General features: G+C 33.9%; 54 protein-coding genes, 1 tRNA gene, 2 pseudogenes and 1 other annotated feature (2 of these 58 only partly in view). Of the genes and pseudogenes, 6 read left to right on the forward strand and 51 right to left on the reverse strand.

The genetic code is table 11. From position 1 onward, the window contains the following. The 4 genes and pseudogenes from AC4BB2_RS08690 to AC4BB2_RS08705 all read right to left on the reverse strand — a co-directional run. Positions 1–742 carry the 5' portion of a metallophosphoesterase gene (locus tag AC4BB2_RS08690; protein ID WP_490472549.1) on the reverse strand. The gene continues 956 nt to the left of window position 1, outside the view, so only the first 742 of its 1698 coding nucleotides appear in the window; it begins with the start codon at positions 740–742; the stop codon falls past the left edge of the window. 91 nt (positions 743–833) lie between these two features. After that, positions 834–1157 (reverse strand): annotated as a pseudogene (locus tag AC4BB2_RS08695) (DUF6287 domain-containing protein); the annotation flags it as partial. Between the two features lie 720 nt (positions 1158–1877). Continuing rightward, on the reverse strand, positions 1878–2375 hold the full coding sequence (locus AC4BB2_RS08700) for a restriction endonuclease (RefSeq protein WP_490472550.1): 498 nt from the start codon (positions 2373–2375) through the stop codon (positions 1878–1880). A 55-nt stretch (positions 2376–2430) separates the two neighbouring features. Further along, positions 2431–4383, reverse strand: a complete 1953-nt coding sequence (locus AC4BB2_RS08705) for a reverse transcriptase domain-containing protein (protein WP_490472551.1) — start codon at positions 4381–4383, stop codon at positions 2431–2433. A gap of 949 nt (positions 4384–5332) precedes the next feature. Between AC4BB2_RS08705 and AC4BB2_RS08710 the strand changes: the two genes are divergently transcribed. Continuing rightward, positions 5333–5599 carry a hypothetical protein gene (locus AC4BB2_RS08710; RefSeq protein WP_490472552.1) on the forward strand — a complete coding sequence of 89 codons (267 nt, stop codon included), beginning with the start codon at positions 5333–5335 and terminating at the stop codon, positions 5597–5599. Between the two features lie 140 nt (positions 5600–5739). Here AC4BB2_RS08710 and AC4BB2_RS08715 read toward each other — a convergent pair whose 3' ends face one another. The 6 genes from AC4BB2_RS08715 to AC4BB2_RS08740 all read right to left on the reverse strand — a co-directional run bounded on the left by AC4BB2_RS08715 (position 5740) and on the right by AC4BB2_RS08740 (position 14006). Beyond that, positions 5740–7293, reverse strand: a complete 1554-nt coding sequence (locus AC4BB2_RS08715) for an endonuclease NucS domain-containing protein (RefSeq protein WP_490472553.1) — start codon at positions 7291–7293, stop codon at positions 5740–5742. An 87-nt stretch (positions 7294–7380) separates the two neighbouring features. Beyond that, positions 7381–10602 carry a type I restriction endonuclease subunit R gene (locus tag AC4BB2_RS08720; RefSeq protein ID WP_490472554.1) on the reverse strand — a complete coding sequence of 1074 codons (3222 nt, stop codon included), beginning with the start codon at positions 10600–10602 and terminating at the stop codon, positions 7381–7383. A 34-nt stretch (positions 10603–10636) separates the two neighbouring features. Further along, a complete protein-coding gene (locus AC4BB2_RS08725; protein ID WP_490472555.1) occupies positions 10637–11872 on the reverse strand; it encodes a restriction endonuclease subunit S in 1236 nt (411 codons plus the stop codon). Continuing rightward, on the reverse strand, positions 11862–12875 hold the full coding sequence (locus AC4BB2_RS08730; protein ID WP_490472556.1) for an HsdM family class I SAM-dependent methyltransferase: 1014 nt from the start codon (positions 12873–12875) through the stop codon (positions 11862–11864). Before AC4BB2_RS08730 ends, AC4BB2_RS08725 begins: the two co-directional genes overlap by 11 nt. After that, positions 12868–13536 (reverse strand): class I SAM-dependent DNA methyltransferase, encoded by a 669-nt coding sequence (locus tag AC4BB2_RS08735; protein WP_490472557.1) that lies wholly within the window; start codon positions 13534–13536, stop codon positions 12868–12870. The genes AC4BB2_RS08730 and AC4BB2_RS08735 overlap by 8 nt, the downstream gene beginning before the upstream one ends. 257 nt (positions 13537–13793) lie before the next feature. Continuing rightward, positions 13794–14006 (reverse strand): helix-turn-helix domain-containing protein, encoded by a 213-nt coding sequence (locus AC4BB2_RS08740; protein ID WP_490472558.1) that lies wholly within the window; start codon positions 14004–14006, stop codon positions 13794–13796. A gap of 531 nt (positions 14007–14537) precedes the next feature. Between AC4BB2_RS08740 and AC4BB2_RS08745 the strand changes: the two genes are divergently transcribed. Next, entirely contained in the window at positions 14538–14849 is a 312-nt protein-coding gene (locus AC4BB2_RS08745; RefSeq protein ID WP_490472559.1) for a hypothetical protein, read from the forward strand. 247 nt (positions 14850–15096) lie between these two features. Here AC4BB2_RS08745 and AC4BB2_RS08750 read toward each other — a convergent pair whose 3' ends face one another. The 31 genes and pseudogenes from AC4BB2_RS08750 to AC4BB2_RS08900 form a co-directional block, all read right to left on the reverse strand. Then, positions 15097–18276, reverse strand: coding sequence for an SIR2 family protein (locus tag AC4BB2_RS08750; RefSeq protein ID WP_490472560.1), 3180 nt, complete (start codon positions 18274–18276; stop codon positions 15097–15099). Between the two features lie 487 nt (positions 18277–18763). Beyond that, positions 18764–19156 (reverse strand): hypothetical protein, encoded by a 393-nt coding sequence (locus AC4BB2_RS08755; protein ID WP_490472561.1) that lies wholly within the window; start codon positions 19154–19156, stop codon positions 18764–18766. Between the two features lie 165 nt (positions 19157–19321). Then, positions 19322–19699, reverse strand: coding sequence for a hypothetical protein (locus AC4BB2_RS08760; RefSeq protein ID WP_490472562.1), 378 nt, complete (start codon positions 19697–19699; stop codon positions 19322–19324). Positions 19700–19701: 2 nt separating this feature from the next. After that, the gene (locus AC4BB2_RS08765; RefSeq protein WP_490472563.1) at positions 19702–20991 is read right to left on the reverse strand and encodes a T7SS effector LXG polymorphic toxin; all 1290 of its coding nucleotides are present in this window, start codon (positions 20989–20991) and stop codon (positions 19702–19704) included. Then, the gene (locus AC4BB2_RS08770; RefSeq protein ID WP_490472564.1) at positions 20981–21367 is read right to left on the reverse strand and encodes a hypothetical protein; all 387 of its coding nucleotides are present in this window, start codon (positions 21365–21367) and stop codon (positions 20981–20983) included. Before AC4BB2_RS08770 ends, AC4BB2_RS08765 begins: the two co-directional genes overlap by 11 nt. Next, positions 21364–21654, reverse strand: a complete 291-nt coding sequence (locus tag AC4BB2_RS08775; protein WP_490472565.1) for a TIGR04197 family type VII secretion effector — start codon at positions 21652–21654, stop codon at positions 21364–21366. Before AC4BB2_RS08775 ends, AC4BB2_RS08770 begins: the two co-directional genes overlap by 4 nt. A 240-nt stretch (positions 21655–21894) precedes the next feature. After that, a complete protein-coding gene (gene sufB, locus AC4BB2_RS08780; protein ID WP_010772886.1) occupies positions 21895–23289 on the reverse strand; it encodes a Fe-S cluster assembly protein SufB in 1395 nt (464 codons plus the stop codon). 50 nt (positions 23290–23339) lie between these two features. Further along, positions 23340–23804, reverse strand: coding sequence for a Fe-S cluster assembly sulfur transfer protein SufU (gene sufU / locus AC4BB2_RS08785; protein WP_490472566.1), 465 nt, complete (start codon positions 23802–23804; stop codon positions 23340–23342). Beyond that, positions 23791–25026 (reverse strand): cysteine desulfurase, encoded by a 1236-nt coding sequence (locus tag AC4BB2_RS08790; RefSeq protein ID WP_490472567.1) that lies wholly within the window; start codon positions 25024–25026, stop codon positions 23791–23793. Before AC4BB2_RS08790 ends, sufU begins: the two co-directional genes overlap by 14 nt. Further along, a complete protein-coding gene (gene sufD / locus AC4BB2_RS08795) occupies positions 25023–26309 on the reverse strand; it encodes a Fe-S cluster assembly protein SufD (protein WP_490472568.1) in 1287 nt (428 codons plus the stop codon). Before sufD ends, AC4BB2_RS08790 begins: the two co-directional genes overlap by 4 nt. 14 nt (positions 26310–26323) lie before the next feature. Beyond that, positions 26324–27094, reverse strand: a complete 771-nt coding sequence (gene sufC, locus AC4BB2_RS08800; protein WP_069654614.1) for a Fe-S cluster assembly ATPase SufC — start codon at positions 27092–27094, stop codon at positions 26324–26326. 258 nt (positions 27095–27352) lie between these two features. Continuing rightward, positions 27353–27907: a hypothetical protein gene (locus tag AC4BB2_RS08805; protein ID WP_490472569.1), complete on the reverse strand. Its 555-nt coding sequence runs from the start codon at positions 27905–27907 to the stop codon at positions 27353–27355. Positions 27908–28074: 167 nt separating this feature from the next. Beyond that, positions 28075–28371: pseudogene (locus AC4BB2_RS08810) on the reverse strand (MetQ/NlpA family ABC transporter substrate-binding protein); the annotation flags it as partial. A 64-nt stretch (positions 28372–28435) separates the two neighbouring features. Next, on the reverse strand, positions 28436–29251 hold the full coding sequence (locus AC4BB2_RS08815) for a MetQ/NlpA family ABC transporter substrate-binding protein (protein ID WP_490472570.1): 816 nt from the start codon (positions 29249–29251) through the stop codon (positions 28436–28438). A gap of 20 nt (positions 29252–29271) precedes the next feature. Continuing rightward, positions 29272–29958, reverse strand: coding sequence for a methionine ABC transporter permease (locus AC4BB2_RS08820; protein ID WP_490472571.1), 687 nt, complete (start codon positions 29956–29958; stop codon positions 29272–29274). Beyond that, positions 29951–30985, reverse strand: a complete 1035-nt coding sequence (locus tag AC4BB2_RS08825) for a methionine ABC transporter ATP-binding protein (RefSeq protein ID WP_490472572.1) — start codon at positions 30983–30985, stop codon at positions 29951–29953. Before AC4BB2_RS08825 ends, AC4BB2_RS08820 begins: the two co-directional genes overlap by 8 nt. A gap of 91 nt (positions 30986–31076) precedes the next feature. Further along, the gene (locus AC4BB2_RS08830) at positions 31077–31256 is read right to left on the reverse strand and encodes a hypothetical protein (protein ID WP_490472573.1); all 180 of its coding nucleotides are present in this window, start codon (positions 31254–31256) and stop codon (positions 31077–31079) included. A 34-nt stretch (positions 31257–31290) separates the two neighbouring features. Next, positions 31291–31535: a binding site (T-box leader), on the reverse strand. 47 nt (positions 31536–31582) lie between these two features. Further along, the gene (locus AC4BB2_RS08835; protein WP_490472574.1) at positions 31583–31918 is read right to left on the reverse strand and encodes a glycine cleavage system H family protein; all 336 of its coding nucleotides are present in this window, start codon (positions 31916–31918) and stop codon (positions 31583–31585) included. Beyond that, complete coding sequence (locus AC4BB2_RS08840; RefSeq protein WP_490472575.1) at positions 31918–32274, reverse strand: arsenate reductase family protein; 357 nt, start codon at positions 32272–32274, stop codon at positions 31918–31920. Before AC4BB2_RS08840 ends, AC4BB2_RS08835 begins: the two co-directional genes overlap by 1 nt. 18 nt (positions 32275–32292) lie before the next feature. Next, complete coding sequence (locus tag AC4BB2_RS08845) at positions 32293–33477, reverse strand: FtsW/RodA/SpoVE family cell cycle protein (RefSeq protein WP_490472576.1); 1185 nt, start codon at positions 33475–33477, stop codon at positions 32293–32295. Positions 33478–33678: 201 nt separating this feature from the next. Next, a complete protein-coding gene (locus AC4BB2_RS08850) occupies positions 33679–34125 on the reverse strand; it encodes a phage baseplate protein (RefSeq protein WP_490472577.1) in 447 nt (148 codons plus the stop codon). A 13-nt stretch (positions 34126–34138) separates the two neighbouring features. Beyond that, positions 34139–34870, reverse strand: a complete 732-nt coding sequence (locus AC4BB2_RS08855) for a hypothetical protein (RefSeq protein ID WP_490472578.1) — start codon at positions 34868–34870, stop codon at positions 34139–34141. Positions 34871–34881: 11 nt separating this feature from the next. Then, positions 34882–36294 carry a phage tail spike protein gene (locus AC4BB2_RS08860; RefSeq protein WP_490472579.1) on the reverse strand — a complete coding sequence of 471 codons (1413 nt, stop codon included), beginning with the start codon at positions 36292–36294 and terminating at the stop codon, positions 34882–34884. Beyond that, the gene (locus AC4BB2_RS08865) at positions 36294–37013 is read right to left on the reverse strand and encodes a hypothetical protein (protein ID WP_490472580.1); all 720 of its coding nucleotides are present in this window, start codon (positions 37011–37013) and stop codon (positions 36294–36296) included. Before AC4BB2_RS08865 ends, AC4BB2_RS08860 begins: the two co-directional genes overlap by 1 nt. Further along, on the reverse strand, positions 37013–39940 hold the full coding sequence (locus AC4BB2_RS08870) for a phage tail tape measure protein (RefSeq protein WP_490472581.1): 2928 nt from the start codon (positions 39938–39940) through the stop codon (positions 37013–37015). The genes AC4BB2_RS08865 and AC4BB2_RS08870 overlap by 1 nt, the downstream gene beginning before the upstream one ends. Further along, a complete protein-coding gene (locus AC4BB2_RS08875; RefSeq protein ID WP_490472582.1) occupies positions 39941–40246 on the reverse strand; it encodes a hypothetical protein in 306 nt (101 codons plus the stop codon). A 53-nt stretch (positions 40247–40299) separates the two neighbouring features. Beyond that, positions 40300–40707 carry a tail assembly chaperone gene (locus AC4BB2_RS08880; RefSeq protein ID WP_490472583.1) on the reverse strand — a complete coding sequence of 136 codons (408 nt, stop codon included), beginning with the start codon at positions 40705–40707 and terminating at the stop codon, positions 40300–40302. 89 nt (positions 40708–40796) lie between these two features. Continuing rightward, positions 40797–41351 carry a phage major tail protein, TP901-1 family gene (locus AC4BB2_RS08885; protein ID WP_069634839.1) on the reverse strand — a complete coding sequence of 185 codons (555 nt, stop codon included), beginning with the start codon at positions 41349–41351 and terminating at the stop codon, positions 40797–40799. 207 nt (positions 41352–41558) lie between these two features. Beyond that, the gene (locus AC4BB2_RS08890; RefSeq protein WP_490472584.1) at positions 41559–41774 is read right to left on the reverse strand and encodes a hypothetical protein; all 216 of its coding nucleotides are present in this window, start codon (positions 41772–41774) and stop codon (positions 41559–41561) included. A gap of 318 nt (positions 41775–42092) precedes the next feature. After that, on the reverse strand, positions 42093–42278 hold the full coding sequence (locus AC4BB2_RS08895; protein WP_490472585.1) for a hypothetical protein: 186 nt from the start codon (positions 42276–42278) through the stop codon (positions 42093–42095). A 146-nt stretch (positions 42279–42424) separates the two neighbouring features. Continuing rightward, positions 42425–42497 (reverse strand) — tRNA-Thr (locus tag AC4BB2_RS08900). Positions 42498–42634: 137 nt separating this feature from the next. Between AC4BB2_RS08900 and AC4BB2_RS08905 the strand changes: the two genes are divergently transcribed. Further along, positions 42635–42871, forward strand: a complete 237-nt coding sequence (locus AC4BB2_RS08905; RefSeq protein ID WP_010763354.1) for a hypothetical protein — start codon at positions 42635–42637, stop codon at positions 42869–42871. A gap of 97 nt (positions 42872–42968) precedes the next feature. Here the strand turns inward: AC4BB2_RS08905 and upp are convergent, their stop codons facing one another. From upp to AC4BB2_RS08940, 7 genes are all read right to left on the reverse strand, one after another. Then, on the reverse strand, positions 42969–43598 hold the full coding sequence (upp, locus tag AC4BB2_RS08910) for a uracil phosphoribosyltransferase (protein WP_490472586.1): 630 nt from the start codon (positions 43596–43598) through the stop codon (positions 42969–42971). Positions 43599–43677: 79 nt separating this feature from the next. Continuing rightward, positions 43678–44916, reverse strand: coding sequence for a serine hydroxymethyltransferase (glyA, locus tag AC4BB2_RS08915; protein ID WP_490472587.1), 1239 nt, complete (start codon positions 44914–44916; stop codon positions 43678–43680). A gap of 55 nt (positions 44917–44971) precedes the next feature. After that, positions 44972–46009, reverse strand: a complete 1038-nt coding sequence (locus AC4BB2_RS08920; protein ID WP_490472588.1) for an L-threonylcarbamoyladenylate synthase — start codon at positions 46007–46009, stop codon at positions 44972–44974. Between the two features lie 2 nt (positions 46010–46011). Beyond that, a complete protein-coding gene (gene prmC, locus AC4BB2_RS08925; protein WP_490472589.1) occupies positions 46012–46863 on the reverse strand; it encodes a peptide chain release factor N(5)-glutamine methyltransferase in 852 nt (283 codons plus the stop codon). Continuing rightward, positions 46856–47929 (reverse strand): peptide chain release factor 1, encoded by a 1074-nt coding sequence (gene prfA, locus AC4BB2_RS08930; protein ID WP_490472590.1) that lies wholly within the window; start codon positions 47927–47929, stop codon positions 46856–46858. Before prfA ends, prmC begins: the two co-directional genes overlap by 8 nt. Positions 47930–47996: 67 nt before the next feature. Continuing rightward, a complete protein-coding gene (locus tag AC4BB2_RS08935; protein ID WP_490472591.1) occupies positions 47997–48581 on the reverse strand; it encodes a thymidine kinase in 585 nt (194 codons plus the stop codon). 171 nt (positions 48582–48752) lie between these two features. After that, the gene (locus tag AC4BB2_RS08940; RefSeq protein ID WP_490472592.1) at positions 48753–50270 is read right to left on the reverse strand and encodes a flavocytochrome c; all 1518 of its coding nucleotides are present in this window, start codon (positions 50268–50270) and stop codon (positions 48753–48755) included. A 352-nt stretch (positions 50271–50622) separates the two neighbouring features. On the opposite strand from AC4BB2_RS08940, the gene AC4BB2_RS08945 reads away from it, so the two are divergent. Continuing rightward, positions 50623–52023: a TrkH family potassium uptake protein gene (locus AC4BB2_RS08945; protein ID WP_490472593.1), complete on the forward strand. Its 1401-nt coding sequence runs from the start codon at positions 50623–50625 to the stop codon at positions 52021–52023. A 49-nt stretch (positions 52024–52072) separates the two neighbouring features. On the opposite strand, the gene AC4BB2_RS08950 is transcribed toward AC4BB2_RS08945, so the two are convergent. Further along, positions 52073–53347, reverse strand: coding sequence for an NCS2 family permease (locus AC4BB2_RS08950; RefSeq protein WP_490472594.1), 1275 nt, complete (start codon positions 53345–53347; stop codon positions 52073–52075). Positions 53348–53648: 301 nt separating this feature from the next. Between AC4BB2_RS08950 and AC4BB2_RS08955 the strand changes: the two genes are divergently transcribed. Both AC4BB2_RS08955 and AC4BB2_RS08960 read left to right on the forward strand, forming a co-directional pair. Continuing rightward, positions 53649–54986, forward strand: coding sequence for a MurT ligase domain-containing protein (locus AC4BB2_RS08955; RefSeq protein ID WP_490472595.1), 1338 nt, complete (start codon positions 53649–53651; stop codon positions 54984–54986). A 399-nt stretch (positions 54987–55385) separates the two neighbouring features. Beyond that, positions 55386–56081 carry a type 1 glutamine amidotransferase gene (locus tag AC4BB2_RS08960; protein WP_490472596.1) on the forward strand — a complete coding sequence of 232 codons (696 nt, stop codon included), beginning with the start codon at positions 55386–55388 and terminating at the stop codon, positions 56079–56081. A 47-nt stretch (positions 56082–56128) separates the two neighbouring features. On the opposite strand, the gene manA is transcribed toward AC4BB2_RS08960, so the two are convergent. After that, on the reverse strand, positions 56129–57103 hold the full coding sequence (manA, locus tag AC4BB2_RS08965; protein ID WP_490472597.1) for a mannose-6-phosphate isomerase, class I: 975 nt from the start codon (positions 57101–57103) through the stop codon (positions 56129–56131). Between the two features lie 41 nt (positions 57104–57144). Next, positions 57145–57671: the 3' portion of a serine hydrolase domain-containing protein gene (locus tag AC4BB2_RS08970; protein WP_490474686.1), read on the reverse strand. 511 nt of this gene lie beyond the right edge of the window; only the last 527 of its 1038 coding nucleotides appear in the window; its start codon lies off the right edge, out of view — the gene reads right to left on this strand; it ends in the stop codon at positions 57145–57147.

The following is a 57671-nucleotide window of genomic DNA, read 5'->3' on the forward strand; positions in this document are numbered from 1 at the left end:
GTTTTATTTCTTGCGGTAATAAATCTAAGGCAGGTTGGATATCTGATTCAACTGTTAAATGCTTATCCGAAATAAAACCGTCTTGCAGGTTTGTTTCTAATAGACGTACATGTTTACCGTCTGTCGTTATAGGTAGTGCTTGTGTAAGCTGGACAACAAAATTGAGGTACTCTGAAACGTATCCAGATATTCCTGTTTTTATATTTTCACTAAACAAAAACTTACCTGGAAGGTTCGCAGAAAGTGCGCCAGTTTCATCATGCTGCAATAAGCGTCCTAGAATTTGAATCTCTAGTAAGGGATCTTCAAATATGGCATTGTACGCTTGAATAACTTTTGAAGAGTTCTTATTTACTCGTTTGTTTGTCACTTGAAAAATACTTAGTTTAAGATAAGTTTCTAGGTTAACTTTATGGGATTTGATATATTGATAAACCTCTTCTGGATGAAGCAAATATTGAATTGCTGCCCGTTGAATATAGTTTCTGGCGGTATCATAAGGTATCGCTGAATAGACAAGATCTCCTGTGGAAGATATGTTTAGGGAATTTTCTTTTGTGTTGTAGGTTAATTGAAAGTACTCGTTTTTGAATACTGTTTTGTTGACTGGACGTCGTTTGTTTTCTGGGTAAAGATCTAGGCGGCTTGCGAGTTTTGGTGATAGTATCGTTTCTGTTTTTGATGGTGGAAAAAATGTTTGTTTGCTTAGGGTTAAGGAATTTTTGTTTTTGTTGGATTTCATTGTTGCACCTCCTTTTTACAGTTAGTCATTCTCCTATCGGATGAATTCTTTCTATTTTAGGATATCCAAAGATATGCATTATTATCTATTGGCGATAATAGTAATTTTCTGCAGGATATGCTCCTCCTTGTTGAGATAAAATAAGTCTTGGTTTTGTTGTATCTGAATTGTCTCCATCAGGATTTTCAAAACCGACCTTAAAAAATCCTATCGGAGTTGATCCTCCCATTTCTCCAGTTGATAAACTAGCATATGGGATTTTACTGGTTTTATCAGAATCTTTTATTGTGTGAATTGTTTGATTTTTATTCGTTGTTCCGTCAGCATTTATTACTATACTATCTCCAGTTCCGTTTTGCCAAGTTCCAACTAAGCTACTTATGTCACCATTATTGATTGCTTCTATATCTAAATCTTCCTGAAGTGGTCTTGGTGTATTCTTAAGCTGATTCAAATATTCCCCATTGGCTTCAAAAAAAATAATAGTATCATCAATCTGGACATTTGCCAAAATACTCTTCACTTCACTATTACACCAGAAATATATATAGGTTTGCGTGCCATATCCATCATTTATGTTTGGGAGCAGTGTTGACTTTTCTATAACGAACGATTGATTAGGATTCGTTGTGTCTGTTTTTAGCACTGCGTAGTAACCGTTATTTTTCAGATATTCATTGCCTGTTGCATTTGTGGCAATCAAATGTGTGTAAAACTCGTTTGGTGCTTTTAAACCATATGGGTTTTGTTCTACAAAGCTGCTACTTTGAGTAGATTCATTAGATTGGGAGATATTAGAACTTAAAGTACTTGGTTTGTTTATTGACGACTCTTGACTACTATTCTTTTGACTTTTGCATCCTACTAATACCAATATTACTAATGATACAAAAATGTACCCCCAAATTGTTCTTTTCATCTTATAATCCTCCTACATTTACTCGTTTCACGTCTTGTTCATTTTATGTTTAATATATACTTATGTAAATAAAAAAGTTGAATAAGTCCTGATTTAGAACATTACTTAACTTTTTGCTTCACTCACTTTTTAAACACTTTCAGAAATCTAAATAATTCTATTTGATAAAAATAAACTCTTAATTTTTTTTACAAAATATTGATTTATTTAAATCAACTAATTTGTTATGTTTCTTATTATTTTATAAAGTCCATCTCGATCAATTAAATTGACACCAGTTTTATGAGCTAATTCTTTTGCGGACTTTGTAAAATAGCTGTTGGTAACTACATAAACCTCTGCCAAGTCATAATAGCTTTTTCCTGCATGTGCTTCTTGAACAGCTTTGTTACCAACATTTTTCTTATATCTTTTACATTGATAACCTATTTTTCGATTTTCTTTTTGTGCTAAAACATCAATTCCTTGATCTCCTTGATATTGTGTCACTTTCACTTTTTTATAATCTGATTTCCTCAATACATTAGCAAAGTAATGTTCGAATTTTTCACCTGTCATTAGATCAATATCTTTTAATTCATAGTTTTTGTTTCTTTCGATGAAAAATAAAATGATTTTGTGTAGATAGCTTAAAGCTATAATACCTACTGCTAACCAAATTATTTTATTTTCCACTAAGGGCTTCATCACTTCGAACCAGTCGTTAGTATTCATGATCTCTCCTCTATTTTAATAACAATCAATTTTTGAATTTTATGAGAATAGCTAATTACTCATTATATTTCAACTTTTCCAACTCTACTTTTTCAAAGTGAAAAGAGTCCAAATAATCAATCGGAATAACTTTATTCCCAACTATTCTTGTAGATGTAGTGCCTCTAGCAGCAATTCCAATAACTTCATTATTTTCATTTAAGACTGGTCCACCACTATTACCTTCAAAAATTGTTTCATTAATAATATATAGTTCAACAAAATCTACAACATTTTCCTTTTTTTTATTAAATATACTTTTAGTTAATTTTTCATGATCCACACCAATAATTACTCCAGATGCTTCTATAAAACTGCCATTTTGATGACTTGGAAAACCTAATAATTTAACAGATTTTCCCTTAGATAAAAATTTCGTATTTTTCTCTAGACCAATAATCGATTCATTTGTTGCAAACTTACAAATAGCTATATCTATTTCGAAATTAATTGATTCAATTTCGATTTCTTGTTTTAAAGTATTCTCACCTGTAAATGGATCTATGCAACGCACATTTATAAAAGCATCATATAAATTATAATTTTTACTAGTTTTGATTAATGATTTAAAGACATGAGCACAGGTAATGATTTTACCATTTTTTAATAGAAAGCCAGTCCCCACTTCACTTTTATAGAAATCGACATCTACATCAAAGATATTTATTATTTCCTCATCTGTAATCAGCTTAAATTTTTGCTGCTTGTCAGCAGTTTTCTGCATAGTACGCCTCTTACGTTGGAATGCGAATTCTGATAATAATTGTTCTTTTAACGGATCATATAATTCCTCTACTGGATTCGTTTCCTTTTCAATTTCTTCACAATACGTAAAATACTCTACATCAATCCGATAAATAGAATGCATAAAATCTCGCTCAATTTGAGATAATGGTGAAATATTCTTGATTTTATCTGGTTTTTCAAGTGCATTAAACTTTTGAATAAATTTTTGAACAACTGGATCTGTTTTCCCTTTAATTTGAGCAACGTAATTAATCATTCCGCGAATAACTTCCTCAGGTTCTAGACGGCTATTTCCAGTTCTCTTATCGTGAGGTTTATAATGTTTGTAAAATTTTTCTTTGGCTGCTTTCCTATCTAAAACTTCAAAATTATGCAACATTGCCCGAATAGACAAAACATAATTTCTGTTAACATTAAGTTTTTCATTTACTTTTATTCCCGTTACTACTTGACGCTCTCTACTCGTTTGTAATCTTGTTTTTTTATGATTGAGAATAAAACCCTCTTCTTCTATGATACTTACTAAGTCAGTATCTAATTCAAAGCATTCTTCTTTTTGAATACCAATTTGTTCAGGAATTATACTTCTTTTTGTTGATATTGTAATGTCATCAACATATCTTGTATATATACAATTATAGCGCCTACAAACGTTTCTAAATGATACATCTAAATTACGACATATAATATTAGATAAAACTGGTGATGTTGGAGCTCCTTGAGGCAAACATTCTTTATACGTGCATAACTCTGTTAATACACCACTAACTAAATTATTCTTTTTAAAATAATAACGAAAAACTCCATACACTCTTTTTTGGTGAATGGATGGGAAAAAGTCTTTTAAATCTATATTTAGAATCGTTTTAGACATCAGATGGCTATTAGCATTACTAACAATACTTCGGTCTTTAACAAATCCATGAATTGATGGATTATAATGATAAAGCAATTCTAAACAATATTTTAATTTCCGTTGAAGTATCTTAATATTTTTGCATGGAGAATTTATCTGCCGATAATTATTTTTATCATCATCTTCTTCTATAAACCTCTTTTTCCTAATACTGAAAACTTCATAATATTTCTCTTTATAAATTATCTTCCAAAGTGTCTTTTTAGGAACCTCAAAAAAATTTGCAATATCAGCAAATGTCTCCATAGATTTAAATGCTTTCAAAATTTCTCGATCCTCTTTTTGAAATTGAATGTAAAGCTCCATACTTCTAAAACACTCCCTACAATAGTAAAGAACAGCCAATATTACATGTTTATAAACAAGGGGATATAGGAATACTATACACACCTTTCGAAAACTTTTTCAAAAACAAGTGTTAATCTATACATTTTTATCGAGCAAGAAGATACTTCTTGAAGAGTTTATTGGCTGTTCTTACTAATTATAAAACACAATACATTATTTATCTATACAATTTGCAAAACTATAATTCCTCCAGTTATAAAATAACCTTACTTTTGTTTGATTTTTTCTCTGTTCGCCTTGATTCTCGCGATCAAGTTATTTATACTTAGTGTATAGAATGGAAATAAAAAGCTGAGTAAGTCCTGATTCAGAACATCACTCAACTTTATGATAATTTAATCTTTGGCACCTTTTTGTTTGGCTGGAACCGAGCAGAAATGGTCTTGAAAACAGCAACGACTGTCCGCGCAAGTATGCCAATAGTAAATGAATCACTAGCTTTTTTGTCGTGTCTCTTTTTGAGCTACCACTAGAAAGGATTGCTAGGTTTCTTTAAGGTACTATTGACTTATTCAGGTATTGGACATTGCGCCAATGCCTTTTTTGTTTCTATTCTAGGTCTGATTTTTAGCAATAGTGGTGATAATCAAACGTAACGATGTACAAGTTAAAAAATAGAAAAATAAAAAACGGCACCTTACAACCTGACTGGAATCATGTTGCAAGGCCCCGAATAAACAGCAACGACTGCTTATCCGAGTTGCCGATAGCGCGTACCGAAGTACTCGCATGTTTTATTGTACTTAATTTTGATTGATTTTACTAGTCTCTTTGCTGGATTCTTTCATCTTTTTGGCGATTTCATGTGTTCTTTGGCGAACTATTGCACACGATGAGGCACAGATAGGTCTGATCGTTTTTTATTTTCCTGTTGTTTTTTCAAAAAAATAGGAATGGATGTGTAGTGATGAGTAAAGAACAGAATTTGAAAGCGATACCTTATCAGGATATTTTGGATGTGCGGAGTGAGTTGATCAAGCTTCGATCTTGGCAGAAGTCGTTGGTTTATTTGGATGAGTTTTTTGATGGAAAGGTTACGAGGAATAAGAAGGATATGCGGATGCGGTATTATTCTTGTCAGCAGTTGTATCAGGTTTTTGCTGGGGATTTTGAAGGGGTTTTGAAGGAGAGTGAGGAGATTGTAGCTAGGATGGTTCAGAGAGGAAAAATGTAAACATACACGCACTATTTAGGAATATCGCTATCAAAAAGAATACAAGTCCTATTTTAGTTTTTAAACCTAAATTAAGGACTTGTTTTCATCTATTCATTTTTATAGACTAGAAATAATATAAAGACAAGCTATCTACTTATTCATAATTTTAAATTATAATTTGAAAAGAGTTCTTTTAAATCTGAAACTAAAAATTGATCATATTTCAAATAATCTTGAAAGAGTATTTTCTCTTCACGAGGAGTATAAAATATTTCTCCATATTCTGAAATACATACATCATAACATTCTGTTTTATCATCAGAGATATCATATCTCTTACTACTATATTTTAGCCCGATATCTTTCATTATATCCATTTCTTTCATATATAATTCTCCATAATTTAGTACAATAAACAACATCATGGGATCATTATTAAAATATCGCTCTAATAACTTTTCTAAAGAAATTTCTTTAAAAGTATACTCGATAGTTCCACGGTAGATTTGCATTGTTCCACAATCTTTATGATCTATAATAATTTCATATGTAGGTTCTATTCCATACACTAGACATTCCAAGATACTTTCAGGATTTGTTATGGAGACAACAATCGTGTAGTTGTCGTATTTCTCTTCTAATTCATTAAAAATACAAGTAAAATGTTGTTTCCAAATTTTGTTACCATAAAAAACATTCTTTGCATTGTACAACACTTCTTTTAATTTTGCTAAATGCTTAGATTTGGCATAACCATAAAAGAAAACATAGTTTGTATCGTTTAATCCTACTATGTCTTGTACTAATTTCTTTACTGTATATAATCGGTCTTTAGCAAAAGCTCCTCCACAAACATGGTTCTCCATCTTCCAATCAGAATGCAACATATTCAAAAGTTTCTCTGGATAACCAATCTCAGATGTATCACAATATGATCGGTTGATCACTTCACCTAATATTGCTTGTTCTATTTCTCCTTGTAATTCTTCTCCATCATAATTTTTTTCAATTTCTAATAATTCTTCATATAAATATCCATAATCTATTAAGTCATTTTTACCCTGCTTTTTACAAAATTCTATATAGTTACTAATTGGTACTGTTTGGAAAGCAAGATATATCGCTTTTGGATAGATAACCTGATTATCATCACCTTGATAATTTAGATTTAATAAAATATATTCATTAATACCTAGCTTTTCTAAAAGATAACTTATTATTGATAGTTCATCATCTATACAACGTTTAGCTTCATAGAGAAAAATATGTTGAATTCTTGATATTTTTCTTTGGATAGGATTAGGCACTGATTTTATCTTTCTTTTAGCTATTGGTATAAAATGATTATTGACTTCGATCTCATAACCTTCAACTAGTAAATCAGTCTCTAATACAAATTGAGAAAAAGGAACCAATAATTCATCCCAAGTTGTAGAAATTAAAATAACTCTAATTTCACTTTGCTTAATATATAGATTTCTTTTTAATAGAGCTGAATATTTGAAAATTTCGTGTAGTGCTTGTCGTGCAGCTTGATTACTTCTTTTTATTTCAATAATCACGTAGTTTCCTTGCTTATCTTTAGCTAGTAAATCTATATATCCTTTTGTTCCATCATTATTGGGTAATAAGTATTCTTTTCCAATCAGACTTAGTTCCTCCGATAAAAAGTTTAAATTTCCTGCTAAATAATCCCGAATTTTGGACTCCATTTCCAAACCTCCTTCATAGGTTGAATAAAACTTTCTATACAAAAATAGTATTGAAATTTGATCATTCATTTCAATACTATTTTTATTTTATAAGTTTCCAACATATCCTCTACCTGACACAGCTCTATTCAAGATAAATTGGAAAATTGTTTCTGTCTTATTTTGAAAAACTTCTTTATCATATGAATCTGGTAAAGCTTTATCAAGCACTGTTTCTATTTTATTTTTCACTCGTTGTTTTGGCTGTTCATCTTTAAACCAGTCAACACTCAAAAATTTTCCGTTTTCTTTCATCAATGAATAATACAATTGGGTTGCTGCTGATTTTACTTGTTTTTCTTCTTCTTTTGTTAGTTTTTCTTTCAAAAGTAAATCATATAAAACCAATTCTTCTTCGGAAAGATGTTCTGTTGATGCACGACCATCTTCTTTTTTCAAATCTTTTACAAATTTCTTTAACTCTTCAAAATAATTCTCATTTGCTGTGGCACCTGCATTGTATCCTTGAACTAATTTTTCGTACCTTTGAGCAAAAGAAACTCTTGTTTCATTTTTATTTAGCATTGCTTCTAATTTTTGTTCGATAAAATTTCTCAATTCAACCAATTCAATATTTACATATTCTGATTTCTGAATTTTTGCAATCATGGATTCCACATCTAACTCTGAAAGTGAGATTGTTTTATTATAATCAGCATCTGAATCTTCTTTGATATAAAATAAATTCTCCGAATCCACACTCACATCCAATAACTCTTCAACTTTCACTTGTGCTTCTTCAATTCGTTCATTTTGAATCAAATTTCCCATCAGTTTTGACATGTATTGAACCAGCTTAAAGATACGATTATCCCAACCATATTGGAAAATTTCAGGACAAGATGCATCATAAATATTCTTTAATAAATTCGTATAAATAATAAATTGCGCTTTCTGCTCATCTGTTGCTAGAACAACATTAACTGCAGATTTTATCTTACAAGTTTTTGAAAATACATCTTCAGTATTTACTATTTCCGTCAAATCAATGTTTAACGATGTACAAAAACGAATAATTTCTTCTTGAGTTAAGATAAGCATCTCGATCAACTCATCTACTTGTTTTACTGGCAAGTCTAATTCAGCCTCATGATGAGAACCACCGTAGTCTTTCAGAGCTTTTTTCATATAATGGAAAATATTCACATGATCTACAATCAAGCCGTTTATCTTAATCCCACGTTTATCATCTGAATACACACGATTCGCACGTGCAATGGCTTGCATTAAGGTGTGGCTCTTCATTGGTTTATCTAAATAAAGCGTTGAAACAGAAGGCGCATCAAAGCCTGTTAGCCACATAGCAGTCACAAAAACTAACTGTAAAGGATGATCTGGATCTTTAAATTGTTCTTCAATATCACGTCCTTCGTCATCAACTTGATGATATCTTTTTCTATGTTGCGTAATATCTAAGCCAAACCGTTCGAACTTTTCTTCTTCTCCACTTTCTTCGCTTACCACAACAGCCATTTCGACACTATTCATGAATGTTTTCTCTTTTAATAAAGCTTCTTTTTCTTCCTGAGAATGTGTTTGTTGCAACTCAGAATTAATGGCTCTTATTCTTTTTTTCCAATGCTCTTGCACTTTGTTATACATCATAACTGTCGCATATTTATCGACTGAAATAACCATCCCTTTTCCTAAAAAACCTCTTTTTGGAAAATGTTTCACGATGTATTGAGCAACTTCGTCTAAGCGATCGTCTCGCTTCATTACATTTAAAGAACTACGGTATTTATTCTCTAATTTCTTTCGTTCTTCGTCTGTCAATTCTTCCTTATCAATAATATCCAAAAATTCATCATTTAACAGATCATTATTTAAATTAACTGTAGGCACTTTTTTTGTATAGAATAAAGGAACTGTTGCACCGTCATTAATGGAATCATTAAATGTATATTCACTCACTGGTTTTCCAAAATAATCATAGGTTAATTGTTTACTACCTAACAATGGCGTCCCTGTAAAAGCAATGTATTGCGCATTAGGTATGCCCTTACGCATGTTTTCAGCTAAATTTTTATATTGGGTTCGATGGGCTTCATCTACAATCACAATAATATCTTTTCGTTCAGAAAGTAGAGGAAAATCTTTATATTTATCGTACCTAAATTTTTGTATCGTAGTGAAAATCATCGAGATATTACTTTTAAGTAATTCTCTAAGTTGCAAACCACTTTTTGGTTTAACCATGTTTGTATCTTCAACCACACCTGTACGGACAAAATTTTTGATTAACTGCGAATCTAGATCATTGCGATCTGTCACAAGTAAAAAGGTATAGTTTCCTGCGAATTTCCGTCTTATTTTACGAACATACATAACCATGGAAAAGCTTTTACCACTGCCTTGTGTATGCCAAAATACCCCTAATTTTCCATTTCTAGCTTCTCGATTATCAAAAGCTTCAATCGCATGATTGACACCTAAAAACTGATGATTTTTTGCAACTATTTTCGTATCTTTATTTAAATACAAAATAAAGTTTTCAATATAATCTAATAATTTGGTCTTTGGCATAAGTCCTTTAAGTAAATATTGAATAGACAGCTCTTCATCATGAATTTTTGTTCGATCAATCACTTCTTTTTCATCCTTGATTTTAAGCCATTCGAAATAATGAGAGAAGGTCGAGTTATAGCTACCAGCCTTCGTAATATGCCCATTTGAAATAATACATAACTGATTGAAGAAAAATAATTGCGGAATATCCTTTTTCTGATCCATCAGATTTTTTGAATACCCTAATTGGACATTTTCACTTGGTTTCTTTAACTCAATCCAAACTAAAGGAAGTCCATTGATATACACGATAATATCCGGTCGACGGTACCCAATCTCACCAGCAATCCAAACTTGTCGAGCGGCAATAAAAGAATTATTTTCAGGATGCTCAAAATCAATTAGCTTTAATGTTTCAATCTGTTCCTCATCATTAAGAGAGAATTTTATATTAATCCCATTAATTAAAGACTGATAATACTCATAATTTTTATCTTTTAATAACCTAGAATTTAAAGAATCATCCTTGATAATTGCTTGTACTTCCTCAACAATGAGTGCATCTGGAATTGAAGGATTTAGTTGACGAGCGTATTCTAAAAGAACATCAGGTAAAACGACTTGTTTTTTTGTCTGTCGATGTGTTCCGTCCTTAAGAGAAGAATTTGTTTTTGTGTAAGCATTCAACAGTGAATAACCTAAATCTTCAAATTCTTCCATAATGCGCAATTCTAAATCATCTTCCGTGATAAAATCAACCATTTTTAGACCTCCTTTAGTTCAAGTTTCTCTTTTTTTACTCTAGTTCAATTTCTCCTGAGAGAAGTTTTGGGAGTAGGGTGTCTCTAAGTTCTTTTAGGGAATCAATTTCACTTCTTTTATTTGCAATCAATTCAAAAATACTCGTTACAGACTCATGAAACTTCGTTATTACTTCAAATGATGGATTTACAAACTTGTAACTTTCAAAATCTTTTTTAGAAATGTTGATATACACACTTCCTGAGCCTGTATTCGCAAAATATTTAAACATTTCTTCTAGTAACAAAAATACAAATTCTTGATAACGATTATCTTTAACTCTTGATATACCTGCTCCTCTACCAACTGCATATTCTTGCTGAACAATTGTTGGATTTCCAATAGTTGCACGAACTCCAAAAATAATATCGGCTTCTTTTGTCACTTTTTTAGGTTCAGTAGTATACTTTTTAGGGTTAACAAAACCATTCTTAAAATCACTCGCACCATTAATTAGTGGTAAGCCCATATCCTCATTATTATATGATGTTCCTTTTGGTGATTGTCCCATAATAATTTCTGTAATATTCTTTAATGAGCTTACTTCCCAGCCTTCTGGAATTTCACCCAGTTCACTTTCAATCATTTTCCCGCCACTTGAATTGTATGGATTTCCATTTTTATCTGGAAATTCAAAATCAATGAACCAATGGTTGAAAAGTGTAGTTGCTGTTTCTTCTAAAGTGTTTATAATTTGATTGTTGAGTTCGATTTTTGAATCTATGATAGTTAAAATATATGCATTTTTTTTTTGTATATTTAGCGATGGTAAATCTATTTCTAAATTGTAAATATTTTTAGAATTAATATTTGCTTGATTCGCACTACCTGAAGAACCTAATGCCAATTTATACTGAATTTCATATTGAGATATCCAAAAGTAAAAAAAATCTGTATCAATAATATCTGATCTTTTAACCACTAATTTACCAACTCGCTGATTCATTAATAAATCCCCATGAGTTTTAACTCTGCCTACTTTTCCAACCGCTGAAGACATTTGATCTGCTTTTGATCCAGTCATTGAAATTAAAATATCATTATATTTTAAAATCCATCTATTATACTTGTCAATCAATTCAAATGATATTCTATTAGTATTTTCAGTATCTACTTTAGGTGGAACAATATTTTTTATTTTAATTACAGGAATGCCCACCTCTGAAAAATCATGACTTTTAAATGCAAATCCAGATATCACTTCTATTAATTCTCCTAATTTATACTTCATACCCTATTCCTCCTAGGGCATTACGAATGTCCTTTTCCAATTCATTTGATTGTTGAAATTGTTCCGATAATTGCTTTGTTAACTTGTGCATCTTCTCTTCGAATGGCTCTTCATCTGCTTCTATCTCTTCCACACCAACATATAATCCTGGGGATAAGCTCCAATCTTTTGATTCAATGCTATTTTCTCCATGAATAGGAACAACACTACATAATCCTGCTATTTCCTGATACACTCCTTCTGGAAATTGTTCATTAACCCAGTTTAGTTGTTTTTGCCAATACTCTTTTTGGTCATCATTTAAGTCAATATTTTCTTGATACCAGCTTTTGAGTTCTTCATATTCTTGGGTATTGCCTTCATACAACCTTGTAATCAAAGCAAGATTTTTGATATGTACTTCATCAAATTTACGATGTGCACGATCTACCTGTGTATATAATTCTTTTTTATCAGCATTAATAAACAAAACTTCTTCATGTTTCTTTGATTTATCAAAGAACCAAAGAGTTGCTGGCAAAGTAACTGTATTAAACATATTTGAAGGTAACACAACAATTTGTGAGAGGTGACCACTTTCTAATAAACGTTTGCGAATTTCTTTTTGTCCACCATCTCCTGCTGTGGAAGCTCCATTTGGCATAACTAATGCTGCTTTTCCATCTTTTTTCAATGCAGTAGCAAATTGATTAATCCATAAGTAATTGGCATTAGGGACTTTCTCAATTTCATCATTTTTACTAGAATTTCTTGGAATGCCATATTCATTAAATCTTTTTTGATCACGTACGCGCTCGTATTCAACACCTCTTACATTAAACGGAGGATTGGCAAAAACATAATCAAACTTCTCATAGCTAATGTGTGGGTCTTCATAAAATGAATTGGCTTGGAAAATATCTCCGTTCATGTTATGAAGCAATAAGTTTAATTGAGCTAATTTTACAGTTGCCGGTTCTTTTTCAACACCGTGGGCTCTTAAAGCATTTGGGCCATTAGCCATGTTTTTTCGCATAAAGAGCCGATTGAACAAACATTCCTCCTGAGCCACATGCAGGATCTAATATTCTACCTTTTTTTGGTTGAACAACTTCTACCATATACTGAACTACTGATGCTGGAGTATAAAAGACACCTCCACCTTGTCCTTCTGCCATGGCAAATTTTCCCAGAAAGAACTCATAGATTTCTCCAAAAATATCAACTGAGCCTTCTGTTGGAATATCTTTGAAATTCTTCAGCAAATTTTTTAAATTCGTTGCTGGTATTTCTTTGTATTTTTCTTTGGGTAATGCTCCCTCTACAGAAGATGCGTATCTTTCCATTTCTGTCATTGCATTCACAATTGCTGGTGCGATAACATCTTCTTTTTCTGGAAGATTTAATAAATAATCATACCTTGCGTCATCTGGCACATAAATTCCTGCTAATTCAAGAGCAATTTCACTTTTATTTGCTGAAATACGTGTACTTTTTTGTCTTTTTTCAAATTCTTCTTCAATAGATTTTTCAAATTTTTTATATTTAGCGTCAGCAAAACGCAAAAAAATTAGCCCTAAAATAGGTTCAGCATAATCATGAGCACTTAAATTAGAGTTGGCACGCATATCAATCGCCGTCGTCCAAAGATCGTCTTTCAGTTTTTTTAATTCTTTATCATTCAATTTTAGTTGCCCCTTTATCTATAAAAATATGTTTAATTATTTATATACCTAGTCAAGTAAATTATATATGAAAGCAATGTAAAAGTATACTTTTCAGTGTATTTGATGCTATCTTTTACCTGTTTCGATGTAATTTATTCTGTATATCTAAATGAATAAAAAAGCCATTCTCAACATTTTAAAGAATGACTTATTCCTATATCCAATTAATTCAATATCATTATGCAGATTCACATTAAATATTTACAGAAGTGAGCTTATTTCTTTATCAATAACTCATAAGGTTTTACTTCTAATGCAAGAGCGATCTTTTCAATGTTATCAATCGAAACATTACGTTTCCCTCGTTCAATATCAGAAATATAAGTACGATGTAATTTACAAGCGTAGGCAAGTCCCTCTTGGGATAATTTTTTATTTTGCCGAATTGCTTTAACATTATTTGCAAAAATAATTTTTAATGAAGTCATAATACTCGTTCCCTTTCTTTTATTGACTATGTTATATCTACATGATATAATTTTTGTATACTTTAAGTCTACAGATTATAAGTTACATTTCTTTTAACATTTAAATAAAAAAATGCTTTAATATTTAGCGCCAACTAAATATTAAAGTAAGGATGGATAGCGTACACTATCAACAAAAAAACTTTTTCCTAATTAACGAATAGGTTTATTTACAATGCTTTTCTGTTGTAGCAAACCTTAAACATACATAGGTAAAAAGCGGTGTTGGAGTGTATCCAATGCCGCTTTTTATTTTCATATTGAAAGATAGTAGATAAATTTAGAATTAAAGTAATTAAAAAGTGGCCCTTCAAAGTTTAGCGCCAACCAAACGATGAAGACTTGTATGAACAGCGTACACTAGACATACAAGTTGCCACAAATACTGATGCATTGCATCAGCAACTCTTATTTTACCTAAAAATAATTGAATTATCTACTACTTTCTTTATTTATAGGTAAAAAAGTAAAATCGAAAAGGGAGGAATTATTATGAACGAAGAAAAAGTGAAGATTATGATGACACCAAACAAGCAACCTATCAAACAAGTCTCCTACCAAGACATGTATGCTATGAAAGATACTCTGGAACAACTTGAATCATGGACAGATATTTTAATGGTAGTAGATAAACACTTTGCCAACAGAAAACTACCACTAGACAAGAAAAAAATTGCAAAAGATTACTACTCCATATCTCAAATTTTCGGTTCATTTATGGATGATTTTTCAACCTGTATTGACCGATTAGAAACACAACTTGACCAATTAATGAAAAAAGAAAAAGTGAAAATCTCTCAATGATTCAATTATTATTTTATGAGTTCTTCGAACATTGACAGATTTAGCTAATAAAAGAAGCCAACAGCTATGTTAAATCTACATAATAGCTGTTGGCTTCTTTTATTGCATTAATACATGTAAAATATCATTTTATTCATTTCACACAATTAGGTAAGATAATCCTTTGTTCTATCCATATCACTTCATGTCGAGCCTTCCAACACTGCTTTAATCCAATGATTCAAGAGTCAGATTACAAATTATAACTTTAATCAACAGCTCTTTTCAATTCATCAATCTCTAATGGTGAAAGAACCGTTGAAAGATTTGCATGACCTGCAAGTCTTTTCTTTGATTCCAAAGGTAATTGTTGCATGATGCTTAATAAAGTACGACTGCCAAAATAACTTTTTTCAATTTTTGCATTTTCTAACAATAAAAAAAACAGCTTAATCAATAAATCTTTTTTCTCTCTATTTTTTTGTTTTTTAAGACTATCAGGAAGTGAATGAATGTTTACCTTCCCTTTATAATCAGAAATGTTTCTTTCAAATACCCGTAAAACCTTTTCTCCTTTAAATAATACAGTGCTGTCTTCCTCTAAATAATAAAGAATGTCTCTTCCAAAATCACCTTCCTTATCATGCAACATTACTTCTAGAAGCCACTTCTCTTCATACTCAAACTCAAATTCACTTTGAAAAATAAGAAAGAGCATCCAAGAAAAATTGATTTTATTCCAATTTATCTCCATTTCTTCATCACTGGGGTTTATCTTAGATAGAGCAAGCAAGAACAGATTATTTTGATTCACATTATTCACATAGCCTTTTTTCAGTAATTCTTGACCTATAAGCTTAAATTTATCTAAATCCCCTTGCTTGAATCCGCTTATTGAAAAAGAATAGCCTTGGAAAGTATTGATCGTAACATTTTCTAAATCTACTGAATTGTCAACTGTTGTCAAAGCCCCCTGTGTAAATTCTCTAAATTGATTGAAATTAACTTTAGATGCAATCTCTTTAATTACACCACATTTAGACTTGTCCTTTTTGTTTAGTAATATCAGTATATTCAAATACCTTCCTAACTCAGTATTAATAAAATCATCAAGTTCAATTAATTCAGGTCTCTCTTTATTTGTATACACATAATTATAATTAAGATTATTAACGTTCACTTGAAATAGCTTTTCAAACGCTTTATGTTCAAATTCGTTTTTAGAAATCAACTCTTCAAAGAAGAATTTTTCTTCCCAACTAAAGCTATCAAAATCGAATTTTTCTAAAAATATACTTAAAGCTTTTTCTTTCAAATCAGAGTTATAATCATCCATTAAAACCTTGAGAAAAAGTCTATCAAATTTTGGATATAGAAGTGACCCCTTATCAATAATTATTTTTTCTATTTTTTGCGAAACTACATCATCTTTTTTCAATACATTTAACAAATAATTAGACGTTTCTTTGTTTATCTTTTCAGAATAGAAGTCTTCTCTCTGTGAAAATGACTCATCTTGACTACCTAATAAAATCTCCAAGATTGATTCTTCATTTTCTTTGAGAATCTGACTACTGTCTATAAATGAACGAGGATGAACAATGCTAGCAGGTCCTGATTCAATCGCATTTTCATAAATTTCAAGAACATCCTCTCCTATTTCTGTTTTATGATTTCTTGCAAATTCATTTAGCTCAGTTCCAAAAATAGTATCAGTAAAATCAATTTTAGCTATTAACTTGTTAACAACAGTATTAGGTAATTTCTTTTCATTATCAATATTAACTAGCATTCGTTGAAATAGACGCGTTTCCAATAAGGGTTCAGGGAAATTCTCTAAAATAAACGTATCTTCGAACAATAATTTTTCATCTAAAAGGGAATTATATATAATTTTTATTAACCCATCCATTGAAACAATTTCATTAAATGACCAATAAAGATATATTCCTTCGTCTTTTAGTGACTCAATAATTGGCATAATCAATTCACTTCTAAGATTAATTTTAAGACTTTGTTCACCGTAAAAAATATTCCTATGATGTGCGTTCTCTTGTTGAAATTGTTCACTTAACCAATATCCCATCAAATCTGAATCACTTGAAAAAGATGTATTAACTAACGATTGTTTTTGTGCCAGATGTCTTCTTATTTCATTAATATCTTCTTTTGAAATATTATCTGAGGTCGGAAGTTGTTCATATACTTCAAAAAGATCTTGGCAGTAAATATTTAGTTTTTCATCCTTAAAAATTTCAATAATTATTTTGAGTTGTTCAGTGTCAATATCATTAAAATTTTTACTTACCATATTCCAAAAACTACTGATATTACTAATTTTTTTCAATAAAATTTGACTACATAGTGTAATTTTTAAAATCTTTTTTTGTAAATCGATATCATCCGTTTTAAAAATATCGAATAGATATCGTTCATCTTCTGAATATTTTTCAAGTGTTTTCTGATAAATTTCATTATCGGTTGATATACTATGAAGTATCGCCCAATCCTCACTTGACTTAGACACTTCTAATTTTTTCTGAACAGCACTTACCATTTTCTCTACTTCTTTTGGCAAATCATCATAATCATCACCATACCAAAAAATGGTTGTACGATTATTTTTTTGATAGGTTTGATTATAAAGGTTTCTAAACTCTGCAGATTCCTTCCGCTCTGCTTTCATCATAGCAAAATTTTTAGATGTTGCTGGTAATAAGGATAAAATCTCTTCTTCTTCCATACTACTTCCAAGAAATAAAACAATAGGTTGTTTCTTTTCAAACCATGTTCTTAAATTCTGAAATTCCTGTGTCTCTTTTAAATATTGCCGAGAATAATCCAATGATGAATTAACAAAATAATGCCCTTCTCCTTCAGTTGTACCATGCAAATGCAAAATATCGCCTGATATTAGTCTATTGCTCCAACTGGTGAATTCATGTAGATTATTTATAGATTTAAATGCATCTTTCTGCTTGATACGTTTCAAATGTTTCTCAATTTCAAAATCATAATTTGACGTTATAAAGATTGGATCTAATTTTATCAATTCAACCAACACACTGTTTTCTAAATAATCTGGTACGACCTCTTTAAAAAAATATTTTTCAAAATTAAGCTTTACATCGTCAAAGTCTTCTCCCAAAATATCGTGCAACAAAGTATGTAATAAATCAATCTTTCTTTTGGGTCCATTATTTGATCTCAAGATTTCATCAAACTGCGAAAGTAATTTACTGGTTACTTGTACCTTTCCCCCCGCAACATGTTGTATATTGAATTGCCAAAAATGAATTAATTTTTCAATGTACCCATTCCAATTAGGATAGCCTTGTGAAAGTGAAATACCTGCTCCTATAAAAACAACCAGATTAAAGTTTTTTACTGCTCCTGCTAATGAATCAACTAACTCATTAAATTCGTTTTCTGTATAATAGTTGCTCATAATAATCTCCCGTCTTACTGCAATAATTTAGTTATCGGCATCTTTGGGTGTGATTGCTAAATATTATTTATTTAATTTCTTCAATAATCCTAACACTTTTTCTTGCAGTACACATAATTATCTCTATTATACCAAACATTCTATTTCACAACATATCTTCACCCAAGGCCAATTTACAAATTCATCAAGATAGTAAAAGATTTGTTCTAAAAAATGCCTATTGGTGCTAGTATTGCTTCTACTTTTATTTTCAGATATCAAAAAAGCTAGGGATACTTATATGACAGCGTTCATAGCTTCTATTTTGTTATTAACTAACTGACCCTTCCATTTAAAATACTAGTTTTATATAGTTTATGATAAGATAACTTAGCCTTGCTATTACAAGGTTTCGGCTCAAATTGATTAATGTAACTACACAAACAGACAAATGCACAGACGCCAATATACATAATCATAATTCATTAATTCTCATTAGCATGGGGCGCTATACATAATTTGTGATTGTTGGCGGAAAAGTAGACAATATATCAATAAGATCATTTTCCGTAATAATTACATAATGATCTACATCAGCACAAAAACCAGCACTCTCTTTTTTTATCCACTCAACATATTCTGATTTTTCTACTTTATATAAAGGATTGCCAATGAAATTTTCCCTATACTTTTGAATGCTTTCAATTTCATTATATGTTTGTATCCGTCTTCCTTCATCAGTAATTCGTAAAGAATCAACAAAACCGAAAGTGATCTTCATATTATTTTTTTCTCCCATTAGCTTTATAACCGTTCCTTCAGAATTTTGTACTACTTCAGAAATTTCATAATTATCTATTGGTACATCCGTTCGATTATATTCACGCCACTTTTCTAACATATTCATACACCTTCATTCCCATTTTCATTAAGTATACTAACATTACACAAAATATGAATACTTAACGTTATATATGTAAAAACCAGAAATCTTGTTAATTTAAGATTTCTGGTTTTTTCTATTTAAATTCTGTACTATTTTTATTGGCAAAACTGTTGATAAAGGTTACTTAACATCAATAATTTCTACTCGCTCAGCTAAAACCCATCCATTCATTCCATACGAAGAATATAAAACCTGATAGGTCAAATGATCTTTTCTTATTTCTTCTTCTAGTTCTTCCAATGAATCATACCGCATTGGCCATACATTTTTTTTCCCTTGAATCAATAATTCTTTATTTTCAATAAAAAATTTATCTAAAGCTCTTTCCTCCAGGTCTAAAATAATACTGTAAGGCATTTCATCATAAAATTTGTAACATAAAAAGTTATGGAATATAATTTGTTTTTCTTTCTCATCATCAGAAATATTAATAGCTATATCCTTATTTTCAAAATTTACAAAATAGCTTTTTATTTCATAGTCATGTACCATATTCATTTTCACCATTCTCCTTTTTGTCTAGGTGGTCTTTTATTCCAATCCCACTTATGCCTATGTGGAAATTCATGTGTTCCATCGTCAGGGTGATTGTAGTCTATATCTTCAATTGGCAGACCATCTGGCCCATAGTATCTCCTTTGTTTTACTGAACCATCATCATTTAATAGGTCAGAAGATGAGTTTGGATCACCTTCTTTATCCAGATTTCTTTTCTCAGAATCAAAGACTTTATGTTTCTTAGCAGGTTTACCTTTTTCACGACTCTTATCTAATTCCACAACCTCATCTACCGCATTGATTGAAGGAGCATTATTTATTTGATCCACAATAGATTGTCCTACTTTTACTACTCCAGTACCTTTTTTAATAGCATCCGCTATTTTTCCAGCCTTACCTAGATTTCCTAATATACCACCCATTCCAGGAGCAAGGGGCATTTCATTTCTCATTATTTTTATTTGTTGGATTCTGTACTGATCTTCATTTAAAGAATCCTTACATATTTCCAATTGTGCATATAGTTCTGGATATTTATCTGGTGAAACAATTTTACCATTTTTCATTAGATACCAATGACCTAATTCATTCTTAACGATTTCATACCCATCTAATTGACCAATTGCTTGTTTTACTAGTGCATCTTTCACTTGTTGTTTCATTTTTTCACGTTGCTTCCAACGTGTATGAATGGGTTTTGCCCACGTCATGTCTAAACGTTTCAAATCAAAAGTACCTGTTGCTGGATTCCATACTTTAGAGTTGGCCACCTGTGCCAAACCTGTGTTGAATTCTTGCTGACTCGCTTCATAATCTGAAAAAAAACTTGCGGATTGACCATCGTAGGCATGAAACTTTTCTAATTTCTCTCGACGTTTATCAATACTTTCACAGGCATTGATATATCTCCGTTCCAAATCTGGTCGTGGTGTTTTAGCAGTACTCATTTGGTGATCTAAACGCTGCTTTAACTGCTCAAATTGATTGATTTCTTCTAGAATCAACTCTTCGTCCGTATCGATCCCACTAACTGTTCCTTGATATTCACTAAGAAACTTTCTATGGGCATTTTCCAACGCTTCACCTGTCATTATAGCAGATTGACATAGCGGTGTATAAGCGACCATGAAATAATTTTTCGCTGAATCATAGGCTTTGCTAGATAGTGGCGCAGATAAAAAGAGTTGGATACTTGCTTGTAACGATGCAATTGCCTGATTTGCTTGATTGGTCAATTGAGAAGCTTGTGATGATCTTGCCTGTGCTTCACTCACGTAAAATTTAAGCCCCATTTTCTTTTTTCTCCAGCTTCTTCCAAAAAGCTTGTTGCTCTGCCTTTAGATTTTCTTCTTGATCAAACAACATCCGTTCGTCCTTTTTTAGCTGAACGAGTTGTTCATCAAATTCTCGTTGGGCTTTTTTAGCAAGATGAAGACCCTCATCTCCTCTTTCTTCAAAAAAAGCTCGCTCTTCTGCTTCGCAATTACCTAAGACAAAATCATAGACCGCCTGTTCTTGTCGTTGTAGCTGGAAAAATTCTTCTTGTTGCTCTTCTATGTACCGTTGCTCTTTTCTAATCTCTAACTGATCCTCTTGAAGTTGTTCCAAACGAATTCTAAACTGATAATTTTTTTGATCAAATTCTTGTTGTTTCTGAATCTCACTCATGAAAAACCTCCTGGAAGGTTAAATTTTGTTAATTGAGCAATATTCTGATCGATTCGTTCAAACTCTTTCGCAATAGAATGAATGTTATCACCAGCTGAAACAACACTGGTAGATAATGCTGCTAATCCTTGTTGGTAGTTATTGAGTGATTGTACAGCTGGGGCGTTTCCTGAAACATTGGTGCTAGAAGCCGATACAGAAACACTTATACTATTTAATGCGCTAGCAGACTGACTAAAAGAAGCCGAAATACCACTAGCAATACTTGAATTACTATTAATAGACATTTCATTCTCCTTAATTGTCATATTGTCTATTTTAGTTTATCATATACTAGATAAATTATAAATATGAAAAATAGATTAAAAAGAAACTATACATGAATACTTATATATAAATAAAGAAATTATAACTAATCATGCTCATAAACTATTAAATGAGTGAAAACACAAACCTTCTCATAATTCAACTAAAACTAAAAAACTAGGAACACTGTTATATCAGCATTCCTAGCATATTTCAAAGGGTTAACCCACAGACCCTTCCATCTCATAACTAATCAATCGATTCAACTCAACCGCATACTCCATCGGCAATTCCTTCGTAAACGGCTCCACAAATCCCATAACGATCATCTCAGTCGCTTCAACTTCAGTCAAGCCACGACTCATCAAGTAATAAAGCTGCTCTTCCGAAATCTTCGAAACCTTCGCTTCATGCTCCAACGCCACTTGACTGTTATGAATCTCATTAAACGGAATCGTATCAGATTTCGATTTATCATCCATAATGATCGTATCACACTCAATATGTGAAATCGAGCCAGCACTATCTTTTCCAAACGTTACTTGACCACGGTAATTCACTTCACCGCCGTCTTTCGCAATTGATTTAGAAACGATTGAACTTGAAGTGTTTGGTGCGTTATGAATCATTTTCGCACCTGTATCTTGAATTTGGTTTTCCCCAGCAAATGCAATTGAAAGCATTGTACCGCGAGCTCCTTTTCCATCTAGATAAACACTTGGGTATTTCATCGTTGTTTTGGCACCTAAATTACCATCGATCCACTCAACTGTGGCACCTTCGTAAGCTTTGGCACGTTTTGTTACCAAATTATAAACGTTATCTGACCAGTTTTGGATGGTTGTATAACGTGTATACGCATCTTTATGGGTAAAGATCTCAACGATCGCTGCGTGTAAGCTATTGCTTGTATACGTAGGTGCTGTACAGCCTTCTACGTAGTGAACACTCGCACCTTCATCAACGATAATTAACGTACGTTCAAATTGTCCTGTGTTTTCCGCATTGATTCGGAAGTATGTTTGTAATGGTACATCCACACGAACCCCTTTTGGCACATAGATAAACGTTCCACCAGACCAAACCGCTGAGTTTAGTGCGGCTAATTTGTTATCTGTTGGTGGGACTAATTTTGCAAAGTATTTTTTGAATATGTCTGGATATTCTTTCAACGCTGAATCTGTATCTGTAAAGATGATTCCTAATTTTTGGAATTCTTCCTTCATATTGTGGTAAACCACTTCTGATTCATATTGCGCTGAAGCTCCAGCTAGATACGCACGTTCTGCTTCTGGAATTCCAATTCTTTCAAAGGTTTCTTTGATTTTATCTGGTACATCATCCCAGTCACGAGCGGGTTTGTCGCTAGCTCTTTGGAAATATTTGATTTTTTCAAAATCGATATCAGATAAATCAGGTCCCCATTCTTGCATGGCCATTTTGTTGAATTGTTCCAATGATTTCAAACGGAACTCTAACATCCATTCTGGTTCTTCTTTCTTACGTGAAATTTCTCTAACGACTTCCTCTGTTAGTCCATTTCCCGTACTGAAAATTGGTTTCACATCATCATGAAAACCAAATTGATATTCTTCTAACTCAGGTACAGTACTCAAATTATCTCACGTCCTTTTCTTGATTCCTTACCGAATCAACCTACTTATTATTATTCGCAGTGTAATTGTCCTGCGGTTCCTTGTCCGTCATTTTCGACTGCTTGTTCTAATGCTTTCCAAGCAAGTGTTGCACATTTGATCCGTGCTGGGAATTTTGCCACGCCACTAAGCATCGCTGCATCGCCTAATTTTTCTTCTTCTGGTACATCATTTCCTTGCACCAACTGAGAAAAATCTTCTGCCAACTGTTCTGCTTCTGCTAATGTCTTCCCAATCACCGCATCAGTCATCATACTGGCACTCGCCGTACTAATCGAACAACCACTGCCACTAAACGCAATATCTTTAATAACATTGTCTTGAATAGCCACTTGCAATTCGATCACATCGCCACAAGTCGGGTTATTCATTTCGATTTTCTTGCTTGATTCTGCCAACGTCCCATGGTGATGAGGATGACTAGAATGATCTAGTATCACTTGACGGTATAAATTATCTAGTTTAGATAGAGCCATGTTGGAAAAACTCCTTTGTCGCTAAAATTGCTTCGATCAATCGATCTGCATCTGCTTTGGTATTATAGAGATAGAAACTTGCACGAGCCGTCGCTGGAACATTTAAATACTTCAGTAATGGTTGCGCACAATGATGTCCTGCACGAACTGCCACACCTTCCATATCTAAAGCCGTCGCTGTATCATGTGGATGTAATCCATCTAAATTAAACGCCAAAACGCCTGTATGATGGGCTGGATCTTGAGGTCCGTAAACTGTCAGACCTTCGATCGCCAATAGTTTTGGTAACACGTAAGCCACTAATTCCGCTTCATGTTGATGAATTTCTTCTAAACCAATCTCCGTTAGAAAATCGATTGCCGCACCTAAAGCGATCGCTCCAGCAATATTTGGTGTTCCTGCCTCAAATTTCCACGGCAGTTCTTTCCAAGTGCTATCATACAAATTCACGAAATCGATCATTTCACCACCAAATTCTACGGGTTCCATTTGATCTAGTAATTCACGTTTTCCATATAATACACCAATTCCAGTTGGACCACACATTTTATGCCCACTGAATGCGTAAAAATCAGCATCGATTGCTTGAACATCCACTGGCATATGTGGAACAGCTTGTGCACCATCGACTACTAGCACAGCTCCGTGACTATGGGCTAATTCAGCTAGTTCTTTAACTGGATTAATCACGCCTAAGACGTTGGACACATGAGCGATTGAAACAATCTTGGTTTTATCCGTGATTTTTTTTTTCGCACTTTCCATATCTAAAAATCCGTCTGCTGTGATCTCGATATATTTTAAAGTTGCACCCTTACGCTCAGCTAATTGTTGCCAAGGAATGATATTGGAGTGATGCTCCATATAGGAAATCACGATTTCATCCCCTGCTTCAACAGCTAAATCACCGTAGCTTTTTGCAACCCAATTTAAACTAGTCGTTGTGCCTCGTGTAAATAGCGTTTCGGCTGTTTCTTTGGCATTGATAAAGGCTCTGACTTTTTCACGGGCATCTTCGTAATCTTTTGTCGCACGTTCTGCCAACGTATGCACACCACGGTGGACATTGGCGTTATCATGTTCGTAATAATAAGTCAGTTTATCTAAAACTGCTTTAGGTTTTTGAGTTGTTGCTGCATTATCCAGATAAACAAGCGGCTCGTCATTTACTTCTTGAAACAAGATGGGAAACTGCTGCCGAATCTTATCTGCGTTTATCATGCATTCAACTTCCCTTCGATTACGTCTACAAATTCTTTTTGCACATCTTTAACAGGAATCGCTGTAATCACTGAACCTAAGAACCCACGAATAACCAAACGTTCTGCATCATCTTTACGTAAACCACGGCTCATTAAGTAGTACATTTCTTCTGGATCAACACGACCAACACTGGCTGCATGTCCTGCGGTTACTTCATTTTCATCGATCAATAAAATCGGGTTAGCATCGCCACGGGCTTTGTCAGAAAGCATTAAGACACGACTTTCTTGTTGCGCATCTGCCCCTTTAGCTCCTTTTAAGATATGACCGATTCCATTGAATGTTAATGTTCCACGTTCACGGATAACACCGTGTTGTAGAATATGACCGACTGAGTGAGAAGCTTTATTCGTTACACGAGTATCGATCCCTTGTGTCTGTTTGCCGGCACTGATTGCCACAACTTTAACTTCTGAATGAGAGCCTTCTCCCACTAAATCAGAATCAAAATCAGCAACCACGTCACCATCATTCATCACGCCAAGCGCCCAATCAATAGAAGCATCACGCATGATATGACCACGACGGTTCATATAAGTTGAAACGTTTTCGCCTAATTGATCCACAGCTGAATATTTCACTTTTGAACCAGCTTTGGCAATCACTTCAACCACGATATTCGCAGACACTTTGACTTTTTGCTCGCCAATTGTTTGGAATCGTTCTAAATAGCTAAACTCACTATGTTCGTCTGCTACGATTAATACATGTTTGAAAAATGATTCTTCACTTGCTGAATCTTGAATAAAGATTGCTTCGATTGGTTCTTCGATGACAACATTTTTTGGTACATATAAGAACACACCACTATTCATAAAGGCAGTATGGAAGGCTGTTAATTTATCTTCATCCATTTCAACCGCTTTGTTCATATAATATTCTTTGACTAAATCACCATGTTCTTGCAACGCTGTGAACATATCAGTGAAAATCACACCTTGATCGGCTAATTTCGCTGAAAGTTGTTCAAATGCTGTGATTGACCCTTGTTGCACGATTACTGGATTGTCTTTCATTGCATCAAAGCTTGGGATGTTCATTGTTTCAGGTATATACTCTTCAGTATTCACATTAAATAAATGCCAACGGTGAAATTTCACACGTTCGATCTTTGGTAATTCTAAGTTTCCAGCTTTTTCTAAAGCCGCTACACGTAAGTCAGTCATCCAAGTAGGTTCCGCGTTGCGGGCTGAAAAAGCGTTGATGTCGTCAAGATAATTCGCTGTTGTTATTTCCTTCATTTATCTTGTCCTCCTTATGCTTCTTCTTTGTATTCGATACCTAATTCTTGGCTGATTCCAGCGTAACCTTCTGCTTCTAAACGTTTAGCAAGTTCTGCACCGCCAGTTTTAACCACACGGCCTTCCATCATGATGTGCACAACATCTGGTGTGATGTAGTTTAATAGACGTTGGTAATGCGTAATGATCAACGCACCAAAGTTTTCACCGCGCATTTCGTTTACACCTTTTGATACAACTTTTAATGCATCAATATCTAGACCAGAATCGATTTCATCTAAAATGGCAAATGTTGGTTCCAACATCAATAATTGTAGGATTTCATTACGTTTCTTTTCTCCACCAGAGAAGCCTTCGTTTAAGTAACGTTCAGCCATTTCTTCTGGCATATTTAGTAGATCCATTTTTTTATCTAATTTTTTGATGAATTCCATAACTGAAATTTTGTCGTCTTCATCACGTTTGGCGTTGATTGCAGCACGCATGAATTCAGCATTGGTGATCCCTGGAATTTCACTTGGGTATTGCATGGCAAGGAATAAACCTAAACGAGCACGTTCGTCCACTTCAAGGTCTAAAACATTTTCTCCGTCAAACAAGATTTCGCCTTCTGTGACTTCGTAATTAGGATTTCCCATGATTGCAGCAGATAACGTCGATTTACCTGTTCCGTTTGGCCCCATGATTGCGTGGATTTCACCTGTTTTCATTGTCAGGTTCACACCTTTTAAAATCTTTTTATCTTCGATTGATACGTGTAAATTTTTAATTTCTAAAACGGACATGTACAATTCCCTCCAACTTAAAATAATTATTAGCGTTCTCATTCATTTTAGCCTAATTGAGAATGATAAGCAATCTCTTTGCTAGAATAATTCTTGTTTAAACTAGGTTTTCTTTGTGAAAAAATGGACTTGTTTAGAATCTTTCTAAAATGGCTGTTTAAACTTTGCTCCTCAATTCCTTTTATCTTCTCCTACAAAAACAGCTATGAACTTTAGAAAATAAAAAAAGACTTCTATTATATAGAAGTCTTTTTTTTACTATTCAGCTTTCAACGAAATGTACGTTGGTTCTATAAGCACTTTTGACATGCTATCTATATTAGGCAATCCTGTCCAATTTGGTACAAGCCCTTGATTTGCAACTAAAGATAAGACTGTTCCACCAGGCAATCCTTCAATAATTTTCAATGTAGTTTTATATACAGGGGTTAAATCATTAACTTTCTGTACATTGTATACCCAAATTTTTGTTTTGCCATTGAAATAAGATTCACTCGGTGAATAAGTCCCGACAAAACTAAACATTCGACCTTTTACGATATACGCCGCTTGAATGTTTCTAGTATTCGCATTCGCATAGGCGAACTGAATTTCACCAGTATAACTATCATAGCGATAGATTCCCTTCGAACTGTTAATCGTTTCATAAACTCCTGTATTAATATTTTTAAAAGTACCACTTGGATCAAGAACAAAGCTTGCTCCTCTAGTCATATTCGTTTCTGCTGCTTCACTTTTGTAACCATTTGAAACAAAGACTAAACACATAATCACCGACAACACCAAACTCAAACCTATTTTTCTTTTACTCATCATTCATATCTCCTTTTTATCATTTATTTGTTACAAAAAATATGTTAACACAAAGATATAAATATTTCAACATTAGTTTAATAAATAAGTTAAAAAGAAGATATATTTATTGTATATAAATAAAAAACCTGAAACAAGTTTTCTAATACTTGTTTCAGATTTCCTCTTTATTTATCTACTGGTTTTACTGACCCATCCCATTTTTTAAGAATCCAGTCTTGGATTTCTTTACTGTGTAAAGCATCAACTAATTTTTTAATCTTGTCATTGCCTTTACCTTCTGAACGGACAGCTACGATATTTACATATGGAGAATTATCTTTTTCTATCAATACTGAGTCTTTTAAAGGATTCAAGCCAGCAGCATTTAAACTCGTAATGATTCGTCCCCAATCAGATTCTGAGTTTGACGCAATAATGGTTGTACCATCTTTTAAATCTTTAATAACTTTGATTCGTTTTGAATCTACTACTAAATGACAAGAAAGCTCCATAAAACCATCTTATTGGTTTTATGGAGCTTTTTTATTATTTTACTGGTGTAATAGAACCATTCCACTTTTCTAAAATCCAATCTTGTATTTCTTTACTTTGTAGCGCAGATACTAATTTTTTTATACTTTCTTTGTCTTTATCTTCTTCACGCACTGCGACAATATTTGCAAATGGAGAATTTTCTTTTTCTATTAACACTGCATCTTCTTTCGGTTCTAAACCTGCTTGATACGCAAAATTAGCATTAATAGCGACTAAATCTCCTTCGCCATTTTGATACGTAGTTGCAAGTAATTCTGGATTAATATCATGAACAAATTTCAAATTTTTAGGATTTTTTTCAATATCGTCAAAAGTCGCTGTAGCTAAATTTACGCCTTTCTTAACTTCAACTAACCCTGCATCTTGTAAAATTGTGATGATTCTACCCCAATCAGATTTTGAATTAGACGTAATAATAGTTGCTCCATCTTTCAATTCTTTAATATCTTTAATTTTTTTAGAGTATAAGCCCATTAGTTCAATGTGAATTTTACCAGCATTTGCAAACTTGTAACCATTATCTTTGACTTGCTCATCAAAATATTGAATATGTTGAAAATAATTCGCATCTATTTCTCCTTCAGCTAAAGACTTGTTTGGTAAAATATAATCACTAAATTTAACAATTTCCAAGTCAATACCTTCTTTTTTCAATATGGGTTTTACTTGTTCTAGAATTTCTGCGTGAGGTGTTGGTGAAGCCCCCACTTTTAATACTGTGTCATCTTTTTTAGCTGAACTACCACATGCAGCTAAGCCAAGAGTTAGAGCAACAACTGTTACAAATCCAATTAGTTTCTTTTTCATAAAAATCTCCTCCATCTTTTTTATCTTTTGTCTGTTCTTTTGGCAAAGAAATCTCCCAACCCTTGAACAATAAATACAATAATTAAAATAATAAGCGTTGCAACTAAAGTCACCGTAAGATTGCCTAATTGATAGCCTTCTTGCCATGCCAAACCACCTAAACCACCAGCACCGATAGCACCAGCCATCGCCGTGTAACCAATCATCGAAACACTTGTTACTGTCAATCCTGAGATTAATGCTGGAATACTTTCAGGAATTAGAACTTTCCAAATCACTTGCCCATAATTAGCCCCCATAGCTTCAGCAGCCTCTAAAACACCCGCATCCACTTCCCGAAATGCAATTTCTACCAAACGAGCATAAAATGGTGCTGCTGATAAAACTAATGCAGGGATAGCAGCAGTTGCCCCAAGCATTGTACCAACAATCATTTTTGTAAAAGGAATGATCAGTACCATCAAAATCATAAAAGGGGTGGAACGAAAAATATTACTGATTAACGAAATTACTGTATACAAAATTTTAGCATATATAGATTCTTTCCTACGAGTGCTATATAGTAATAATCCTAATAATAAACCAATGACTAGAACAAATATCATTGAAATTAAAGTCATATACAATGTATCAAAAAATGCTTTTTGCATCGTTTCAAGATTGATTTTTTCAAAATTGAAATACGTTTCCGAAAAACTTTTATTCATGAGTGAGCACCTCCACTCCTAAGTGTCGTTTTTTAAAGAAATCAAGTGTTCGTTCAATTTCATTAACTTCTCCAAGTAAAATCACAGTAAGTGTTCCAAATGATCCTTCTTTTGTTTGCTTGACATCACCATGCAAAATTGAAATATCAATATCAAATTCACGAATAGCTTGAGAAATGACAGGTTCATTTGTACTTTCAGTATCAAAATGTAATCCTACGATTTTACCGTTTGGATTTTCTTTAATCAATTCTTCCAATAATTCTTCTGTATCTTCTGTTGGTTCTAGTTCCTGTTGGACAAAACGTTTGGTAACAGCTTGTTTTGGATGTCTAAAGACTTCCAGAACATCTCCTTCTTCAACAATTTGACCTAATTCCATCACCGCAACTTTATTACATATCTTGCGAATGACATGCATTTCGTGAGTGATCAACACGATTGTTAGGTTCAATGTTTTGTTGATTTCTAGAAGCAAATCTAACACTTCATCTGTTGTTTGGGGATCTAAAGCGCTGGTTGCTTCATCACACAAAAGAATTTCTGGGTTGTTGGCAAGTGCTCGAGCTATTCCTACTCGCTGTTTTTGACCGCCAGATAATTGACTTGGATAAGCATCTCCACGGCCTTCCAAACCAACTAATGTTAAAAGTTCTTGTGCTCGTTCTTTTCTATCTTTCTTTGGAACATTTGCTAGTTCTAGGGGTAACATGATATTTTCTAAAATCGTTCTTGACCATAATAAGTTGAAATGTTGAAAGATCATACCGATTTTTTTGCGAAACTGTCTTAAGTCTCGGTTTGCCATTTCAGCAATGTTCTGCTCTTGAATAACGACTTCTCCGTGTGTTGGTAATTCTAACCCATTCAATAAACGGACTAACGTACTTTTTCCTGCACCGGAATAACCAACAATACCATAGATGTCACCTTGATTAACAGTTAAAGAAACGTCATTAACTGCTGTCACTTGTCCACTTTTACCGGTGAATTGTTTTTTTACGTGTTGTAATTCGATTAGAGGCATCTTTTCCCCTCCACTTTCTTTTGTTTTGCTTCTTTTTTATTATACTACATGGTTTACATTGTGTTGTGAAATAATTGATAGATTACTCTTTTTATTTAGAATCTCCTTCGCTTATTTCAAATTTTGGTTTGGAATGTGGTTCGCTAGTACTGTTTTCATCATCTACTCTGGCTAGCCAGTCAAAATGATTCAGCACAATTGTTACTTCGCTCTCTTCGTTCGCCAAGTACTGTTCATCATCTACTCTGGCTAGCCAGTCGTAGTGATTCACAGCAAAAAGCTTCCGCCCTATGTCATTAATCTGACAAAAGGACGAAAGCTTGTCTTTCGTGTTACCACCTTGATTTACTATCATTTCACAATAATAGCCTTATACAGTACTTGAAGTTCGCATACTGTTGTGCTGTAACGGGCACTCCCGTAATAAGTTCACCTTAGCTCACTTATTCCGCTCAAAGACCATCTTCCATCTCAATCATGTTGCCCATTTTCAGCAAACAGGGCTCTCTTCAAACATTTTGATATGTACTCTTCTTTTCAAAGCTTTTGCTTTTATTGATGAAATTATAGCAACATACAAATGGCTTGTCAATAATTTTATGCTTGATCCAATTCTTCTTCATTCACATTTGTCAAAATAGCAATCCAAGCATTCTTTTGATCTGTGTCGTCTAAAAGACTAGGGTTGCTTTCTGCTGCTTCATTTATGGCAGAGACTGTTCCACTGATTGGTGTACTAAATTCGCTCACTGCTTTTTCAGCTTCCAATTCAATCAGCGAATCCCCTTTTTTCAACGTCTGCCCAACTTTCGGCATTGTTGTAAAAGTAATATTCCCTAAATCTTCTTGAGCTTCATTTGTTAAACCAATTTTATACCCATCACTTGTTTTTAAAAGCCATAAACTATCCACAATCTTCAATTCTTCAGCCATTATTTAATAGCTCCTTCATAATCAGATTCTTTAAATCCATTCGCTAAAAATTGATCTCCCTTAACAAAAATCGGACGTTTAATCAACATACCATCAGTCGCTAATAATTCACTTGCTTCTTTGATTGAAAACTCATTGACTTTTTCTTTCAAGCCTTGCTCTCTATAACGTATGCCACTTGTATTAAAGAAACGGCGAACTGGTAAATCGCTTTGTTCCATCCAACTTGCTAATTGCTTTGCTGTCGGTGGATTTTCGATCATATCGATCGTTTCATATTTCACTTGATGCTCATCTAACCAAGATTTTGCTTTTTTACAGGTTGAACATTTGGGATACCAGAAAAATGTATACATTTTAACGCCTTCTTTCGATTAATATTCTTTGATTGTTGCTTCTTTTTGATATTTCATTGACATAATCAATCCGACACCAAGCATATTGCCTAATACAGAAGAACCACCTTGGCTGATAAATGGCAACGGAATCCCCGTTAATGGTAATAGTCCGATATTAGCGCCAATATTCTCAAATACATGGAATAAAATCATCATAATAATCCCAGTCGCAATATACGAATAAAACTCATTATTCGTCTCAAAACAAACACGAATCATGCGGTAAATCAGTATAAAGTATAGCAAAATGATAAAACAACCACCAATAAAGCCAAAGTTTTCTCCAACAACGGTGAAGATCATATCAGACTCTCTTACAGGTACATAAACATCACTTACATTAAATCCTTTACCGAATAATCCTCCTGAACCAATCGCAGTCAATGCCAACGCTGGTTGTTGAGAACGGTTAGGATCATGATGGAATGGTTTCATCCATAAATCAATCCGATCAAACTGATAAGGTTTAAACCCTACGGAATATAAAAAATCACGTCCCGCAGTTGTCGTCACTAAGTATATCGTTCCAGCACCTATCAAAATCGCCACTAAAAATGTTGGTACAATAATCTTCCAGGAAATACCAGACATCAAAAACACACCGCCGAAAATAGCGAGAAAGACCAACATCGTTCCAAAGTCATCTTGCAATAATATTAGGATTATAACCGGCATTGTAACTAAGAGCATCTTACCAATCAACCAAACATCAGATTTTAACGTCCGATTAACATTCTTCACGTTATGCAAGGTCACAACATAAGCCAACATCAAAATAAACGCAATTTTCATTAATTCAGATGGCTGAAACGTAGTACCACCAAAACTGATCCAGTTTTTAGAACCAGTCTGTGCTTCAAGAAACGGATCATAAAATTTTAAAAGTAAACCCATCATGACCAGTCCAATTACATAGAAAACTGGAGTTAATCGCCAAAGCAGCTTAGAATTAAAATGCATCACAACGACGATACTTGCTCCGCCCACTAGATACCATAATCCTTGTTTAAACAACATTGGCCCAATATCTGGTCGAAGCGGATCATTACTTAATGCTACATACAATGAAAGTATTCCAATAATTGAAAGAAGAAACACGGGTAAAATCACACCGTAATCAATTCTGTTATCTAAACTATTTCTTAATTTATTTTTATTCATTCGTCATCCCTTTTCCTTAAATCATACGCCTTTTATTATAACTTTCTATAGGAAGAAAAGAAAGTATAGTCTGGATGATTTTGGAAAAACTTTAGGTAATTATTTTAGCTTATTTTAATGATTGAGTATTTTTTAAGCAAATGTAGTTAATTTCACATCATATTGAGTTACTAACAACTATTATCTCAAGCAATTTTCTTCTTAAATTGTTCTTATCCATGTATAAACTGTGTAATATGGCTGTAAATTATTATGTGCTTTTCCATCACCTGTTAGACCTGAAGTTTTACCTATAGCCTCCCCCCATAAAAAACCACTGGTTCCAGTACCGTTTATTGCTGGATTTGTACCTTTGTTTAAACCAAGCTGATGTCCATGTGCAGGCATTTCTTCTACGGTGATCGTATGCATTTTCTCTCCACCAATTTTACTTGAAATATTAAAATCTGAATCATTTTCATCTACGCCTACTAATACTTTCCCTTTTATACGTGTCCAGGTTCCACCCATGAAGTCTGCTGGATTTAGATTCTTGTTACTTTGATATACACTCCCTACTGGATAAAACATATCAATTAATTGTCCAAAATTTTCTTGAATGGTTTCTGCTCCGTTTTCCATCCCTCTATAAATCTTTTTTAGTATCATATTATTCACTCTCCTATATTTGTAGTTCAAATATTAATGTTCTTTTATTTTTTTCATCTATTATTAAGTACGTCAATTGATTGATTTTAATCATAGATGATTCATTTTTATATTCAACTGGCAATGACACAGTGCTCATATTGGCGCCAACATGAGTCACCTGACTAGGAATCGATTGACTAGCTGACCCACCAAACAATCCTTCTGGCTCTGTTCCTAAATTCATTACTCCAATTCCATGAGTCCATGTTCTCACATTGATTTCAGGCTGAAGGCCTAGTTTATGATTAATCGTTACATCAAAACCTACTGGTAAAAATTTAACAAGCAATTGTTCAATGTTCTCTAATCGATCATCTAATACAGGAAACTTCCCATATAAATCGCTATTTCGTGCATTGATCACTTCACTATCAACTGTTGCATTTTGCTGAACATCTCTAAACTGATCTTCTATTTTTGCTTGCCTCTGTTCTACTTGCCCTTGTCTTTTTTCAGTTTGTTCAGTAATCTCTTTGATTCGATTAAATAAGACACTTGAATACTCTGAAATTCTGGCAATCGATTCTCTTACATGTCGACGCCACATTTTTGTTCTAACCCATAAAGCATATTTTTGAGTTAATGGATCAATCACACCAAATTTAATAGCTTCTTCAATTTCTTCCACATCGGTAGGGTCTTTGTAGTCCACCTCATGATTTTCACCTGTGGGTTGTGTATCGTAAAATTTTTGTTCCGACATTGATTATTCACCTACTTTTTCTGTAATTCTTTTATTGATGTAAACAGTTCTTCTATTTTTGTTTGCTGCTCTGTCAATTTAATTTCTTGTGTTTGAATCATATTCGATTGTTCGATAAGTTTATTCCCTTGTTCTTCTAAACCTTGTTTTTGTTCATTAATCCTCTGTTCAAACTGCGGTAAAACAGCTGTTTGTTCTTGTAATTGCTGTGATTGTTGTTTTAATCCATCTATCGTCCTATTACTGATACCAACATTATTTTTTACTACTTCTAGCGTTTCTTGCATCCCTTTATACTCTAACTGATATTGAGAAAGTGTTTTTTTCCCGCTACCAATCGTTAGTCTGATTTTTTGTGGATTTAAAATGTCGATTTTTTTCTCAATCACTTGTAACGTTTCTTTCTCGTACAGGAAAGGATTAGCTACTGGATAAGAGTTTCCAAGTTGGATGATTTCATAACGTTTATCTAACAACCCAAGTTCAATTACCTCAGCGGTCCAAGTAATTAGCAACAAACGTTGGTTATTCAAATATTCTTGACCTTTACGCTTTAATAAATTTTTATCTGCTATGTTAGGAAACTCAATCGTTGTTTGAATCACACCAAATTTCTCAACAAGAGCTTCATCTTCTAGATAGTTTTTCCCGTTGTTAACACTCTCAATCGTAGTTTTTTGTCGAAACTGATCTGTTTCTGTATCTGTTGGTTCATTTATCTCTAAATCTTTCCCTAAAGGAACAATTCTTGTGGCTAATTCAGAAATGTCGATTTCACGACTAGCACTTTTTAAGTTCCGAGCAATTTGCAAAGGTGTTTTAGAGTCCGACCCATATTCTGATAAATAGTCTAAATATAAAGTCTGCTCTGTTTCTCTAAGAACTAAATAACCACCTAATCGGTCTAACAATTGATTTTTGATAACATCAGCTGTTTTCCCATAACCAGATCCACGATAAACCTTATCAGACTCTGTTACAGTCACTTTTCCTAAATAGATTTTTTTGTGATTTTCTACTTGACTGTTATGCTCATTTAATAGTTTGCTTAAAAATTGGCTAACAGACATTAGCATAGATTTTATATATTTTTGCGTACTATCATATAAATAGGCTTTTTGATCTTCACATAGAATTTTTTCAACAAAATGGCCTTCACCACTCATAGTATTTGAAATCTTTGCTACTCTTCCTTTAAAAATTTGACCATTTCTATCAGAAACAGTGACTAAGTTTACGATTGGCTCAGCTTTTCTATATAAGGGATTGTTGACATTAATGGAAAATTCAAACGTACTAATGCCTAATCCTTCTAAAGAAAGTTCTAAATTACCAGCGTTTATTTTATTTCCGTAATTTGCTGGTTCATGTAACACGATGCCTTTTTTATCTTGAGAGTCTTCAAAAAGTGTCACACGATACATTAGACCATCACCTCAGTTTCAGTGTTGAAATGAATATGACCATTTCCGACTATTGTAAGATGATTTTCTCCTCTTTTTAATTTAAAAAATAAATCTTGGTTTTGACCTTTTTGGATTTCTAAAGTCTCATCTTCCTCAGTAATCAATACCATTTTTTCAGTTGCAGTGATAACTGGACTTGTCGCATTCACACCTTCGTTGATCAACAGAATCGGCCTTTGTCCTTTTACAAAAAAACCTGTCCACTGATCTACGCCATCCACAAAGTAATCAAGATCAAATTCATCGTTATAACCTGCCGCATTTTTCAATGCAAAAGGGTAACAATCAAAAACCAGCGTCAATGTTAATGAATTTTTACTTTGATCATCATCGGCAGTAACGCTTATACATTTTCCTAACCAATGAGAACCATCTAACCAAGAATCTGTAATTGGAGAAATGTCATTTAACATCAACTGTTCTTTGGCTTCTTGTTCAAAACGTTTACGATTTTCATATATGGTCAACGGTCGATATAATTTTATGGTGACCTTTCGATTATCAAAGACTTTTTCACCTAATAACATAGAAAAATCATAAACACCCTGCATAAATGGAATACTTTCTATAATTTCTTGTTCATCTGGGCTAGGAGCATCGTGTTCTAAAACATAATAACCCGCGTCTTTACTATTAAAACGTCCCATTTCGATATATTCAGTTATTTCAATAGCCATTAACGATACCTCCCTGTATACCCAGCTTGATTTCCTAAAAATCCATCCATTTGATTACCGATTCCGCCAACTAAGGCTCCACTTTCTAGAACAACTTTCATATTTTTAATGGTTTCGATCATCTCGTGCATTTGGTTAACCATGCTGTTTTGTACGTCATGCTCCACTTTTAAAGTTGTTGTTGATGAGGTAGTATTTTTATCAGTAACTGCATTTTGAATTTCAGTAATCATATTTCTAGCACTTGCTACTGCAACTTCTGTGTCCTCCTCGATTCCGACTGCCACACCTTGTGCAATAAATTTCCCTACAGTATCTCTGAAAAGTCTTGATGGCGATTTGATAATAGCTTTTTTCTTCGCTTCTTCATTGACTTCGCTTACTAGTTGTCTCATTGCGTCAACAGCAGATTCTTTTCCAGCAGTGATTCCTGTAGCGACTCCTGCTGACATTTCATATCCAACAGGGTGAAAATCTATAGATGCAGCTTGATTGCGTGCAGCGTTTCCAAGAGCAAGTCCTGCGTTCCCTGCGTTTCCTACTTGTTGAGAAACACCCACTGCATAGGCTCCTGAGTTTCCTGAACCAGTTGTTCTAAATTGCGCATCTTCCTGCTTTAAAGCGTCTGTACCTGCTCTTGCAATTGCTCTATTAGCTGTCTGTACCTCTCCCATTTTAGATGTTGAACCGTTAGTCATCGACCCAATCAGCATAGCCCCCACTTCGGAAGCATCCAACTCTCCTGATTTCAGCCCTTCAATCAATTTCTGTTTACCAATGTCTCCTTGCAAGAATAGTTCATTAGGTAAATTATTGATTCCATCGACGGCATTTTGACTCAATTGTGCACCAACCTGTGTCAAATCACCGCTTTGTAAAGCAGTTAAAAGACTATCACTCGCTTCAAGACCTCTGCTTTGCAAAATACCAGCAAGTACTGTCATTTGATCATTGACACTATTGTTTGACTCGTTATATTTACCTACAATATTTGCTAACTCTTGACCAGTCATTTCTCCCATGCCTTTTAAACCATTAGCAACCGTCTCTGATTTTAATTGTTCATTTTTTTGCAACATGGTTAGCATATCTATCCCTGTTTGAGTTTGTTGTTCTTTTGCTTGCTCATTGTGTAAAGATAAGGCAGTGAGTTGTTGATTTAGATTTGCTTTTTGCACTTCATCTGACGTTTCATCGATTTGTTGTTTTAAGCCAGCGATTTCTTCTTCATTTGTGAGCATTTGTTCTTTTCTATTTTGATAAAGTGCTTGTGTAGCGCTGACGGAAGCTTGTAGTTCTGTTTCGCTTAATTGTTGACCAATCTCCAATTTTTGTTTAGCAGCCTCAACAATTAATTCTTGTTGTTCCATTAGACCTTCACGAACAGCGTTGTTTTGATCTTGTAATGCTTTACGTTGTTCTTCAGATAAAGCTTCACCTTCCAAGGTTTTATTGGCGACCAACATTTCTTTGTTAGCATTTACAATTGTCAACATCTCACCAGCTCCAGAACCTGCTTGAGTAATCATTGTTGAATAGGCTTTACTTTGAGCAGCTATTTGCTTCTCACCAGTTAATTCCTCTGATTTGGCAAGTTCCTCACTAGTTTTTTCCTTCATTAATTTCATGTTGTCAGCATGCCGGCCCATAATTTGTTCTGCTGCTTCAAATCGTGTTGTTGACAGTTCCATTCCTTCACCAGAAAAAGCACTAACTGCTACTTTTCCCACCTCAGAATATTTGGTTTTTAAACTATCAATTTTAGTACCAGCTTCATCTAAACTAGTTTTGTAAGCTTCACCCATTTCTTTAACTTTCTCACCGGAAATAGCTGCTTCTTTTCCTAATTCTTTTGTTGATTCTGTCAATACACCTTTTACAGCTGAATTTTCTCCTAAGTTCTTGAAACCATCAACGATACCGTTAATATTCTCTTTTACTTTATTAAATTCTTCACCAGCACCTTTAAAATCACCAGTTAATAGTTTACCCACGCTTTTTCCTAAAGTAAGCAATGTCATAAATCCATTGACGACTGACATAACCGTGACTACTAAAAAACGGAATACGTCAACTACTGCCGCACCAGCAACCACTAATGTTTCAATTAAAAATGCACCAACTGGTTTTAAAACAGACATCAACTGATTAAAAACTGGTGCCAAGCTTGTGATTGATCCTTTGATCACATTAAACGCAGAAGATACAAATCCTTGAATGTTATTGAAATTTGATTTCCAAGCAACTGTCATAGCAACCACTGCGCCAACAATCAAAGCTAAAGCTGCACCAATAGGATTTGTTAATAAAAAAACACTTAAGGTCTGAAACGCACCCATTACGCCTGTTAACATAGTGACGACCTGACTTTGAAAAAATGGAACAATTCCACCTGCACTCGCAATGGAAAGTTTAAATCCATTCATTCCTATTGAAGCAGATTGACCTAAGCTTTTCATTGATTCCATCGCACCTGTCGCCATTGTACTAACCTTATTTTGAAACAAAGGTAGCACACCACCAGATGTTTCAATAACTGATTGAAAATTACTCATTGCAGCTGAAGCTTTTGGACCTAATGTTGAAAAAAAGGTAGATACTGCTTCCGTTGAAGTTGTAAGATTTGTCATAAGTTTCTGCCCAAGACTATCATTTAAGCCTTCCAAGCTGTTTTTTATTCCTGTAAATGCTTCATTATAATTTTGAAAATTCTCAAGCACATTCACAGCTAATCCACCTGAAGCCACTAACAAGTCCATAGAGCTAGTAAGCAAACCTAAATCATTCCCCAGCTGTACACTAAATTGACTGACGCTTTGTACCGTACTTCCAAATGATTCCAAAAGTTCTTTCGCACTATTGATTTTTGAGCTAAACTCATTATCTTCTACTTGAAGCTTAGTTGTTTTAGTATCTTTCTCTTCCATTTATTTACCTCCTTTCTGATTCTTTTTAGATACGATTTCTTTTGCTCGTATAAGTCGCTGGCGCATTTCATACAAGTCCTCAGTATCCTCCTGTTTTTGAATCCCTTTCTGTTTGAAATCCGCTAAAATTGTTTGTTCATTTTTTTCATAGTCGTAAATACTTTTTACATCTTTTATAGCAAAACGACCTTTCTTTTCAGCTTTAAATAAACGATTCGCAAAAGCAGTTGTGTATACTCTTCGCTCTGCTTCATTTTGGTTAAGCAAATAAGCTTTTGTTCTTAACGTGTATTCCCACGGAGTCATTCGATCAATTTCTTTTAATGTGATTCCTGGAAAATACCGAAAACAACTAAGAACTATTTCGTCATAGCTTGCTCCAAACTTATTTTGGCTTGTGCTTCTACGGTTTTCATCATTTGTTCGATGTTGATTTTGATTTTCATTGTTCGTTTTTTCAATAACGGCGCTGATGTTAAGTATTCGATAAAATTTTCAAATAATGCTTCAACCTCATCAGACGTTTCTAAGTAATGGATAATGTCTTTTTCTTCCAACTCTTCATAAGTAGTTAAACTGGCCATTAAGACTTCTTTCAAGGCATTCGGATCGCCATCAATCAATCCACCGATCAATAAAGTTAAATTATCGACTTGTTCTGAATCTTTTGGTAGTGCGTTGATATCATTTAAAAATTTAAATCCAAAGATCAAAGGATATTTTTTCTCACCGATTGTTACTACTGCTTTTGTTGTTTTTTTACTCATAATTCATTCCTCCAAGTATCTTTCTTTAAAAGATGAGAGACAAAACTTTATAGGTCTTGTCTCGACATCGTTATGTTCAAAATCAAGCTTTATTCAGCAGGTTTTGCTGTTGTTTGTGGTTCGTAAATTGCTTTTGGCTCTTCAGGTTTTGCATCCACTACAGTATCGTAGAAGAAAGCTTTAGCTAATTCATCATTTTCAGCATCCACAGTTGCTTCTCCATTTACTAGTAAACCATTTAAGTTCAACATTGTTGACACAGAAGCATTACTTTCAGCTTCAGCCGCATCAGGGAAGTTTCCTAAAATACCTGTACCGTATTGTGCTTTATATTTACGTTTTTCACCTTCAACAGGATTATCGAAAAAGATTCGCCAAACTTCGATCTCTTCTCCGTTTTCATAGGCATATTCCAACATACTGAATACATCCGTATTCGTTTTTAGAAATTCCATTTCAATATTTGACTCGATACTTCCGCCAGTAGCTACACTTCCGTCTTTAGTCGCTTGTGTTTCTACATTTGTTTCACGATTATAAGTATGACTCATTTCTAAAGCTAATAGCCCCGCTTTTTTGTGTGCACGTTCCTTTAACAAACGAAACATTAATTTGACATTTTTACCATGAATTGCTTTTTCCATAATTGATTCTCTCCTCTTGGTTGATTATTTTTGATGTATCATAATTGCTTGTCCAAATCTTTTTACGTGGATAAATGCTTGCACGTTTCCATTGCTTTTTTTGTCTTCAATGCTTGGACGATGACGATCAAACTTTACTCTAACTATTTTTTATGTCGCTAACCTTTCAAAATACTCCCACATTACTTTCAATAAAAAGCCTTTTTTCTAGTAACTTTTAGGTAGTTCTTCTTTTCCTTTTTTAACGGAAGAGACAAAATTTACAATTGCTTGTGCATTTTTTCTAGTAACATCCATATTTTCGTTTATTACGCATTCAATAACGTCTATATCAAAAGGTAGATTATGCTTTACAAAAATTTTTGTGGCTTCTTTATACGCATTAATAGAATTTCTTTGTTGTTCAAAAGTAGCTAATTCCAACTTTCTTTTTTTCTTCCATCGATTGTGCTTTTGTTTAATGATTCTATCTACATCAGCATCGGTGTATTTATATTCCCGGCCTTGTTCTATTTTATTTTTCCTCCTTTGTATAGATACGTTTGGTAATTACTATGTCTTTATAATATGTTATTTTTTGGCGTCTTCCCCCTCAAAATCCTCCCAACATTCTTTCACAATTCTGTTTAGTCTATTTTGAGACAAAAATAGACCATACAAAACGATTAATGTTTTGTATGGTCTATTTATATAATAATCAAAAATACTTCTTATCTCTGTTCGTTATAAATAAAAAAATAGTTACTTTACAATATCCAATACTTTCTCATAAGCTTCAATTTGTGCATACAGACGTTGGACTTGCAGTTCATTTTCAATATAATTAATCGAGTTCCCAAGATTTTCTTGACGTTTGTCTTCTAAACGTTCGACTTCTTTCTTAGCTTCATTCGCTAATTTATTGATTTTATCGACTTTTTCTGACATGATGCATTCCTCCTATATACTTAGTTGTACTATTAGTGTAGGCTCTTTTTTGTGAATATACAACGATTATGGATTTATTTTAGGAGATAGATTTTTTTATAAAGAAAAAACTAACCTTTTTTCCATCTAGGTTAGCGTGTTATTTATGCCAGCTGCAGGGATCGAACCTGTGACCTATGCGTTACGAGTGCATTGCTCTACCAACTGAGCTAAGCTGGCAATACAGCAAAATTATAGAACTAAACCTACCTTTTGTAAAGACAAAAACACCTCTTTTTTTAAAATAAGATTAGTTTTCTGAAATTTTTCTTCATTTATGGTATAATGAAATAAGTTAAGAAAGGAAGTTTTGTTGAATGTCTAATTTCGGTAACTTTAATCGTCCTGTTGAGCCTTCTGCTGAAGGGGATTTATTCACTGTCGATACTCAGGTCACTTTCTTGATGCATGGTCAGCCGCAAACAGGGATTATCACTAAACAATTAAATAATTCCGCCGTTGTGGAAATTGATGAAAATTCTGATAATACTGATTTAATGGTTAAAAGTAATGGTGTCATTGTCATCAATTACAAAAAACTAAAAAAAGTATAGATTTTTCCATCCATTATTATTGGATGGATTTTTTATTTATACAAAAATAGCTGTTAGAAAATACGTTTATATTTTCTAACAGCTATTTTCTATTCATTTACTTAGTTCCAAATAAACGGTCACCAGCATCGCCTAGACCTGGAACAATATAACCATCTTTATCTAAATATTCATCTAATGCAGCCGTATAAATATCAATATCCGGATGTGCTTCTTGTAAAGCTTTAACGCCTTCTGGAGCCGCAACTAGACAAACAAATTTAATATTGCTGCCGCCACGTGCTTTTAATGCATCAATAGCCATAATGGCTGAGCCACCTGTAGCCAACATTGGATCAACTACAAATAATTGACGTGCATCAATATCTTCTGGCATTTTTACAAAATATTCTACTGGCTCTAATGTATCGTGATCACGGTATAAACCAATATGTCCAACTTTTGCTGCTGGAATCAATTCCAAAATGCCATCTACCATTCCAATACCTGCACGTAAAATAGGCACGATTGCTACCTTTTTACCAGATAATGTTTTTTGTGTTGTTTCACAGATTGGTGTCTCAATGACAATATCTTCTAAAGGCATATCTCTTGAAACTTCGTATGCCATAAGCATTGCAATCTCATTCACGACTTCACGAAAAACCTTTGTTCCACAGGCCTTATCTCTAATGATTGTTAATTTGTGCTGGATCAGTGGATGATCAATAACTTGGAATTTTCCCATGTTCATTCTCCTTCAATAATTTATTCCTTCCTATTGTAAAACAAAAACGAGCGATTGACTAGTCAATCACTCGAATCTTTTACTTATAAAGTGGATATTTTTTTGTTAGCTCACTAACAGAGGCACGAACTTCTGAAAGTGCGCCTTCATTCTCATGTTCATTTAACGCTTTAACAATCAATTTTGCTACTTCTATACAATCATCTTCTAAAAATCCTCTAGTTGTGATTGCAGGAGTCCCAATTCGAATACCACTAGTTTTGAATGGGCTAAGTTGTTCAAACGGAATAGAATTTTTATTTGCCGTAATATTTACACTATCTAAAATGGCTTCTGCTTCTTTTCCATTTAAACCAAAACCACTTACATCAATCAATAATAAATGATTGTCTGTTGAACCACTCACTAAACGAGCTTCTGGTGTTTGATTAAATATTTTTGTCATTGCTTTTGCATTTTCAATCACTTGTTCGCTATATTCTTTAAAACTGATATCTAACGCTTCTTTAAAAGCAACTGCTTTACCAGCAATCACGTGTTCTAATGGTCCGCCCTGAATACCAGGGAAAATATTGCTATTGATTTTTTTAGCTAAGTCTTCGTCATTTGTTAAAATAAGTCCGCCTCGTGGACCGCGTAACGTTTTATGAGTTGTCGAAGTTGTGATATCTGCATACGGTACCGGATTAGGATGCAGACCTGCCGCTACAAGCCCTGCGATGTGAGCCATATCAACCATTAATTTGGCACCGACTTCATCTGCTATTTCACGGAATTTTTCAAAATCGATTATCCGTGAATAGGCACTTGCTCCTGCTACGATCAATTTTGGCTGATGTTCCCGAGCTAAAATACGTACAACATTGTAATCAATTACTTCAGTTGTTGGATCAACGCCATAGTTAACAAAATTATATGTTTTTCCACTAAAATTCACTGGTGAACCATGAGTTAAATGTCCTCCCGCAGACAAATCCATCCCCAAAACGGTATCACCTGGTTCAATCAATGATAGGTACGCTGCTGTATTTGCTTGAGAACCTGAATGTGGCTGAACGTTGGCAAATTTTGCACCGAATAATAATTTTGCACGATCAATCGCTAAATCCTCAACGATATCGATAAACTCGCAACCTCCATAATAACGTTTGCCAGGATATCCTTCTGCATACTTATTAGTTAGAATACTTCCTTGTGCTGCCATAACACCTTCTGAAACAACGTTCTCTGATGCAATTAGCTCCAAGTTGTTTTCTTGACGATCATTCTCTTTTGCAATTGCATCCCATAAATCAGGATCAAATGTTTTATAATCCATTAAACAAGCCTCCATTTCATTTGTTTGTACCGATTGTATCATACTTAAAAGTTCTCTACTCGAAAATAGAATCAATTTTTAAAATATTTTGATTAGCCGCTTTTTTTAGTCGATTCATGTAAGCGATTCCCAAGTCTATTTCTGGAAAAGCTTGTGCAAAAATAACATCAATGTTTTTTTCATCTAATGATCGAAGCCCTGCAAATAACAATTTTGTTGCTTGTTCTACTGAGTGCTCGCCAAATGAAAAAACTTCAGCTACTTCATTAGAAAATGCCTCAATTATTTGATTATCTGCAAATATGCCGATTCGCTTATTCCTATTTTTTGCCCATTTAATTGCTTTTTCAAAAACTTGTTGATCACCATCTATAATCCAAACAGGAACATCTGGAGAATAATGTTTGTATTTCATTCCAGGTGCTTTAGGGGCTTCTTCTTCGCTAACTAAGTGTTGATCGACTCTTACTTCTCCAACAACTTGTTCCAGTTGCTGTTTAGTGATTGCCCCTGGTCTTAAAATAACGGGAACACCGTCTTCAGCAGTCAAATCAAGTACAGTTGATTCTACACCAATTTGAGTTGGTCCGTCCTCTAAAATACCGGCGATTTTACCATGTAAGTCGTGATAGACGTGTTGAGGAGTTGTTGGACTTGGTTTCCCAGAAGTATTAGCACTGGGTCCTACCAAGGGCACTCTAGCTATGTTGATTAGGTCTAATGTTACTGCATTATTAGGCATACGAAAAGCAACCGTTTTTAATCCACCAGTGACTGTCGTTGAAAATGTATTTGGTTTCACTTTGAAAATCAGTGTTAGAGGTCCCGGCCAAAATGCATCTACTAACTTTTTAGTATGCACTGGAAAATCCGTTACAAATTCTTTGACCATCTCAAAATTACTAACATGGACAATTAGCGGATTGTCACTGGGGCGTCCTTTGACTGCGTAAACTTGTTTTACCGCTTGTGCATCTAAAGCATTTGCCCCAAGTCCATAAACTGTTTCAGTTGGAAAAGCAATCAGTTCTCCTTGTCGAATTAAAGCTGAAGCTTGATCGATTTCTTTTGAAGTAAATTTTTTTGTATCCATCTTCACTCCTCGTCTTTCTTTGGTGAAACAATCACCATGCGATCATTTCCTGATAGGTCTTTGGCAACTTCTACTTTTTTTTCTGGAAAAGCTTGTTGGAACAGCTCTTTTACCGCTACCCCTTGTTGAAAACCGATTTCTAAATAGATTTTACCATCTATGTTCAGTATATTTTTTGCCTCTTCAGCTAATTGTTGGTAAATAGCCAAACCGTCATTTTCAGAAAATAATGCTGTTTTCGGCTCAAAAGTCCTGACACTTTCATCCATCAAATCCCATTCTGTGTTACTGATATAGGGAGGATTAGAAATCAGGATATCGATTTTTTGATCTGTCATCGGCTTAAGTCCATCTCCATATACAAAACGAACATCTGCGTTTAATTGATCTGCATTTTTCGAGGCAACTTTCAATGCTTCCTTAGAAATATCAATTGCGGTTACTTGCCAGTTGGGTCTTGCTAATTTTAGACTAATGCCAATTGCACCAGTTCCTGTTCCAACATCCACGACATTCAATTGGGTGTTTGGATTTTCTTTCAAGCAGCGATCAACTAATTCTTCTGTCTCTGGTCTAGGAATCAAGGTATGTTCATTTACGTTAAAACGGTGTTCATAAAAATCGCTGTATCCCAATAAGTATTGAGGTGGGTAATTTTGAACAAGCTGCTGTAAATCTTCATTGATTTGCTGCTCTTCTTCTGGAGTTATTTCTTCTTTTAGATGAAGCAACCAATCTGTTTTACTCCAACCTTTTCTTTCCAAGAAAACAAAAAGAATACTGTAACCTTCTTTTCCCTGTTTTTCTAAAAAAGAAGAAGCCCGTTCAAGGACTTCAAAATAACGGTTACCCATTTTGCATCTCTTCTAATTTTGATGTTTGATCGTATAAGACTAAAGCATCAACGATTTCATCTAATTTTCCAGCTAGAATTTGATCCAACTTTTGTACAGTTAAACCAATACGGTGATCCGTTACACGGTTTTGCGGAAAATTATAGGTACGGATACGTTCCGAACGATCACCTGTACCGACAGCAGATTTACGGTTTGCATCATATTCACTTTGTGCTTCTTGCTGCATTTGATCATATACTCTTGCTCGTAAAATTTTCATGGCTTTTTCACGGTTTTTGATCTGTGAACGCTCATCTTGCATAGCTACAGCAATACCTGTTGGAATATGTGTCAAACGAACTGCGGAAGCTGTTTTATTGACATGCTGACCACCAGCGCCACTGGCATGATAGATATCTGTACGAATATCTTTATCTGCAAGATCTAGTTCTACTTCTTCGGCTTCTGGTAATACAACCACCGTTGCTGTTGAAGTATGGATACGACCTTGAGATTCAGTTGAAGGAACACGCTGTACACGGTGAGCACCGCTCTCATATTTTAATTTGGAGAAGACATTATCTCCTGAGATCATCATGATTACTTCTTTATATCCGCCAATTCCAGTGATACTTGCTTCCATCACGTCGGTTTTCCAGCCTTGGGATTCTGCATATTTTTGATACATACCGAATAAATCCCCTGCAAATAAAGCCGCTTCATCTCCACCAGCAGCACCACGGATTTCCATGATGATATTCTTGTCATCATTTGGATCTGTTGGTAACAATAAAATTTTAATTCGTTCTTCTAAAACTTCTTTTTCTTTCTTTAACTCAGAAAGTTCTTCTTTAGCCATTTCAGCCATTTCAGCATCTAATTTTTCGCCTAATAATTCTTCGGTGTCACTGATTCCTTCGACAACTGTTTTATATCGACGATAAACTTCTACCGTTTCACGCGTGTTGGCTTCTTCTTTAGATAATTCCATAAATCGTTTTGTATCACTAATAACTTCTGGATCACTTAGTAACTCACCAAGCTCCTCATAGCGATCTTCGATTGATTGTAACTGATCGTACATAGTTAGTTGCTCCTCTTTTTATTTAATTAAGTATTGTTTATTTTTCATTTTTGACTAGCTAATTATTTTATTCTTGTTCACCATCAATTGGTGGATGGAAATAATGTTTTCGACATACTGGATAATACGCTTCATTGCCCCCAATTTGAACTTGGGTTCCTTCGTAAACAGGCTGTCCATCGATATAATGTAAATTCATCGTGGCTTTCTTGTGACAGAACCAGCAAATTGTTTTTAATTCTTCTAATTTATCTGCATATAACATCAAGTATTTTGATCCTTCAAATAATTCATTACGAAAATCATTCTTCAAACCAAATGCCATTACAGGGATATTTAAGTCGTCCACCACTTTAGCAAATTCGATTACATGTTTTTTTTCTAGAAATTGTGATTCATCTACTAGAATACAATAAGGTTCATAATCTAAGTTTTGGATCAACTCATAAACATTTGTATCCTTAAAAATAGGTGTAGCTTCTCGTCTAAGGCCAATCCGGCTTGAAACGACACCAACGCCATCTCTAGTATCAAGTCCACTTGTCATAATAACAACAGGTTTATCCTGTTCTTCATAATTGTGAGCTACTTTTAATATCTCTATCGTTTTTCCACTATTCATCGCGCCATATTTAAAAAATAATTGTGCCATTCGTCTGTCGTCACCTTTCGTTTTGTCCCTCTCGTATTTTACTATATTTTCAATAAAAAAGCAGTATTTTTGAAAAATTGCTTTCCTAGTTTTAATGAACAAGTATTTTTTCACAAAAAAAAACCAATAGACAAACGCTAAGGTTTGGTCTATTGGTTTGATATCACTCGATTATTTTTGTGCCATTACAAAATTTGCGGCTTCTGATCCGGATTGACGACCAAAAATAATAATATCTGCTACAGCATTTCCGCCGATACGATTTGCTCCATGTAATCCACCAGTTAATTCACCAGCAGCATATAATCCTTTAATAGGTGAACCATCCTCTTTTAATACCTCTGTTTTAGTATTGATTTTCACACCACCCATTGTATGATGGATTCCAGGTGCGATTTTGATGGCATAAAAAGGGCCTTTTGATAAATCATTGTCCATACCAGTTTTACGGTTAAATTGCGCATCTGATTTTCCTTTTACATCCTTGTTCCACTGATCTATGGTTTCTTTTAATTTAGCTTCAGGCATCTCAATTTTTTTCGCAAGTTCTTCGATTGTATTTCCTTCAACAACAAATCCTTGTTCATCATAAAAATCGATAGCTTTAGCACGATCTCGGACACCTTGATCAAATACCAAGTAAGCTGATTTTTCTGGAAGTCCAGTGATTGCAGCAGAGACTTTATCACGAGTATCCATTTCATTAACAAAACGAACACCCTCTCTAGACGCCAGAATAGCTCCTTCTCCACGAACGACTTCACCAATCAAGAATGATTTATCTTGTTGTACTGTTGGATGAATTTGGATTTCTTTCATATCAACCGTTGCTCCGCCAAGTTTTTCAATCATTTTAATGCCGTCACCGGTTGTTCCTTCTTGATTTGTTGTGACGTAATCTTTTAATTTTGGATCATATTCTTCCAACATTTCTTTGTTGGCACCGAAGCCGCCAGTGGTAACAATAACTGCATCTGTTTTAATTTCTTTGGTTTCTTTATCGTTAAGTTTAACCTTAACACCATCTACTTGACCATCTGTTTCCATTAATTCTGTTACATTTGCATTTACAAAAAGTGGAATTTTCTCTTCTTTAACATTACGGACAAGCCCATCTACTAAATAACCGCCGATTGCTGAACCATCTGCTGGTCGATGGGTACGTTTTTCACTCATGCCGCCAGTAATCGTTAAGTTGCTAAGCTCGATACCTTTGCTATCTAACCAATCAATCGCGTTAGCTGAATGATCAACAAAAAACCTCAGTAGCGCTTTATCATTTGTCCCTTTTCCGCCTTTTAATGTTTCTTCAAAAAATTTATCATTGTTATCTGTGATACCTTCTTCTTTTTGAAACTTCGTTTGTGATGCGTTCATTCCAGATGAAGATTTAATTGTATTTCCACCAGCTACTGGCATTTTTTCTAGAATAACTGGATTCATTCCAGCTTCTTTTGCTTGCAGTGCCGCTGTCATTCCAGCTCCCCCTGCACCAATGATTACAATATCGTAGTTATCTTCTAATTCACTTAAATCAGTATAACCATTAGCTGATGCACCTGAAGTTACTTCAGTACTTTCTTTTGATTCTTTACTTTTCTTTGCTGTTTTTTCTTGATCACTTGCGCATCCAACTACCATTCCTAGAACTAAACTCAACGATAAAACACTCATGACTACTTTTTTCATTTTTTCCCCACCTCTTGCGAATTTTAACCACTATTCCCTTTACTTTTCCGTTTAAATCTAATCAAGTACTCAATAAATGTGAATTTAATCACATGATAAAACAAACGATAACTGCCATATAGAAAACATTTATATTATTCTATCTCTATTTAACGAAAAAAATTACACTATATTTCACAAATAGAAATCAACAGATACCTACTCCCTCCATTAAAGTAACATGTTCCATTTCATTTGTATTATATTCTTATTTTTTTTAATCAATTTCTTATTTTACCAAACAATTTATTCTTTGTTTGCCCATCTTTTATTTTCTGATATACTGGTTTTATTGATATTCAGGAGGTCCACTATGAGTCAAATACGATTTTTATGGCTAGCCCAACGAAACGGCAGACGTTTTATAGCCAAGAATTTATCATCTATTCAGATTATTGTTTCATATTATATTATTATGACTCTGATTTCTTATATACTATTTTGCTTACCATTCTTTCGAGAACCAGGTTCTCATGTGGGATTCATTGATATGTTGTTTATGGCTGTCAGCACTGTAAGTGTCACTGGTTTATCAACATTTGATATCAATTCTGTTTTTAATGATCGCGGCATCATTTTGATGGAAGTTCTTTTTCAAATTGGTGGATTAGGGATTATGATGATTTCTACAGCATTTATTATTTTATCTAAGCGACGAATTTCTTTAAAGCAACGGCAACTGATTATGACAGATATGAATCAGCCAAAGTTAAGCGGTATCGTTCGATTGATCCGTATTACCTTTACAATTATTTTATGGTTCCAAATAATTTTTGGCACATTTTTTTCCATTTATTTTTATTTTTCTGGTTATTTCAAAAGCTGGTCGAAAGCTATTTTTTATGGGTTTTATCAATCGATTTCTGCTGTTACGAACTCAGGATTTGATGTCACAGGTGATTCGATTATTCCTTTTGCTAATGACTATATCTTTTTGATTGCAATCATGTTTTTGATTTTTGTAGGTGGGATTGGTTTTCCTGTATTAATGGAAATTCGTGAATGGTTGTTTTTTAAAAAGAAAAAGAAAGGCTTACCCTTCCGCTTTTCATTATTTAGTAAAATTGCTTTGTTAGCCTTTGTGATTTTGTTTGTCGGTGGAACGATTCTAATCTATTTATTGGAAAAAGATCATTTATTCGTTGGCATGGATGAAGTACAGCGGTGGATTACATCTATGTTTTATTCTATGACGACGAGAAATGCAGGACTGCAAGTCAATGATCTAGGTGATTTTCAAATTACCACGCTGATTGTTTTTTCCTTATTGATGTTTATTGGCTGTAGCCCTAGTTCTGTTGGTGGCGGAATTCGGACAACAACAGTTGCAATCATTGGGTTATATTTGTACGCTTTTTTAAAAAGTGAAGACAAAATCAATGTTTTTGGCAGACGAATCGATGATGATGATGTGAAAAAATCAATCGTTGTCTTTATGCTTTCTTTGATTATGTGTTTCTTTGCAGTATTATTTCTAACTGCGACGGAAGATCATCCGCTAATCGCAATCATTGTTGAAGTTGCTTCAGCCTTTGGTACAACAGGTTTATCTTTAGGAATTACTTCTGATTTAACGACAGTGGGCAAATTGATGATTGCACTTTTAATGTTTATTGGGCGAATCGGTATGCTTTATACTTTGATGCTATTTGTACCAAAAGAAACCCGTGATATTGGTTATGAATATCCTTCTGAGAAAATTATTATTGGATAAAAAAAGGAATCAAAAAACAGTTTCAGCTGTTTTTGATTCCTTTTTTAATTTATATCAGTACATTCACAATTAAATAAAGCAAAAATAAACAGGAGATAACCCATAATGACAAAGAAAGTTCTTCTTTTTTTCCAGCAATCCATTTCGTTAATGGATACGCGACAAAACCAAAGGCCATTCCATCTGAAATATTCATGGTAAATGGAATTAAAACAATCATTAACATTGCAGGAAAATATTCACTAAAATCATCAAAATGCAGCGTTTTAATTTGCTGAATCATCAAAAATCCCGTAATAATGATTGCTGGAGCTAAAGCTGAATCTGGAATATATGATAAAAATGGCAAAGCTAGTAGAGCTAAAAAGAAACAAACACCGCTCGTAATTGAAGTAACGCCAGTCTTTCCACCTTCCTCAATCCCTGTAGCGCTTTCAGCCGCAGCAACTGTTGGGCTCGTTCCAAAAATACTTGATAATAACGTAATAAAACCCGTGACTCTATAAGCCCTTAAATATTTTTGTTCATCCGCTTCCGGCATCAACCCTTTTAATAATCCCATCGACTCAAAAATAAGGATCATTGACAATGCAAAAACACCTAGTAAAAAACTCTTGGAAAAGAATGAGCTGAAATCCAATTGGAAAAAAATATCAGAATAGTTACTTAATGTGCTAATCGAAAAATGTTCCGTAGGAGTAACCATCCCCATAAAATTAGCGACAAGAGTCACAACAACAATACCTATAAAAAAGCTGCCTTGAATCCCTTTTATAAATAAAAATACAGTCAAAATCAATGAAAACAAGGTAAGTAAAGTCAAAGTATTATTTAAAGATGCCAGTTGCAAAAAAGTATGTTCTCCCCGCAAAATCAAGTGCCCTTTTTCCAAACCAATCAATACTAGAAAAAAACCAATCCCAACAGTAATCCCTGTTTTTAAGGTTTCAGGAACAACTTCAGCAAATAATTTACTTAACTTTGTAAAGGCTACTAGTAAATAAATGACACCTGAACAAAAACTAACTGCAAGAGCTTGTTGCCAGGTCAGTCCCAATGAAAACACTAATGTATAAGTAAAAAATGAATTAACGCCCATTCCTGTAGTCAAGACAATCGGTGCATCTGCAACAAGTCCCATCAAAATCGATCCAATAATCGAAATAAAAATCGTCCCAAAAATGGTTAATTCTTTAGGCATCCCTGCCTCTGCTAATATAACGGTGTTTACCATGATGATATAGGAAATGGCGAAAAATGAGGTTGTTCCTGCAAGTATTTCTCGTTTTAACTCTTGTTTACTAAGCTTCTTTCTTGGAAACATCTAATTCCTCCTTATTAATTGAAAAGTTGTACAGATAATTGCTTTATTTTTATGTACACGTTTATTTTGCGTACTTTTTACTTAAATTCTAATACCGTAAGAATAACACATTGGAAACGCTTTTTGAAATTTTTGAAGAATTTTTTATTTTAAATAGACAAGTTTTACATCTAATGTAAGTTTTTTATAATATAGTAAGAAAAAGGAAAAGGAATTAATTTTTTTTTTTAATTGTGGTATTATAGGTTGAGTTTATTGTTGTGTTTAACAGCAATAATTGATGGAAATTGGAGGGCACTATATGGGAATCAGAAGTCAAGTAGCTATTATGGCTGGAAAATCTTCTCAATGGGTATTACAAACTTTTTTCAAAGGCGGTAGCAGCTACCCTGGAAAATTAGCATTAAAAATCGATCCGAAAATTTTAGATACGTTAGCTAAAGACTATGAAATCGTCGTTGTTACTGGAACCAATGGAAAGACATTAACAACGGCCTTAACTGTTAATATTTTAAGGCAAGAATTTGATCATGTATTGACAAATCCAACAGGCGCTAACATGGAGCAAGGAATTGTTTCAACATTTTTATCTGCTAAAAATAAAGGAGCAAAGAAAAAATTTGCTGTTTTAGAAATCGATGAAGCTAGCTTAAGCCGAGTTACAAAATATATTGAACCAAAATTATTTTTATTTACAAATATTTTTAGAGATCAAATGGATCGTTACGGTGAAATCTACACGACGTATAAATTAATTGTTGATGGCGCCTCTGCGGCTCCAAATGCACCTATTTTGTGTAATGGTGACTCACCTATTTTCAACTCAGTTGAAACCGTCAATCCAAGAAAATATTACGGTTTTAATCATCAACCCGATGAAGAACAAATGGCTCATTATAATACTGATGGATTACTTTGTCCGAAATGTCACCACATTTTACACTACAAAATGATTACTTATGCTAATCTTGGGAAATATTACTGTCCGAACTGTGGTTTCCATCGTCCTGAATTGGATATTCAATTAACAGAGATGGTTAAGATGGATAACACTTCTGCTGAGTTTGTGATTGATGGTTCAGAATATAGCATTGCCGTTGGTGGTATGTATAATGTCTACAATGCCTTGGCTGCCACAGCAGTTGCTGAGTATTATGGTGTGGCACCTGAAAAAATCAAAGCAGGATTAAGTTATGACGAAAAAGTCTTTGGACGTCAAGAAACCATCGATATTGATGGTAAACGCTGTACTTTAATTCTAGTAAAAAATCCTGTTGGACTTAATCAAGTAATTGATATGATGAAACTTGCTCCTTATTCGTTCTCTCTTGTTTCATTATTAAATGCTAATTACGCAGACGGGATAGATATCAGCTGGATCTGGGATGGCAATCATGAAGCTTTTGCTCAAATGGATATTCCTGAAGTAATTGCTGGTGGTGATCGCCATAAAGATATGGCTTTACGCTTAAAAGTAGCAGGTATTCCTGAAAATAATTTAAAAGAAATACCGAATCTTGATGATGTAATTACAGCAATCAAAGAAGTACCGACAGAGCATGTCTATATTTTAGCTACCTATACAGCGGTTTTACAATTACGTAAATCTTTAACTACACAAGGTTTTATTAATAACTAGCTTTTACAACCCTACCCCACCATGTCTTATCTAGCTGCATGGGCTAGTCTCTCGGAAAAAAGATAATTCCTAGAGGAGGCAAAAAACGCCTCATCTATGTTTTCCTATTTTTCTGTCGAGACTAACGAGCCTATCCCGCTTTTATTTTCTAGCTGCATGGGCTAGTCTCTCGGAAAAAAGATAATTCCTAGAGGAGGCAAAAAACGCCTCATCTATGTTTTCCTATTTTTCTGTCGAGACTAACGAGCCTATCCCGCTTTTATTTTCTAGCTGCATGGGCTAGCCTCTCGGAAAAAAGATAAATCCTAGAGGAGGCAAAAATCGCCTCATCTATGTTTTCCTATTTTTCTGTCGAGACTAACGAGCCCATTCCGCTTTTATATTAAGGAGGAATTTACAGTGCCTAAAGAATTAGTTGTATGTCATTTATATGGGAATTTGTTGAATACTTATGGCGATAACGGGAATTTGCTGATGTTAAAATATTTATCTGAAAAAATGAATGTCACATTCCGTTCTGAAATCGTCAGTATTTATGAACCCTTCGATCCAAATAAATATGATTTAGTTTTTGTTGGAGGCGGTCAAGATTTTGAACAGTTGATCATCTCAGATGATATTCAAACGAAAAAGGAAACATTAACTGAATACATTGAAAATGATGGTGTCATGTTAGCCATTTGTGGTGGTTTCCAATTATTAGGACATTATTATATGGGAGCTAAAGGTGAAAAAATCCATGGAATCGGCGCTTTGGATCATTATACTTTAAGCCAAGATAATAATCGTTACATCGGAGATATTGTGATTCATAATGAAGAATTCAATGAAACCTATTATGGTTTTGAAAATCATAATGGTCGCACTTTTCTAGGAAAAGGAGAACGTCCTTTAGGGAACGTTCTACAAGGTAAAGGGAATAACAGTGAAGATGGTTCTGAAGGTGTGATATACAAAAATGTCTTTGGCTCTTACTTTCACGGACCCATTCTTGCTCGTAACGAAAACCTTGGCATCCGCTTGATTAAAACAGCATTGGAGAAAAAATACAACGAACCATTTGAAGTGCCACAAGAAATGTTAGTTGTTGAATAAATAAAAAAAAGTGTTAGGATTAAAATCCCTAACACTTTTTATTTATGTTATGCCTCTACTCCAGGTTCTGAAGCAATAATTGTTAGCTCCCCTTCAACACGCCATTTAGCGATATCATTAGGTAAAATAAAGCTTGTTCCTTTAGTCAGCTCATAACTCTTAATTTGGATCGTTCCTTCATCTTCAATAACTAAATTACCTGCACCATCAATCACTGTGGCTAACGTATATGGCGCATTTTTCTTTAACTTCAATATACCTTTAACTTGCCATTCATACACATTAAAAAAGGGTGTTTTCAAATACGTAATAATACTTGATTGCCCTTGATTTTGCTGTTGGATGAATAGTTCAGCATCCTTAGCTGGGACTGTTGTCACATCAACCGATTGTTGAATATGCAGCTCTCTTGTTTGACCTTGATTATCTTTTCTATCATAATCGTACACACGATAGGTTGTATCACTGCTTTGTTGCGTTTCTAAAATCATGATTCCTTTACCTATAGCATGAATCGTTCCGCTTGGCACATAGAAAAAGTCACCTTTTTTTACAGGAACTTTCTTCAATAAATCGTCCCAACGCTCTTCTTTAATCATTGCTTCAAGCTCTTCACGACTTTTTGCATTATGACCATAAATAATGGTTGAACCTGGTTCAGCATCAATAATATACCAACACTCAGTCTTTCCAAGTTCACCTTCGTACGCTAAGCCATACTTATCATCTGGATGCACTTGTACAGATAAATCATCTTCTGCATCTAAAATTTTTGTCAATAAAGGAAACACATCTCCTTTAGCATTACCAAACAATTCACGGTGATTAGCCCAAAGTTCATCTAGCCTTTGACCAGAAAATTCACCATTTTCCACAGTGCTGACACCATGAGGATGAGCGCTGATCGCCCAGTCTTCACCAATCTTATTACTAGGTAAATCAAACCCGAAAACCGTGTGTAATCGGTCACCACCCCAAATTTTTTCTTGAAAAACTGGTTTTAAAAATAAAGGTTCCTGCATAGTTAGAGACTCCCTTCCATTTATACTCGTCAATTATACCACTAAAAAGAAAGCGATTCATCTATGTTTGTTATTTTTTCTTTCAAATAAATCTCAATCAATTCGTCTCTTTTTTTGATATACTCTGCTCTTTTATCAACAGGATGAACACGGTTAGAAAGAAAGATAAAACCTTCTTTATTTACAGGATCAATCAATAAAAAAGTACCTGTATAACCTGTATGAAATAACAATGGATTTCCTTTGATGTCTTTTTTCAAATCCCAACCTAGTGATCGATGACCTTTTCTATTAGGTGTTTGATCAATCATTAAAGATTGAATCGTAGCTTGTTCCAGAACTCTATTTGTCTCATACAAACCTTCATTTAAATACATTGTTACAAATTTTTTTATATCATTTAAATTAGTAAATAGTCCAGCATTCCCTGCATGTTCTGCTAAAACAAATGCTTTTGGATCATGTGTTTGACCTCGAATTAGCCCTCTTACAGGATGTATTTCAGTTGGAACGGTTTTGAAAGGATCTCTAGGTAAAAAGAGACTTTCTGACATGTCGAGCGGTTTTA

The sequence above is a fragment of the Enterococcus sp. AAFC-DPL-5146 genome, from assembly GCF_058216635.1.

Bases quoted from the DNA above. Each gene is read 5' to 3' on its own strand.
- AC4BB2_RS08760 (WP_490472562.1), bottom strand. From the start codon at position 19,699: ATGAATATGGTACATGACTATGAAATAAAAAGCTATTTTGTAAATTTT.
- AC4BB2_RS08705 (WP_490472551.1), bottom strand. From the start codon at position 4,383: ATGGAGCTTTACATTCAATTTCAAAAAGAGGATCGAGAAATTTTGAAA.
- sufU (WP_490472566.1), bottom strand. From the start codon at position 23,804: ATGGCTCTATCTAAACTAGATAATTTATACCGTCAAGTGATACTAGAT.
- AC4BB2_RS08835 (WP_490472574.1), bottom strand. From the start codon at position 31,918: ATGGCTGAAGAATTGAAGATTGTGGATAGTTTATGGCTTTTAAAAACA.
- prmC (WP_490472589.1), bottom strand. From the start codon at position 46,863: ATGGGTAACCGTTATTTTGAAGTCCTTGAACGGGCTTCTTCTTTTTTA.
- AC4BB2_RS08715 (WP_490472553.1), bottom strand. From the start codon at position 7,293: ATGGAGTCCAAAATTCGGGATTATTTAGCAGGAAATTTAAACTTTTTA.
- AC4BB2_RS08805 (WP_490472569.1), bottom strand. From the start codon at position 27,907: ATGAGTAAAAGAAAAATAGGTTTGAGTTTGGTGTTGTCGGTGATTATG.
- AC4BB2_RS08740 (WP_490472558.1), bottom strand. From the start codon at position 14,006: ATGACTTCATTAAAAATTATTTTTGCAAATAATGTTAAAGCAATTCGG.
- AC4BB2_RS08815 (WP_490472570.1), bottom strand. From the start codon at position 29,251: ATGAAAAAGAAACTAATTGGATTTGTAACAGTTGTTGCTCTAACTCTT.
- AC4BB2_RS08840 (WP_490472575.1), bottom strand. From the start codon at position 32,274: ATGTATACATTTTTCTGGTATCCCAAATGTTCAACCTGTAAAAAAGCA.
- AC4BB2_RS08730 (WP_490472556.1), bottom strand. From the start codon at position 12,875: ATGGCTAATGGCCCAAATGCTTTAAGAGCCCACGGTGTTGAAAAAGAA.
- AC4BB2_RS08885 (WP_069634839.1), bottom strand. From the start codon at position 41,351: ATGGAAAAAGCAATTCATGGTAAAAATGTCAAATTAATGTTTCGTTTG.
- AC4BB2_RS08770 (WP_490472564.1), bottom strand. From the start codon at position 21,367: ATGAGTGAGATTCAGAAACAACAAGAATTTGATCAAAAAAATTATCAG.
- sufD (WP_490472568.1), bottom strand. From the start codon at position 26,309: ATGAAGGAAATAACAACAGCGAATTATCTTGACGACATCAACGCTTTT.
- prfA (WP_490472590.1), bottom strand. From the start codon at position 47,929: ATGTACGATCAGTTACAATCAATCGAAGATCGCTATGAGGAGCTTGGT.
- AC4BB2_RS08875 (WP_490472582.1), bottom strand. From the start codon at position 40,246: ATGACTCCGTGGGAATACACGTTAAGAACAAAAGCTTATTTGCTTAAC.
- AC4BB2_RS08865 (WP_490472580.1), bottom strand. From the start codon at position 37,013: ATGGCTATTGAAATAACTGAATATATCGAAATGGGACGTTTTAATAGT.
- AC4BB2_RS08870 (WP_490472581.1), bottom strand. From the start codon at position 39,940: ATGGAAGAGAAAGATACTAAAACAACTAAGCTTCAAGTAGAAGATAAT.
- AC4BB2_RS08950 (WP_490472594.1), bottom strand. From the start codon at position 53,347: ATGTTTCCAAGAAAGAAGCTTAGTAAACAAGAGTTAAAACGAGAAATA.
- AC4BB2_RS08850 (WP_490472577.1), bottom strand. From the start codon at position 34,125: ATGATACTAAAAAAGATTTATAGAGGGATGGAAAACGGAGCAGAAACC.
- AC4BB2_RS08905 (WP_010763354.1), top strand. From the start codon at position 42,635: ATGTCTAATTTCGGTAACTTTAATCGTCCTGTTGAGCCTTCTGCTGAA.
- AC4BB2_RS08920 (WP_490472588.1), bottom strand. From the start codon at position 46,009: ATGGATACAAAAAAATTTACTTCAAAAGAAATCGATCAAGCTTCAGCT.
- AC4BB2_RS08775 (WP_490472565.1), bottom strand. From the start codon at position 21,654: ATGTCTATTAATAGTAATTCAAGTATTGCTAGTGGTATTTCGGCTTCT.
- AC4BB2_RS08945 (WP_490472593.1), top strand. From the start codon at position 50,623: ATGAGTCAAATACGATTTTTATGGCTAGCCCAACGAAACGGCAGACGT.
- AC4BB2_RS08955 (WP_490472595.1), top strand. From the start codon at position 53,649: ATGGGAATCAGAAGTCAAGTAGCTATTATGGCTGGAAAATCTTCTCAA.
- AC4BB2_RS08855 (WP_490472578.1), bottom strand. From the start codon at position 34,870: ATGTCGGAACAAAAATTTTACGATACACAACCCACAGGTGAAAATCAT.
- AC4BB2_RS08745 (WP_490472559.1), top strand. From the start codon at position 14,538: ATGAACGAAGAAAAAGTGAAGATTATGATGACACCAAACAAGCAACCT.
- AC4BB2_RS08825 (WP_490472572.1), bottom strand. From the start codon at position 30,985: ATGCCTCTAATCGAATTACAACACGTAAAAAAACAATTCACCGGTAAA.
- AC4BB2_RS08845 (WP_490472576.1), bottom strand. From the start codon at position 33,477: ATGAATAAAAATAAATTAAGAAATAGTTTAGATAACAGAATTGATTAC.
- AC4BB2_RS08710 (WP_490472552.1), top strand. From the start codon at position 5,333: ATGAGTAAAGAACAGAATTTGAAAGCGATACCTTATCAGGATATTTTG.
- AC4BB2_RS08935 (WP_490472591.1), bottom strand. From the start codon at position 48,581: ATGGCACAATTATTTTTTAAATATGGCGCGATGAATAGTGGAAAAACG.
- AC4BB2_RS08790 (WP_490472567.1), bottom strand. From the start codon at position 25,026: ATGATAAACGCAGATAAGATTCGGCAGCAGTTTCCCATCTTGTTTCAA.
- sufC (WP_069654614.1), bottom strand. From the start codon at position 27,094: ATGTCCGTTTTAGAAATTAAAAATTTACACGTATCAATCGAAGATAAA.
- AC4BB2_RS08895 (WP_490472585.1), bottom strand. From the start codon at position 42,278: ATGTCAGAAAAAGTCGATAAAATCAATAAATTAGCGAATGAAGCTAAG.
- AC4BB2_RS08940 (WP_490472592.1), bottom strand. From the start codon at position 50,270: ATGAAAAAAGTAGTCATGAGTGTTTTATCGTTGAGTTTAGTTCTAGGA.
- AC4BB2_RS08860 (WP_490472579.1), bottom strand. From the start codon at position 36,294: ATGTATCGTGTGACACTTTTTGAAGACTCTCAAGATAAAAAAGGCATC.
- glyA (WP_490472587.1), bottom strand. From the start codon at position 44,916: ATGGATTATAAAACATTTGATCCTGATTTATGGGATGCAATTGCAAAA.
- AC4BB2_RS08765 (WP_490472563.1), bottom strand. From the start codon at position 20,991: ATGGGGCTTAAATTTTACGTGAGTGAAGCACAGGCAAGATCATCACAA.
- AC4BB2_RS08720 (WP_490472554.1), bottom strand. From the start codon at position 10,602: ATGGTTGATTTTATCACGGAAGATGATTTAGAATTGCGCATTATGGAA.
- AC4BB2_RS08700 (WP_490472550.1), bottom strand. From the start codon at position 2,375: ATGAATACTAACGACTGGTTCGAAGTGATGAAGCCCTTAGTGGAAAAT.
- AC4BB2_RS08820 (WP_490472571.1), bottom strand. From the start codon at position 29,958: ATGAATAAAAGTTTTTCGGAAACGTATTTCAATTTTGAAAAAATCAAT.
- AC4BB2_RS08880 (WP_490472583.1), bottom strand. From the start codon at position 40,707: ATGAGTAAAAAAACAACAAAAGCAGTAGTAACAATCGGTGAGAAAAAA.
- AC4BB2_RS08755 (WP_490472561.1), bottom strand. From the start codon at position 19,156: ATGTTAGAAAAGTGGCGTGAATATAATCGAACGGATGTACCAATAGAT.
- upp (WP_490472586.1), bottom strand. From the start codon at position 43,598: ATGGGAAAATTCCAAGTTATTGATCATCCACTGATCCAGCACAAATTA.
- AC4BB2_RS08750 (WP_490472560.1), bottom strand. From the start codon at position 18,276: ATGAGCAACTATTATACAGAAAACGAATTTAATGAGTTAGTTGATTCA.
- manA (WP_490472597.1), bottom strand. From the start codon at position 57,103: ATGCAGGAACCTTTATTTTTAAAACCAGTTTTTCAAGAAAAAATTTGG.
- AC4BB2_RS08725 (WP_490472555.1), bottom strand. From the start codon at position 11,872: ATGAAGTATAAATTAGGAGAATTAATAGAAGTGATATCTGGATTTGCA.